Source organism: Sphingopyxis sp. (assembly GCF_035944815.1).
Lineage (GTDB): Bacteria > Pseudomonadota > Alphaproteobacteria > Sphingomonadales > Sphingomonadaceae > Sphingopyxis.
The window spans coordinates 1-55920 of the sequence record NZ_DASZAU010000002.1 but is presented as its reverse complement, the minus strand read 5'-3'; the positions used below and the strand labels follow the sequence as shown (position 1 = coordinate 55920).

58 protein-coding genes (1 of these 58 only partly in view) are annotated in these 55920 nt (G+C 65.9%); 27 read left to right on the top strand and 31 right to left on the bottom strand.

The features are described 5' to 3' along the window. The 3 genes from accC to VGU00_RS01235 form a co-directional block, all read right to left on the bottom strand. On the bottom strand, window positions 1-588 hold the 5' end (the start) of the coding sequence (gene accC / locus VGU00_RS01245) for an acetyl-CoA carboxylase biotin carboxylase subunit (protein WP_327464686.1). It extends 774 nt beyond the left edge of the window; 588 of the gene's 1362 nt are visible here — the first part of the coding sequence; it begins with the start codon at window positions 586-588; its stop codon lies off the left edge, out of view. A gap of 10 nt (window positions 589-598) precedes the next feature. Continuing rightward, entirely contained in the window at window positions 599-1084 is a 486-nt protein-coding gene (gene accB, locus VGU00_RS01240) for an acetyl-CoA carboxylase biotin carboxyl carrier protein (RefSeq protein ID WP_327464684.1), read from the bottom strand. A gap of 72 nt (window positions 1085-1156) precedes the next feature. After that, window positions 1157-1597 (bottom strand): type II 3-dehydroquinate dehydratase, encoded by a 441-nt coding sequence (locus VGU00_RS01235; protein WP_327464682.1) that lies wholly within the window; start codon window positions 1595-1597, stop codon window positions 1157-1159. An 81-nt stretch (window positions 1598-1678) separates the two neighbouring features. Here VGU00_RS01235 and thiS point away from each other — a divergent pair, with 81 nt between their 5' ends. The 4 genes from thiS (at window position 1679) to VGU00_RS01215 (ending at window position 3806) form a co-directional block, all read left to right on the top strand. Further along, the gene (gene thiS, locus VGU00_RS01230; protein ID WP_058804940.1) at window positions 1679-1879 is read left to right on the top strand and encodes a sulfur carrier protein ThiS; all 201 of its coding nucleotides are present in this window, start codon (window positions 1679-1681) and stop codon (window positions 1877-1879) included. Window position 1880: 1 nt separating this feature from the next. Further along, window positions 1881-2654, top strand: coding sequence for a bifunctional sulfur carrier protein/thiazole synthase protein (locus VGU00_RS01225; protein WP_327464680.1), 774 nt, complete (start codon window positions 1881-1883; stop codon window positions 2652-2654). 1 nt (window position 2655) lies between these two features. Beyond that, the gene (locus tag VGU00_RS01220) at window positions 2656-3507 is read left to right on the top strand and encodes an amidohydrolase family protein (RefSeq protein WP_327464678.1); all 852 of its coding nucleotides are present in this window, start codon (window positions 2656-2658) and stop codon (window positions 3505-3507) included. Between the two features lie 116 nt (window positions 3508-3623). Next, window positions 3624-3806: a CsbD family protein gene (locus VGU00_RS01215; RefSeq protein ID WP_327464676.1), complete on the top strand. Its 183-nt coding sequence runs from the start codon at window positions 3624-3626 to the stop codon at window positions 3804-3806. A 94-nt stretch (window positions 3807-3900) separates the two neighbouring features. Here the strand turns inward: VGU00_RS01215 and VGU00_RS01210 are convergent, their stop codons facing one another. The 4 genes from VGU00_RS01210 to VGU00_RS01195 form a co-directional block, all read right to left on the bottom strand. Continuing rightward, window positions 3901-4650, bottom strand: a complete 750-nt coding sequence (locus VGU00_RS01210; RefSeq protein WP_327464674.1) for a hypothetical protein — start codon at window positions 4648-4650, stop codon at window positions 3901-3903. Window positions 4651-4736: 86 nt separating this feature from the next. Beyond that, window positions 4737-5177 carry a DUF1330 domain-containing protein gene (locus VGU00_RS01205; protein ID WP_327464672.1) on the bottom strand — a complete coding sequence of 147 codons (441 nt, stop codon included), beginning with the start codon at window positions 5175-5177 and terminating at the stop codon, window positions 4737-4739. Further along, complete coding sequence (locus VGU00_RS01200) at window positions 5174-5725, bottom strand: GNAT family N-acetyltransferase (protein ID WP_327464670.1); 552 nt, start codon at window positions 5723-5725, stop codon at window positions 5174-5176. The genes VGU00_RS01205 and VGU00_RS01200 overlap by 4 nt, the downstream gene beginning before the upstream one ends. Window positions 5726-5884: 159 nt before the next feature. Further along, window positions 5885-6283 (bottom strand): glycine zipper 2TM domain-containing protein, encoded by a 399-nt coding sequence (locus VGU00_RS01195; RefSeq protein WP_327465745.1) that lies wholly within the window; start codon window positions 6281-6283, stop codon window positions 5885-5887. Window positions 6284-6462: 179 nt separating this feature from the next. Between VGU00_RS01195 and VGU00_RS01190 the strand changes: the two genes are divergently transcribed. Together VGU00_RS01190 and rarD are read left to right on the top strand one after the other, a co-directional pair. Further along, window positions 6463-6684, top strand: a complete 222-nt coding sequence (locus VGU00_RS01190; RefSeq protein WP_327464668.1) for a hypothetical protein — start codon at window positions 6463-6465, stop codon at window positions 6682-6684. Between the two features lie 23 nt (window positions 6685-6707). After that, complete coding sequence (rarD, locus tag VGU00_RS01185; RefSeq protein ID WP_327464666.1) at window positions 6708-7625, top strand: EamA family transporter RarD; 918 nt, start codon at window positions 6708-6710, stop codon at window positions 7623-7625. Here the strand turns inward: rarD and pyrC are convergent. Then, a complete protein-coding gene (pyrC, locus tag VGU00_RS01180) occupies window positions 7622-8647 on the bottom strand; it encodes a dihydroorotase (protein ID WP_327464665.1) in 1026 nt (341 codons plus the stop codon). The genes rarD and pyrC overlap by 4 nt on opposite strands. 59 nt (window positions 8648-8706) lie before the next feature. Between pyrC and VGU00_RS01175 the strand changes: the two genes are divergently transcribed. The 4 genes from VGU00_RS01175 to VGU00_RS01160 all read left to right on the top strand — a co-directional run bounded on the left by VGU00_RS01175 (window position 8707) and on the right by VGU00_RS01160 (window position 11172). Beyond that, the gene (locus VGU00_RS01175) at window positions 8707-9435 is read left to right on the top strand and encodes a folate-binding protein (protein WP_327464663.1); all 729 of its coding nucleotides are present in this window, start codon (window positions 8707-8709) and stop codon (window positions 9433-9435) included. Between the two features lie 32 nt (window positions 9436-9467). Then, window positions 9468-10052 (top strand): hypothetical protein, encoded by a 585-nt coding sequence (locus VGU00_RS01170; RefSeq protein ID WP_327464661.1) that lies wholly within the window; start codon window positions 9468-9470, stop codon window positions 10050-10052. Between the two features lie 35 nt (window positions 10053-10087). Then, complete coding sequence (locus tag VGU00_RS01165) at window positions 10088-10654, top strand: retropepsin-like aspartic protease family protein (RefSeq protein WP_327464659.1); 567 nt, start codon at window positions 10088-10090, stop codon at window positions 10652-10654. 140 nt (window positions 10655-10794) lie between these two features. Continuing rightward, window positions 10795-11172, top strand: coding sequence for a DOPA 4,5-dioxygenase family protein (locus VGU00_RS01160; protein WP_327464656.1), 378 nt, complete (start codon window positions 10795-10797; stop codon window positions 11170-11172). 86 nt (window positions 11173-11258) lie between these two features. Here VGU00_RS01160 and VGU00_RS01155 read toward each other — a convergent pair whose 3' ends face one another. The 3 genes from VGU00_RS01155 to VGU00_RS01145 all read right to left on the bottom strand — a co-directional run bounded on the left by VGU00_RS01155 (window position 11259) and on the right by VGU00_RS01145 (window position 15248). Beyond that, entirely contained in the window at window positions 11259-12371 is a 1113-nt protein-coding gene (locus VGU00_RS01155; protein WP_327464654.1) for an ATP phosphoribosyltransferase regulatory subunit, read from the bottom strand. 53 nt (window positions 12372-12424) lie between these two features. Further along, on the bottom strand, window positions 12425-14011 hold the full coding sequence (gene serA / locus VGU00_RS01150; protein ID WP_327464652.1) for a phosphoglycerate dehydrogenase: 1587 nt from the start codon (window positions 14009-14011) through the stop codon (window positions 12425-12427). A 106-nt stretch (window positions 14012-14117) separates the two neighbouring features. After that, window positions 14118-15248, bottom strand: a complete 1131-nt coding sequence (locus tag VGU00_RS01145) for a phosphoserine transaminase (protein ID WP_414713473.1) — start codon at window positions 15246-15248, stop codon at window positions 14118-14120. A gap of 181 nt (window positions 15249-15429) precedes the next feature. Between VGU00_RS01145 and VGU00_RS01140 the strand changes: the two genes are divergently transcribed. Both VGU00_RS01140 and VGU00_RS01135 read left to right on the top strand, forming a co-directional pair. After that, on the top strand, window positions 15430-16119 hold the full coding sequence (locus tag VGU00_RS01140) for an extensin family protein (protein WP_327464650.1): 690 nt from the start codon (window positions 15430-15432) through the stop codon (window positions 16117-16119). Between the two features lie 38 nt (window positions 16120-16157). Continuing rightward, window positions 16158-17030: an LOG family protein gene (locus VGU00_RS01135; RefSeq protein ID WP_327464648.1), complete on the top strand. Its 873-nt coding sequence runs from the start codon at window positions 16158-16160 to the stop codon at window positions 17028-17030. Between the two features lie 39 nt (window positions 17031-17069). On the opposite strand, the gene VGU00_RS01130 is transcribed toward VGU00_RS01135, so the two are convergent. Continuing rightward, window positions 17070-17501: a cytochrome c family protein gene (locus VGU00_RS01130; RefSeq protein WP_327464646.1), complete on the bottom strand. Its 432-nt coding sequence runs from the start codon at window positions 17499-17501 to the stop codon at window positions 17070-17072. Then, window positions 17501-18154: a cytochrome c family protein gene (locus VGU00_RS01125; RefSeq protein ID WP_327464644.1), complete on the bottom strand. Its 654-nt coding sequence runs from the start codon at window positions 18152-18154 to the stop codon at window positions 17501-17503. Before VGU00_RS01125 ends, VGU00_RS01130 begins: the two co-directional genes overlap by 1 nt. A gap of 186 nt (window positions 18155-18340) precedes the next feature. On the opposite strand from VGU00_RS01125, the gene VGU00_RS01120 reads away from it, so the two are divergent. Then, window positions 18341-19234, top strand: coding sequence for a prephenate dehydratase (locus VGU00_RS01120; protein ID WP_327464642.1), 894 nt, complete (start codon window positions 18341-18343; stop codon window positions 19232-19234). A 12-nt stretch (window positions 19235-19246) separates the two neighbouring features. On the opposite strand, the gene VGU00_RS01115 is transcribed toward VGU00_RS01120, so the two are convergent. The 7 genes from VGU00_RS01115 to VGU00_RS01085 form a co-directional block, all read right to left on the bottom strand. Continuing rightward, window positions 19247-19921 carry a CDP-alcohol phosphatidyltransferase family protein gene (locus tag VGU00_RS01115; RefSeq protein ID WP_327464640.1) on the bottom strand — a complete coding sequence of 225 codons (675 nt, stop codon included), beginning with the start codon at window positions 19919-19921 and terminating at the stop codon, window positions 19247-19249. A 132-nt stretch (window positions 19922-20053) separates the two neighbouring features. Then, a complete protein-coding gene (locus tag VGU00_RS01110) occupies window positions 20054-20479 on the bottom strand; it encodes a hypothetical protein (RefSeq protein WP_327464638.1) in 426 nt (141 codons plus the stop codon). Between the two features lie 84 nt (window positions 20480-20563). Then, window positions 20564-22147: a hypothetical protein gene (locus tag VGU00_RS01105; RefSeq protein ID WP_327464636.1), complete on the bottom strand. Its 1584-nt coding sequence runs from the start codon at window positions 22145-22147 to the stop codon at window positions 20564-20566. Next, window positions 22144-23841, bottom strand: coding sequence for a molecular chaperone HscC (locus VGU00_RS01100; protein ID WP_327464634.1), 1698 nt, complete (start codon window positions 23839-23841; stop codon window positions 22144-22146). The genes VGU00_RS01105 and VGU00_RS01100 overlap by 4 nt, the downstream gene beginning before the upstream one ends. Before the next feature lie 122 nt (window positions 23842-23963). Next, on the bottom strand, window positions 23964-26774 hold the full coding sequence (gene polA, locus VGU00_RS01095) for a DNA polymerase I (protein ID WP_327464632.1): 2811 nt from the start codon (window positions 26772-26774) through the stop codon (window positions 23964-23966). Window positions 26775-26834: 60 nt separating this feature from the next. Then, window positions 26835-27302 (bottom strand): AAC(3)-I family aminoglycoside N-acetyltransferase, encoded by a 468-nt coding sequence (locus VGU00_RS01090; RefSeq protein WP_327464630.1) that lies wholly within the window; start codon window positions 27300-27302, stop codon window positions 26835-26837. A gap of 103 nt (window positions 27303-27405) precedes the next feature. Continuing rightward, window positions 27406-28248, bottom strand: coding sequence for a MipA/OmpV family protein (locus VGU00_RS01085; RefSeq protein WP_327464628.1), 843 nt, complete (start codon window positions 28246-28248; stop codon window positions 27406-27408). A gap of 134 nt (window positions 28249-28382) precedes the next feature. On the opposite strand from VGU00_RS01085, the gene VGU00_RS01080 reads away from it, so the two are divergent. Both VGU00_RS01080 and VGU00_RS01075 read left to right on the top strand, forming a co-directional pair. After that, window positions 28383-29126 (top strand): response regulator, encoded by a 744-nt coding sequence (locus VGU00_RS01080; RefSeq protein ID WP_327464626.1) that lies wholly within the window; start codon window positions 28383-28385, stop codon window positions 29124-29126. Beyond that, on the top strand, window positions 29119-30561 hold the full coding sequence (locus VGU00_RS01075; RefSeq protein WP_327464624.1) for a HAMP domain-containing sensor histidine kinase: 1443 nt from the start codon (window positions 29119-29121) through the stop codon (window positions 30559-30561). The genes VGU00_RS01080 and VGU00_RS01075 overlap by 8 nt, the downstream gene beginning before the upstream one ends. A 3-nt stretch (window positions 30562-30564) precedes the next feature. On the opposite strand, the gene VGU00_RS01070 is transcribed toward VGU00_RS01075, so the two are convergent. Together VGU00_RS01070 and purT are read right to left on the bottom strand one after the other, a co-directional pair. Beyond that, window positions 30565-31227, bottom strand: coding sequence for a TVP38/TMEM64 family protein (locus VGU00_RS01070; protein WP_327464622.1), 663 nt, complete (start codon window positions 31225-31227; stop codon window positions 30565-30567). Between the two features lie 16 nt (window positions 31228-31243). Further along, a complete protein-coding gene (purT, locus tag VGU00_RS01065; protein WP_327464620.1) occupies window positions 31244-32425 on the bottom strand; it encodes a formate-dependent phosphoribosylglycinamide formyltransferase in 1182 nt (393 codons plus the stop codon). 115 nt (window positions 32426-32540) lie between these two features. Between purT and VGU00_RS01060 the strand changes: the two genes are divergently transcribed. After that, window positions 32541-33023: a methylated-DNA--[protein]-cysteine S-methyltransferase gene (locus VGU00_RS01060; RefSeq protein WP_327464618.1), complete on the top strand. Its 483-nt coding sequence runs from the start codon at window positions 32541-32543 to the stop codon at window positions 33021-33023. Here VGU00_RS01060 and VGU00_RS01055 read toward each other — a convergent pair. Then, a complete protein-coding gene (locus VGU00_RS01055) occupies window positions 33020-34252 on the bottom strand; it encodes an MFS transporter (RefSeq protein ID WP_327464616.1) in 1233 nt (410 codons plus the stop codon). The two genes, VGU00_RS01060 and VGU00_RS01055, sit on opposite strands and share 4 nt — an antisense overlap. Window positions 34253-34394: 142 nt before the next feature. Here VGU00_RS01055 and VGU00_RS01050 point away from each other — a divergent pair, with 142 nt between their 5' ends. The 5 genes from VGU00_RS01050 to ahpF all read left to right on the top strand — a co-directional run bounded on the left by VGU00_RS01050 (window position 34395) and on the right by ahpF (window position 38323). After that, complete coding sequence (locus VGU00_RS01050; RefSeq protein WP_327464614.1) at window positions 34395-34826, top strand: nuclear transport factor 2 family protein; 432 nt, start codon at window positions 34395-34397, stop codon at window positions 34824-34826. Between the two features lie 42 nt (window positions 34827-34868). Beyond that, the gene (locus VGU00_RS01045) at window positions 34869-35597 is read left to right on the top strand and encodes an AraC family transcriptional regulator (protein WP_327464612.1); all 729 of its coding nucleotides are present in this window, start codon (window positions 34869-34871) and stop codon (window positions 35595-35597) included. Window positions 35598-35638: 41 nt separating this feature from the next. Then, window positions 35639-35932, top strand: a complete 294-nt coding sequence (locus tag VGU00_RS01040) for a hypothetical protein (RefSeq protein ID WP_327464610.1) — start codon at window positions 35639-35641, stop codon at window positions 35930-35932. A gap of 144 nt (window positions 35933-36076) precedes the next feature. Continuing rightward, window positions 36077-36640 (top strand): alkyl hydroperoxide reductase subunit C, encoded by a 564-nt coding sequence (ahpC, locus tag VGU00_RS01035; protein ID WP_327464608.1) that lies wholly within the window; start codon window positions 36077-36079, stop codon window positions 36638-36640. A 126-nt stretch (window positions 36641-36766) separates the two neighbouring features. Further along, window positions 36767-38323, top strand: coding sequence for an alkyl hydroperoxide reductase subunit F (gene ahpF / locus VGU00_RS01030; RefSeq protein WP_327465742.1), 1557 nt, complete (start codon window positions 36767-36769; stop codon window positions 38321-38323). A gap of 15 nt (window positions 38324-38338) precedes the next feature. Here ahpF and VGU00_RS01025 read toward each other — a convergent pair whose 3' ends face one another. The 6 genes from VGU00_RS01025 to VGU00_RS01000 form a co-directional block, all read right to left on the bottom strand. Then, window positions 38339-38824, bottom strand: a complete 486-nt coding sequence (locus VGU00_RS01025; protein WP_327464606.1) for a GFA family protein — start codon at window positions 38822-38824, stop codon at window positions 38339-38341. Between the two features lie 76 nt (window positions 38825-38900). After that, on the bottom strand, window positions 38901-39581 hold the full coding sequence (locus tag VGU00_RS01020) for an FMN-dependent NADH-azoreductase (RefSeq protein ID WP_327464604.1): 681 nt from the start codon (window positions 39579-39581) through the stop codon (window positions 38901-38903). A 65-nt stretch (window positions 39582-39646) separates the two neighbouring features. Then, window positions 39647-40222 (bottom strand): hypothetical protein, encoded by a 576-nt coding sequence (locus VGU00_RS01015; protein ID WP_327464602.1) that lies wholly within the window; start codon window positions 40220-40222, stop codon window positions 39647-39649. Further along, the gene (locus tag VGU00_RS01010; RefSeq protein ID WP_327464600.1) at window positions 40215-41564 is read right to left on the bottom strand and encodes an alpha/beta hydrolase family protein; all 1350 of its coding nucleotides are present in this window, start codon (window positions 41562-41564) and stop codon (window positions 40215-40217) included. Before VGU00_RS01010 ends, VGU00_RS01015 begins: the two co-directional genes overlap by 8 nt. Window positions 41565-41632: 68 nt before the next feature. Then, window positions 41633-41959 (bottom strand): putative quinol monooxygenase, encoded by a 327-nt coding sequence (locus tag VGU00_RS01005; RefSeq protein WP_327464598.1) that lies wholly within the window; start codon window positions 41957-41959, stop codon window positions 41633-41635. Window positions 41960-41977: 18 nt separating this feature from the next. Beyond that, window positions 41978-42445, bottom strand: a complete 468-nt coding sequence (locus tag VGU00_RS01000) for an SRPBCC domain-containing protein (RefSeq protein WP_327464596.1) — start codon at window positions 42443-42445, stop codon at window positions 41978-41980. A 107-nt stretch (window positions 42446-42552) separates the two neighbouring features. Between VGU00_RS01000 and VGU00_RS00995 the strand changes: the two genes are divergently transcribed. Beyond that, window positions 42553-43584 (top strand): GlxA family transcriptional regulator, encoded by a 1032-nt coding sequence (locus VGU00_RS00995; protein WP_327464595.1) that lies wholly within the window; start codon window positions 42553-42555, stop codon window positions 43582-43584. Between the two features lie 65 nt (window positions 43585-43649). On the opposite strand, the gene VGU00_RS00990 is transcribed toward VGU00_RS00995, so the two are convergent. Further along, a complete protein-coding gene (locus tag VGU00_RS00990) occupies window positions 43650-44645 on the bottom strand; it encodes a hypothetical protein (protein ID WP_327464594.1) in 996 nt (331 codons plus the stop codon). Then, on the bottom strand, window positions 44642-45649 hold the full coding sequence (locus tag VGU00_RS00985; RefSeq protein WP_327464592.1) for an NAD(P)-dependent oxidoreductase: 1008 nt from the start codon (window positions 45647-45649) through the stop codon (window positions 44642-44644). Before VGU00_RS00985 ends, VGU00_RS00990 begins: the two co-directional genes overlap by 4 nt. Window positions 45650-45745: 96 nt before the next feature. Here VGU00_RS00985 and VGU00_RS00980 point away from each other — a divergent pair, with 96 nt between their 5' ends. From VGU00_RS00980 to VGU00_RS00960, 5 genes are all read left to right on the top strand, one after another. Then, entirely contained in the window at window positions 45746-46357 is a 612-nt protein-coding gene (locus tag VGU00_RS00980; protein ID WP_327464590.1) for a TetR/AcrR family transcriptional regulator, read from the top strand. Window positions 46358-46644: 287 nt separating this feature from the next. After that, window positions 46645-47322, top strand: a complete 678-nt coding sequence (locus VGU00_RS00975; RefSeq protein ID WP_327464588.1) for a response regulator transcription factor — start codon at window positions 46645-46647, stop codon at window positions 47320-47322. After that, a complete protein-coding gene (locus VGU00_RS00970; RefSeq protein ID WP_327464586.1) occupies window positions 47319-48344 on the top strand; it encodes a sensor histidine kinase in 1026 nt (341 codons plus the stop codon). Before VGU00_RS00975 ends, VGU00_RS00970 begins: the two co-directional genes overlap by 4 nt. A gap of 198 nt (window positions 48345-48542) precedes the next feature. Continuing rightward, the gene (locus VGU00_RS00965; protein ID WP_327464584.1) at window positions 48543-49241 is read left to right on the top strand and encodes a response regulator transcription factor; all 699 of its coding nucleotides are present in this window, start codon (window positions 48543-48545) and stop codon (window positions 49239-49241) included. A 307-nt stretch (window positions 49242-49548) separates the two neighbouring features. Beyond that, window positions 49549-55920, top strand: a 6372-nt coding sequence (locus tag VGU00_RS00960; RefSeq protein WP_327464582.1) for a peroxidase family protein, incomplete at its 3' end; no start/stop codon positions are given.

The window sequence follows — 55920 nt, the reverse complement described above, 5'->3', positions numbered from 1 at the left end:
CGGGTCGCCGAACGCGGCCGCCGCTTCGCTGGAGGCCTGACCCATCAGGCTTTCGAGGCTGTCCTCGTCGGGAACGACTTTCATGCCGCGTCCGCCGCCGCCCGAGGCGGCCTTGATCAGCACCGGATAGCCGATTTCCTTCGCGAGACTTTTCGTTTCCTCGCTGAAGGTGACGGCGCCCGGCGACCCCGGAACGACGGGAAGGCCCAGCTTGACCGCGGTGCGCTTGGCTTCGACCTTGTCGCCCATGGTGCGGATATGTTCGGGCTTCGGCCCGACGAAGACCATGTCATGCGCTTCGATGATTTCGGCGAAACGCTCATTCTCGGACAGGAAGCCATAGCCCGGATGGATCGCGTCGGCGCCGGTGATTTCGGCGGCCGAGATGATCGCGGGGATGTTGAGATAGCTGTCCTTTGCCGCGGGCGGGCCGATGCACACGGCTTCGTCGGCAAGGCGGACGTGCATTGCGTCGGTGTCGGCGGTCGAATGGACCGCGACCGTCTTGATACCCATTTCGTGGCAAGCGCGATGGATACGCAGCGCGATCTCGCCGCGGTTGGCGATCAGGAGCTTTTCAATGGCCATCGATTGGGGCTCAGCCGATGGTGAACAGCGGCTGGTCGAATTCGACCGGCTGGCTGTTCTCGACATGCACGGCTTTCAGCGTGCCCGAGGTCGGCGCGGTGATCGGGTTCATGACCTTCATCGCCTCGATGATCAGGATCGTGTCGCCGGCCTTCACCGCCGAACCGGCGGTGGCGAAGTTCGGCGCGCCGGGTTCGGGCGAGAGATAGACGGTGCCGACCATCGGCGATTTCACCGCGTCGGCGAAATTGTCGGCGGCAGGTGCTGCGGCGGCCGGGGTTGCGGCGGGCGCGGCGGGTGCCGCGGCGGCGACCGGCGCTGCGACGGGAGCCGGCGCATAGGCGACGGGCGCGGCGGTCAGCGTGCGCGCGACGCGGACCTTGCGGTCGCCGTCCTCGACCTCGATTTCCGACAGCTGCGTGTCGTCGAGCAGTTCCGCCAGTGCGCGGACGAAAGCCGGATCGATGTTGATGCCGTGCTCTTTATGGTCACCCATGAGAATCTTTTCCTGCTGTTGCGGCGTCCATTGTTCAGGACGCTCGGACCCCGTTTTTGATGCGTCCTATTGTCAGAGTCGCGCGGCGGCGTCCAGCGCCAGCGTATAGCTGTTCGCGCCATGGCCTGCAAAATGGTCGACCGCCGCCATGCCCACATAGCTGACATGGCGGAAGTTTTCGCGTTTCATCGGGTCCGAAAGATGGACCTCGATCACCGGCACCTTGATCGATTTGATCGCGTCGTGAATCGCGATCGAGGTGTGGGTATAGCCACCCGCGTTGAGCAATACCGCCTTGGCACCCGCGACATAGGCCTCGTGCAGCCAGTCGATCAGCACGCCTTCATGGTTCGTCTGGCGGCATTCGACGCGCAAACCCAGATCCGCAGCCTGCGTTTCGAGCCGTGCGTGGATGTCGTTCAGCGTATCGTGCCCGTAGATTTCGGGCTCGCGGGTGCCGAGCAGGTTGAGATTGGGGCCGGAGAGGACATAGACGGTCGGAAGTTCGGACAAGCTACGGTCTTTCGGTTGCGGCGAAATGCGCTCTCCCTATATGGGCTGCTCGGAAAAAGGCAAAGCGAGGCGGATTCCAGCGTGATCTCGGTCATTCTCAACGGCGAACCCCGGCAGGTGCGCGAAGGCAGCATCGCCGACCTCGTCGCGTCGTTGGGGCTCGACGTGAAAAAGGTCGCGGTCGAGCGCAACCGCGCGATCGTCCCGCGCTCGACGCTTGCCGACGTCGCGCTCGCCGAGGGCGATGCGCTGGAAATCGTGCATTTCGTAGGAGGCGGTTGAGTTGTCAGCGGATCAGTGGAGTGTCGCCGGCCGGACGTTCTCGTCGCGGCTGATCGTCGGCACGGGAAAATACAAGGATTTCGAACAGAATGCGGCTGCCGTAGAGGCGTCGGGAGCGGAGATCGTCACCGTCGCGGTCCGCCGCGTCAATGTGTCGGATCCGACCGCGCCGATGCTGACCGACTATATCGACCCCAAGAAGATCACCTATTTGCCGAACACCGCGGGCTGCTTCAACGCCGACGACGCGATCCGGACGCTGCGGCTGGCGCGCGAGGCGGGGGGCTGGGACCTCGTCAAGCTCGAGGTGCTGGGCGAGGCGAAGACGCTCTATCCGAACATGCGCGAGACGCTGGAGGCGACCGAGGTGCTGGCCAAGGAAGGTTTCCTGCCGATGGTTTATTGCGTCGACGATCCGATCGCCGCGAAGCAGCTCGAGGATGCGGGCGCGGTCGCGGTGATGCCGCTGGGCGCGCCGATCGGATCGGGGCTGGGTATCCAGAACCGCGTCACGATCCGCCTGATCGTCGAAGGGGCGTCGGTGCCGGTGCTGGTCGATGCGGGCGTCGGCACCGCGAGCGACGCCGCGGTGGCGATGGAACTCGGCTGCGACGGCGTGCTGATGAACACGGCGATTGCCGAAGCGAAGGACCCGATCCGCATGGCGCGCGCGATGAAACTGGCGGTCGAGGCGGGGCGCGATGCCTATCTCGCGGGACGCATGGGGCTGCGCAAATATGCCGATCCGTCGAGCCCGCTCGCGGGGTTGATCTGACATGATGCGCCTGTCGCTCGCCGCCGCGCTTTTGTTCGCTCCCGCGGTCGCGGCAGCCCAGCCCGCCATCGACAGCCACGTCCACCTGTGGGACGGTGAAAAATCGATCGCGGCTTATGAGGCGCAGGTGAAAGGCGCCGGGCTGACGGTCGGCGCGTTCGGCGGCATGTGGTTCGGCGGACCGGACAATCAGGCGCTCGCGGGCAATCCGGACAGCATTCGGGCGCATAATGATGCGCTGCTCGCACTCGCAAAAAAGCATCCGAACATGGTGCCGATCGCAACCGTCCATCCCTATGACGGTCAGGCGGCGCTCGACGAGTTGCAGCGCGTTGCCGGGCTGGGGATCGGATTGCTCAAGATCCATCCGCACACGCAGAAATTCGATCCTGCCGATGCGCGCGTGCTGGCGCTCGTCCGGCGCGCGGGCGAGCTGGGCATCACCGTCGTGATGGACAATGCGAATATCGTCCCCGGCGGCGACAGCGAAAAATTGTTCAACCTCGCGCTGGCGGCGCCGAAGACGAAGTTCGTCTTTGCGCATATGGGCGGGCTCAATTTCCGTTTCTGGAATATCCTGAAAATGGCGCGCACCGCCGAGGGTCTGTTCGGCGACAATATCTATTTCGACATTTCGGCGATGGCGACGCTGGCGGCAGATTCGCCGATCGAGGAAGAATTTATCTGGACGATGCGCAATGTCGGCATCGATCATATCCTGCTCGGGTCGGACTACCCGCAATTCTCGCTGGCGCAGACGCTCGACGCGCTCGAACGGCTCGACCTGACGCCGGAAGAGAAAGCGAAGATCCGGCAGGGCAATGCGGCCAGGCTGTTCGGTATAAAGCCCTAGCCCCGGCCAACCCTTCTCCTGAACGCTTGGTCCCGTCGCCGGGAACGTGGGCGCGTGCCGGCCCGTTGGTCTGGCAGAGGCGCTCCCCTCCGCCTCGCAAGCCAAGGAGAATCCCCATGGGTGAACTGACCGAAAAAGCCAAAGGCATCGCCAATGAAGCCGCCGGCAATGCCAAGCAGGCGATCGGCAAGGCGACCGACAACGAGCGCCTGCGCGCCGAAGGTGAGGCGCAGGAGCGCAAGGGCGAAGCCCAGAATCTGAAGGGCAAGGTCCAGGGCGCGCTCGGCGACAAGATCTGACCGCTTGCTCGTCACGCAAGCATGACAAAGGCCCCGGGATCCCTCTCCCCGGGGCCTTTTCACTTTGTCCCGTTAGCGGGGCGTTGCCGCGCGCTTATTTTCCGCCCGAAGCCACCAGATCGACGTCGGTCATGCCGCCGTCGCGGCGCAGCATCACGACATAGGCGAGGTCGCCCTTGGTGCCGCCGAGCATATGCTCGCTGCCGTTGACGCGATGATCGCTGGTGTAGCCGGCGCGCACCGCCATCGTATGATAATAGTCGAGCACGGCCTGCATCGACGCGGCGGTCTGGAAATTGACGACGCGGATGTTGCACTTGCCGCCCGCGACGCCGGCGGCTTCGCGCAGCGTCGCGCGCGGATAGAGCTTGAACGCGGCGGGCAGGCGGTCCGCCCACTGGTTGCCGTAAGTCAGCTTGGCGTCGCAGCTGCCCTTTTGCTGTTCGCGGGCGAGCGCGCCGATGGTGACGGGGCGTTTCTGCGCGTCGCATCCGTCGCATCCGGCCTCGAAGGGCAGCGCTTTCGGCGCGGTGAGCAATTTGCCCGCCGCCTGCGCGGCCGCGGCTTCGGCCGCAGTTGCGGCCTTGCCGCCCGCGACGCCCGGAACGCCGCCGTCGACCGGCTTGTTGCCCGGGCCGACGGCATTCTTGTTCGACTGACCCGAAAGCTTCGGGTCGACCATGATCTTGTCTTCGAGCGAGCCCTTGATCGCCGGATCGGCGTTGGTCAGGCCGTCGTCGAGCGGCGCCAGTTCGGCCTTCGCGTTGGGGTTGTCCCGGCAACCGGCGAGCGGCACCGTCGCCATCAGCAGGCCGGCGACAAGCCATTTTCCGCGCAACATCATCGCTAACACTCCCTTAATCGATTACCGGGAATGCCCGATCCTGATCAAAAAGGCCCAAATAAAATGCGTTAACGGGCGGGGCTATATTAGCCGAAAACTGTCTCGGAGCGAGACGCTTTCGGTGCGCAGCGGATCAGGCGCGAGGTTTCGACCGCCGCCTGACGATGAATGACGGCCGCACGATAGACCGGGTCGGTAACCATTTCCATGAAGGCGCCGCTGTTCGGATATTCGGCGATGAAGGCCGCATCCCAATGCTCGCCGACCGGCCCGATCACCATCGCTTCCATCGTGCCGGTCCAGACGACGCGGCCCCCGACGCGCGCAAACACCGGGCCGCTGTCGGCGCCATAATGACGATAGGCCTCGGCGCCCGTCAGGCCCTGTCCGGCGAGCGCGTGCCCGTCGGGATAGCTTGCCCGGTCCCTGAAGCGGACGAGGTTGAGCATGTGGATCACCGTGTCGCGCGGCAACGCCTTGAACGCGTCGAACTGTGCGCGTTCGGGATCGACATGCCGGTCGCTCACGGCCGGAATTCCTTGCGCTTGACGCGCCAGGCGTCGGCGCTTTGGGTCCAGGCGTCGACGGGGGCATCCTCGAAGGGCGCGGGAAGGCGCGTCGGGCCGCTGTTCGTTGCGCCCAGCCGTTTGGCGAGCGCCTGCGACCGGGTGTTCGCGGGATCGATGCTGTGCATCAGCTCGGGCCATTTCAGGAATTCGACGGCGAAGTCGCATGCGGCGACGCTACCCTCGAGCGCATAGCCCTTGCCGGCGAATTTGGCGCGCACGCCATAGCCGATTTCGGGCGCCGGCCAGCCGTCGGGTTCCCACGGACCGAGGCGCCCGACCCACTCGCCGGTCGCGCGTTCGATCACGGAGAACATCGAAAAGCCGCGAATGTGCCAGGCGCCGGCCAGCGTGCACCACATGCGCCAGGCCGACGCACGCGGGCAGGTGCCGCCGATGAAGCGCATCGTTTCTTCCTCGGAGCACATTGCGGCGAAGCCGTCGAAATCCTCGGTGGCGGGCGGGCGGAGGATCAGGCGCTCGGTGACGAGCAGGGGGCCGTTCAACATTATTCTCTCCCGCGGCAGGTGGCCCATGCTTCTGCGGCAAGAGGGTGATTTGGGCAAGTGCGCACGCTTGAGGGCACCGGCGTTAACCGGTGCCCTCGCCATCAGCGTGTACGGGCTGGAGGGGTCTCGAACCCGTACTCGAGACGGATGCGATAAGCCTTAGCGGCAGCGATATTTGTCGCGGTCGATCTCGCGGCCCAGCAGCGCGCCGCCTGCGGCGCCGAGAACGGTCCCGAGCAGCTTGTCGCCACCGCCGGCAATTTCGTGGCCGGCGAGGCCGCCGACTGCGCCGCCGATCAGAAGGCCGGTCGTGCCATTGTCCTTCTTGCAGCGATAGCGGCCGTCGTTGTCGCGCCAGATGCGCGTATCGCGGTTGACGCGTTCGTCACGCGCATAATAACGGCGATCCTTGCGCTTGCGATAAAAGTCCGACGACTGTTCGAACTCGTGATAGCCGGGCGCCTTGGCGGCGGAGGTGACGCCGGCGTGGAGCGGCGTCGTGCCAAGGACGCTGGCGGCGACGAAAGCGCCCATCAGGCCTTTGGTAAGAGTACGCATCATATATCCTTTCCTGGTTCCGCGCCTCCTTCCCTTGCGGGACCGGGCGCTTCGAAAGGGAGAACGAGCCGGGTCCGTGCCCCGTTGCATGAACCTGCGGCAACAAGACGAAACGAGCGCTTCCATCGACGAACCGAAAGGGTCTTGTCGCATCGCCGGCGGCATGCGACAGTCCGGCCATGCTCAATATCGCCTCGCTCGTCATCGGCGCTATCGCCCTCGTTCTGGCCGTTTTTGCGTTCATCCCGCTGCTTGGCTGGGCGAATTGGGTGATCGTGCCTTTTGCGGTGGTCGGGCTCGCGCTGGGGGCGATGTCGAACAGCACGTCGGGGCGCAATTTGAACATCGTCGTCATCGTCATCGGCGTCATTCGCCTGATGCTCGGCGGCGGCATCATCTGATCCTTTAGACAGTCCGGATAGCGATGGCACAGACACCGGCCCCGTCGGGGAGCAATCAGGGCGGGCTGCCCTATGCGCTCGCAGCCTATGGCATCTGGGGCTTCGTCCCGCTTTTCTTCAAATTGCTGAGCAGCGTCCCGCCGGTCGAGGTGCTGGCGCAGCGGATCATCTGGTCGCTGCCGCTCTGTTTTATGATCATGCTGTTCCGCAAGCAGATCGGCGAATATATGACCGCGCTGAAGGACTGGCGAACGCTGCGGCTGCTGATCGCCAGCGCGGTGCTGATCGCGGTCAACTGGCTCGTCTATATCTTCTCGATCTTCACCGATCATGTGCTCGCGGCGAGCCTCGGCTATTATCTGAACCCGCTCGTCAATGTGATGCTGGGCATGATCTTTCTTGGCGAGCGGCTGTCGCGGTTGCAGCTGGCGGCGGTCGTGATCGCGGGTGTCGGCGTCGCGATCCTGCTTGCGGGTGCACTCGATACGCTGTGGATCAGCCTGACGCTGGCTTTCTCGTTCGGCATCTATGGCCTCATCCGCAAGATTGCACCGGTGGGGTCGCTGCCGGGGCTCGCGGTCGAGACGACGGTGCTGCTCATCCCGTCGCTGGCGGTCTCGGCCTTTTACCTGTGGGCGGGCGACGGGCGCGGGTTCGGATCGGACTCGTCGATCAGCCTGCTGCTGATGGCGGGCGGGATTGTCACCGCCGTGCCGCTTTTGCTCTTCGCGACCGCGGCGCGGCGGATGAGCTATGCCGCGCTCGGCTTTGTCCAGTATCTGGCGCCGACGGTGCAGTTCCTGCTGGGGCTGTTCATATTCGGCGAGCCGCTGAAACCCGTGCAGCTCGCCTGTTTCCTGCTGATCTGGGTCAGCATCGCGGTGTTCAGCTTCGACATGTGGCGCAAGATGCGCGCCGAGCGGCAGGTCCCCGCGGCCTAGCCGACGAAGCGCCAGCCGATCGTTTCGCCCGCGTGGAAGGGAACGACCTCGCCGATCCGGTCGGGGACGACGACGTCGGCGCGTTCGAGCGTGATCGTGCCCTCGTTGAGCGGCAGGCCATAGAAGCGCGGGCCATGCTCGCTGGCAAAGCCCTCGAGATTGGCGAGCGCGCCGTCCTGATCGAAGGCCATGGCATAGCTTTCGATCGCATAGGGCGCGTTGAAGATGCCGGCGCAGCCGCATGAGGCTTCCTTGGTATGCACCGCATGCGGCGCGCTGTCGGTGCCGAGGAAGAATTTGGGCGAGCCCGATGTCGCCGCCTTGCGCACCGCGAGCCGGTGATGCTCGCGCTTGGCGACGGGCAGGCAATAGGCGTGCGGGCGGATGCCGCCGACGAGCATCGCGTTACGATTGATATGGAGATGCTGCGGCGTGATCGTCGCGGCGATATTGGCGGGCGCGTCGGCGACGAACGCGGCGGCTTCGGCGGTCGTGATATGCTCGAAAACGATTTTCAGGCCGGGCAGCGCGCGCACCAGCGGTTCGAGCGTGCGTTCGATGAACACCGCTTCGCGGTCGAAGATGTCGACGTGCGTGTCGGTGACTTCGCCATGGATCAGGAGCGGCATGCCGATCTCCTGCATCTTTTCGAGCACGCCCATGATGTTTGCGACATCGGTGACGCCGTGCGCGCTGCCCGTGGTCGCGTGCGCCGGGTAGAGTTTGGCGGCGGTGAAAACGCCCTCGGCATGGCCGCGCGCCATCTCGTCCGGGTCGCTGTGATCGGTGAGGTAGGCGACGATCAGCGGCGTGAAGTCGAGCCCGGCGGGTACCGCGGCGTTGATCCGGTCGCGATAGGCGCGGCCTTCTTCGGCGGTGGTGACCGGCGGCGACAGGTTCGGCATGACGATCGCGCGCGCGAACTGGCGCGCGGTATATTGCGCGACATGGTCGAGCATCGCGCCGTCGCGCAGATGGACGTGCCAGTCGTCGGGGCGGCGGATCGTCAGGCGGTCGGTCATCGAAAAAGACTCGTCGATAGTGGGCTTGGCTTTGGCTGCCGCGTCCCTAGATTATCGCCATGGCCAATACCACCCTGATCAACCGCGCCCTCATCCGTCTGTCGGGGGAGGACGTTCGCGGCTTCCTGCAGGGGCTCGTCACCAACGACACATCGGGCAATTTGCCGGTGTGGGCGGCGTTGCTCTCCGCACAGGGCAAGGCGCTGTTCGATTTCCTGATCTGGGGCGACGGCGACGATGTGCTGATCGATTGCGAGCGCGATGCGGCGGGCGATCTGGCCAAGCGGTTGACGCTTTACCGGCTTCGCCGCGCGATCACGATCGAGCGCGAGCCCGATCTTTGTGTCCATTGGGCGCCCGAAGGCGACCTTGGCGTTGTCGATCCGCGCCTGCCCGACCTGGGGCAGCGCTGGCTTGCGCCCGCGGATGCGGGCGCGGAGGGAGCCGACGCGCGGTGGCAAGCGCACCGGCTGGCGCTCGGCGTCACCGAAGGGCGCGCCGAGCTTGGCGACGGGACGACGCTCTGGCTCGAATGCAATGCCGCCGAACTGAACGGCGTCAGCTTCACCAAGGGCTGTTACGTCGGGCAGGAAAATACCGCGCGGATGAACTGGCGGCAGAAGGTCAACCGGCGGCTCGTCGTGGTGCCGCTGAGCGAGGCCGACGAGAAAAGGCAGGTGATCGCCTATCCCGAACTCGGCTGGTCGGTCGAGCATCGGCGGACCGAGAATGTCGACGCCGCCGCAGCGCCGGCGTGGATGCGCGAAGGGCTCGCCGCCGGTTCATGACAGATGCAGCCTTTGCTGCTAGATTGCCGGCCATGCGCTTCCTGCTGATTTCGTCGGCGCTTGTCGCCATCCTCGCCTCCTCGGCGCCCGCGATTGCGGCACCGGCTTCGCTGTTGCCGACCGAGCCCGAGGTGGCGGCGCCGGCTTCCCGACTCGTTCCGCTGGCTGCGGATTCGGCGTGGACCCCGCGCTTTGCGGCGGCGGCCGACGAGCTGGTCGCCGCGCTCCGTTCGCGCGACGAGGCCGCGTGGGCGCCGCTGCTCGGCGGCCAATGGCTGTCGGCGCCCGACCGTGCGCGCGTCAAAAGCCTTCTCGTCGATCGGCAGAGCCCGTTTCTGCATGCCCTTTTCTCGAAGGGCTTTACGCACCGCGCGATCCTTGGCTGGACCGCGCCCGCGTCGCTGAGCGCCGACGAGCGTGCGGCGATCGAGGCTGGGAAAGAGGCCGAAGCGCTGGTGTGCTGGTCGGCGGGCGGCGACGGGGCCGGGCCCTGGCCCGCGACGGCGATCGAAGCCGACAACCGCCCGGGACGCACCTATGCCTGCGCGCGGATCGCTTATTCGATCCGCGGCGACACCCCGATCTGGCGGGCGTTCATCGAACAGGCGCCCGTTTAACCAATAACCAATAAGTGCCTGCGAAAAGGCGCGTCATGATCGGGCGTTTTCTTGGCTTGGCGGCGGTGATCGCCATAGCGTCGATCGGCATGGCGGGGATCGCCGGCCGATCGTCGCCCGATCGGGCTGTCGAAGCATCGACCGCTGTTTCGGGCAATCACGACAATTGGACGACGCACAAGGTTCGCAAGGACCGGGCGCTGGCCGCGGCCGAAGCCGAAGGCCGGGCGGACTCGCCCGGCGAGGTGCTGATCGGTCGTTCGGGCGATTCGCATTTCTATGCCGACACCGAAATCGACGGCACCAATATCCGGATGCTGGTCGACAGCGGCGCGTCGATCGTCGCGCTGACGCGCAGCGATGCCGAAGCGATCGGCATCGACGTCGATAGCTTGCCGGTCAGCGGGACCGCGCGCACGGCGGGCGGCGACGTGCCAATGCGCACGGTGATGCTCGACAGCGTCGAAATCGAAGGGCTCGAAGTGCGGCAAGTGCAGGCGGCGGTGGTCGATGCCGATATGGGGGTGTCGCTGCTCGGGCAAAGCTATTTGTCGCGCCTCGCGGCGGTGAATGTCGAAGGCGACACGATGACGCTGCGCTGAAGGCGGGCCGGGGTAGCAAGCGCATGCTTGCTCATTCTCCTTTTTCATGCTCGGGCTTGACCCGGGATCGACCTTTCCCTTCAACGCTCGCAGGCTCCGGATCAGGTCCGGGGCGACGCGACCCAGAAAGCGATGCCTGTATGACGAACCCCGACGCGCCCTATCATGCGCATATCTATTATGATCCCGCCGAGCGGCCCGCTGCGGTGGCGCTGCGCGACGCGTTCGGCGAAGATCCCGCCATGCTGTTCGTCGGGGCGATGACCGACCGTCCAGTCGGTCCGCATCCGATCGCGCAATATGAGGTGCACTTCCTCGCCCGGTCGCAGGACGCCGTTATCGCGGCGATCGAGGCGACGGGGCTGCGCGCGCTGGTTCATCCGCTGACCGACGACGACCTTGCCGACCACACCAGCCTTGCGCACTGGATCGGTGAACCGGTCGAACTCGACGTGACCGTGCTCGACCCGCCGGGATTCAATCAGGGCGTGGCGCGTTTCGGCGGGGCGGATTTCTAGGCGCGTGATCCCCGGCGAAGGCCGGGGCCCAGAAATGCCGCGCAACCTGTCCATGGGCCCCGGCTTTCGCCGGGGGACACGGTGAGTCAGGCCTCGACCGGGCCGTCCGCCGTCAGCACATAACCGCAGCCGAGTGCGCGCGCATCATCGCTCTCCGACAGCGCGGCGACCGTCTGCCAATCGTCGGCGCGCAGGCTTGCGGCGAGCGCGGCGTCGTGGCCGAGGGGCAGGAAGATGCGGCGTTCGGCGTCATTCTCGGCGCCGAGGCCCGCGTCGATCAGCGGATCGGGATAGAGCGAGAAGCCGACGGCCGATTCTTCCTGTTCGCCGACGGGGATCGAATAGCCGCCGCCGCGGCCGACCGCGTCGCCCTGTCCCGGCACGAAAATCTGGAAACCGAACCAGCTTTGATAGGCGAAGCCGTGGCGTTCGGTCGGGTCGAGCGTCAGCGTGACGCGGTCGCGGATCGGCGCGGCGATCGCTTCGAGCGCATCGATGCGCGCGGCTAGGACGCCCGCAGTGTCGAACGCGCGGAGGTCGGCGATCGCCCGATCGAAGGGGCCGGTCGCGCGGAGCAAGGGCAGATAGGCGGCGGCGCCGATCCGCGTCAGCGCGCCGGCGTCCTTGGCGTCGAGTTCGTCGCGCAGTTGCTGAATATCGGCATCGACGGGCAGCGGGCCGTTCGCGAGCAGGTCAACGACGTCGGGCAGGGTGAAGTCGATCGTAACCGGCCCGATGCCCGCGGCTTCGAGCGCGTCGATCGCGACCGAGACGATTTCGCGCGCCGCGGCGACGCTGTCGCTGCCGATCAGCTCGGCGCCGACCTGGAGCATCTCGCGCGCGGGGCGGAGCTGGCTGGCGCGCAGTTTGACGACCTGTCCGGCGTAGCAGAGGCGCAGCGGCCGCGGGGCCTTGGCGAGCAGCGAGGTCGCGATGCGGCCGACCTGCCGCGTGATATCGGGGCGCAGCGCGAGCGTGCGCTGCGACACCGGATCGGTGAAGCGCAGGAGGTCGCGGGTCGATCGCTCGTCGTCGCCGCCGAGCGTCTCGCGAAATTCGGCGAGCGGCGGGGAGACGCGGCCATAGCCGTGCGCGCGCATCGCATCGACGAGCGCGCGCGTGACGCGCGAGGCGGCCTCGGCCTGCGTGGGCAGGCGATCGCGGAGGCCTTCGGGCAGCAGGGCAGGGGCCTTGGTCATGGAGCTGGCCTTAGGCGGGTGGCGGGAGCGTTTCAACCGCTCCCGCCGGATGGTCAGAACTTGAGGCCCTTCACCGTCTTCACGCCCGGAAGCTGGCAGAGCTGCCACAGAAGCGGTTCGGGCATCGGCGAGTCGAGGCTCAAGAGCAGCACCGCTTCGCCGCCCGCGGCGCGGCGGCCGAGGTGGAAGGTGCCGATGTTGAGCCCGGCTTCGCCGAGCGCGGTACCGATGCGGCCGATGAAGCCCGGCGCGTCCTCGTTGACGATGTAGAGCATATGGCCGTCGAGATCGGCCTCGACCTTGATGCCGAACATCTCGACAAGACGCGGGTCGCCGTTGCTGAACAGCGTGCCCGCGACCGAGCGGTCGCCGGCTTCGGTCGCGACGGTGACGCGGACGAGCGTGTGATAATCGCCGTCGCGATCGTGGCGCACTTCGCGGACATCGAGCCCGCGTTCGCGCGCGAGGTGCGGGGCGTTGACCATGTTCACGCTGTCCGAATAGCGGCGCATCAGGCCGGTGAGCACCGCGGCGGTGATCGGCTTGAGGTTGAGCTCGGCGGCGGCACCCTCGACCTCGACCGAGATGGTGGTGAGGTTGTCGTGTGCGAGTTGGCCGACGAGGCTGCCGAGCTTTTCGGCGAGGCTCATATAGGGGCGCAGCTTCGGCGCTTCCTCGGCCGACAGGCTGGGGACGTTGAGCGCGTTGGTGATGCCGCCGGTGAGCAGATAATCCGACAGCTGCTCGGCGACCTGGATGGCGACATTGACCTGTGCTTCGTCGGTCGACGCGCCAAGGTGCGGCGTGCAGATGAAGTTCGGCGCGCCGAACAGCGGATGGTCGGCCGCCGGCGGTTCTGTCTGGAACACGTCGAGCGCGGCGCCCGCGACATGGCCGCTTTCAAGCGCGTCCTTGAGCGCCGCCTCGTCGATCAGCCCGCCGCGCGCGCAGTTGATGATGCGGACGCCCTTCTTCGCCTTGGCGATATTTTCCTTCGACAGGATATTGCGCGTCTGGTCGGTCAGCGGCGTGTGCAGCGTGATGAAATCGGCCTTGGCAAGTAAAGTGTCGAGATCGGCCTTTTCGACGCCGAGTTCGATCGCGCGCTCGGGGGTCAGGAAGGGGTCGAAGGCCACGACCTTCATGCGGAGGCCAAGGGCACGCTCGGCGACGATGCTGCCGATATTGCCGCAGCCGATCAGGCCGAGCGTCTTCGACGTGAGTTCGACGCCCATGAAGTCGTTCTTCGGCCACTTGCCCGCCTGGGTGCCGGCATTGGCTTCGGGGATCTGGCGCGCGAGCGCGAACATCATCGCGATCGCATGTTCGGCGGTGGTGATGCTGTTGCCGAAAGGCGTGTTCATCACGATGACGCCCTTTTTCGACGCCTCGGGAATGTCGACATTGTCGACGCCGATCCCGGCGCGGCCGACGACCTTGAGGTTCGTCGCGGCGGCGAGGACGTCGGCAGTGACCTTGGTGGCCGAGCGGATGGCGAGGCCGTCATAGTCGCCGATCATCGCGATCAGCTCGTCCTTGGTCTTGCCGGTGATGACGTCGACGTCGATGCCGCGTTCCTTGAAGATCGCGGCGGCTTTGGGGTCCATTTTATCGGAAATCAGAACTTTGGGTGCGGTCATGTCTATGATCCTTTAACCTCGTCATTCCCGCGAAAGCGGGAACCCAGTGTGGGGTTGGCCCACGCACGCTCTGGGTCCCCGCTTTCGCGGGGATGACGAACAATTGTTACGCGGAGAGGGTTTCGTAGGCCCAGTCGAGCCACGGGCCGAGCGCTTCCACATCGGCGGTGTCGACGGTCGCGCCGCACCAGATACGCAGGCCCGGAGGCGCGTCGCGGTAGCCCGCGATGTCATAGGCCGCGCCTTCGGCTTCGAGCAGCCCGGCGAACTCCTTGATGAAGCCCTCGTCCGCACCTGCAACCGACAGGCAGACCGAAGTCTTCGAGCGGCTGGCGGGATCGGCGGCGAGGTGGCTGAGCCAGTCGCGTTCCGAAACGATCTTGTCGAGCGCGGCGGCGTTCGCATCGCTGCGGGCCTTGAGCCCGTCGAGACCGCCCAAGGACTTCGCCCATTCGAGCGCGAAGATCGCATCCTCGACCGCAAGCATCGACGGCGTATTGATCGTCTCGCCCTTGAACACGCCCTCGGCAAGCGCGCCCTTGCTGACGAGGCGAAACACCTTCGGCAGCGGCCAGGCGGGGGTGTAATTCTCAAGCCGTTCGACGGCACGGGGCCCAAGGATCAGCACGCCGTGCCCGCCTTCGCCGCCGAGCACTTTCTGCCAGCTGAAGGTCGCGACGTCGATCTTGTCCCAAGGCATGTCGTAAGCGAACACGGCCGAGGTCGAGTCGGCGAAGGAGAGGCCCTCGCGGTCGTCGGCGATCCAGTCGCCGTTCGGGACGCGGACGCCGCTGGTGGTGCCGTTCCAGGTGAAAAGCACGTCGTTCGACCAGTCGACCTGCGTCAGATCGGGAAGCTGGCCGTAGTCGGCGCGGATGACGGTGGGGTCGAGCTTGAGCTGCTTGGCGGCATCGGTGACCCAACCTTCGCCGAAGCTTTCCCATGCGAGCGTCGTGACGGGGCGGGCGCCGAGCATCGTCCACATCGCCATTTCGAAGGCGCCGGTGTCCGAGCCCGGCACGATGCCGATGCGGTGCGTGTCGGGAAGCTGCAGCATCTCGCGCATCAGGTCGATGCAATAGGCGAGGCGCGTCTTGCCGATCTTCGCGCGATGCGAGCGGCCGAGCGATTCGGTCTGTAGTTTTTCGGGGGACCAGACCGGCGGCTTGGCGCAGGGTCCGGAGGAAAAATAGGGGCGCGTCGGGCGCACCTGTGGCGTCGTCACTTCACTCATCATAGTCTCTCCTTGCAGAGAGCTCGCGCGGCGTTGGGGCCGCGTGGCCCGGCGCCGCGTTTAGGGTCGGGGGCGCAACTGTCAAACAAATTGCACGGGCCGCGCGAAATTTTCGACGAGTGGAGAAATAGGTATACAGCTTGTTAACCATTTCGTCGGTATTTTGACGGCCATGCCGATCCCGATGTTTCTGAAGCCCCGGATATTGATCGCGACCTGCGCGGCACTGGCGCTTTCGGCCTGTTTCGGTGCGCCGGAAGCGATGAAGAACAGCGGCAGCAAGCGTCCCACGGCAAGCAAACCGAGCCGTCCGCAAGCCGTCGGCACCCCCTCTTTCACCAGCGCCGAGGCGCAGCAATGCGCGTTCGACCTGAAGCAGGCCGGCGTGCGCTTCACCCCGCTGCCCAATCAGGATCATGGCGGCGGCTGTACGTCGATCGATTCGGTGAAGCTGCTCGATGTCGGCACGCCGGTGTCGGGGCTGGGCGCGATGACCTGTCCGCTGGCGAAGAATTTCGCGGCCTGGGCGCAATATGCGGTGAAGCCCGCAGCGCGCAAATATTTCGGGCAGGAGGTCGTGAAGATCGAGACGTTCGGCACCTATAGCTGCCGCAACATCTATGGCGGCCGGTCGGGGCGTCTGTCGCAGCACGCCTATTCGAACGCGATCGACGTGTCGGGCTTCGTGCTCGCCGACGGACGCCGCATCATGCTCGACGGCGGGTGGAAGGGCGACAAGCCGTCGCAGGAGTTCCTGCGTGCGCTCCACAAGTCTGGCTGCCGCCGCTTCGGGACCGTGCTCGGCCCCGACTACAATGCGGCGCATTATAATCATTTCCATTTCGACATGAGCGGCAACGGTTACTGCCGCTGAGCTTGGCAAAGCCGGCCGAACCGGCTAGCCGTCCGCCAATGGCAGAAGATAAACAACCCCATCGTTCACGTTTCCACAAAGCCAAGGACGACGCGCAGTTCGCCAAGCAGGCGACCACCACCCCCCAGACCGCGCACCCCGCCTACAAGCTGGCGTTCCAGGACAAGGATTTCCTGCTGCGCGAGGATTTGCGTCCCGTCCGCTTCCAGCTCGAACTGCTGAAGCCCGAATTGCTGCTCGACGAAGCGGGCATCGAGTCGACGCTGGTCATCTATGGTTCGGCGCGCATTCCCGAGCCGTCGCAGGCCGATGCGCTGGAGGCGGCCGCGACCGACGATGTGCAACGCAACATCGCCCGCCGACTGAAGGCGAAGGCGAAATATTATGACGAGGCGCGCGCGCTGGCGCGGCTCGCGAGCCAATATCCGTGCGACGATAATGGTTGCCGCCATTTCGTCGTCTGTTCGGGGGGCGGGCCGTCGATCATGGAAGCCGCGAACCGCGGCGCCGACGACGAAGGCCGCGAATCGATCGGGCTCAACATCGTGCTACCGCACGAGCAGGCGCCGAACCGTTTCGTCACGCCGTCGCTGAGTTTCCAGTTCCACTATTTCGCGCTGCGCAAGATGCACTTTCTGCTCCGCGCGCGCGCGGTCTGCGTCTTCCCCGGCGGTTTCGGTACCTTCGACGAGATGTTCGAGCTGCTGACGCTGATCCAGACGGGCAAGATCAAGCCGATCCCCATCGTGCTCTTCGGCAAGGAATTCTGGCACCGCGTCGTCAATTTCGATGCGCTGGTCGAAGAGGGCGTGGTGAGCGCGCGCGATCTCGACCTGTTCAAATTCGTCGAGACCGCCGACGAGGCGTGGAAAATCATCCAGGATTTCTACGCGAATATTGAACAGCATTGAGCCGTCCATCGCCCCCGCGCAGACGGGGGCGATGTAACGCTATTTCTGGCTTTCCAGATAGAGGATCAGCGCCTTGCGGTCGGCATCGTCGGCGACGCCCGCAAAGGCCATACGCGTGCCCGGAACATCCTTCATAGGCGATTTGAGATAGGCGTCGAGCGCGGCCTCGTCCCAGGCGCCGCCCTTGGCCTTCATCGCGCCCGAATAGGAAAAGCCGTCGTGCGAGGCGACCTGCCGTCCGACGACGCCGTGGAGATTGGGGCCGATGCCGTTTGCACCGCCCTTGTCGATCGTGTGGCACGCGACGCAGCGTTTGAAGACCTGTTCGCCCATCGCCGCCGTCGGCGCGACGGCGGGGGTTTCGGGGGCTGAGCCGGACGCCGCCGGCGCCGATGCGCTGCCCTGTTCGTCGCTCTTGCCGCAACCGGCGAGCGCAAGCGCGCCCGCCAGCAGGACGGGCGCGATCCGCATTATTTCTTGGCTTCGGCCGGAGCGGGGGCTGCTGCCGCTGCGTCGGCGGCCGGGGCGGCCGCGCCTTCGGCGGCGGGTGCCGCTGCTGCGCCTTCGGCCGGCGCGGCGCTTTCGGCAGCCGCGGGCGCGGCTTCGGCGGCGGGAAGCGGCAGGTTCGAACCCTGTGTGTTCATGTAGACGATCAGGTTCGCGCGGTCTTCGGGGCTCGACAGGCCCGCGAAGGACATTTTGGTGCCGGGGGCATATTTACGCGGGCTGGTCAGCCAGGCGTTCATGCCTTCGAAATCCCAATTGCCGGGAACCGACTTCAGCGCGTCCGAATAGGCGAAGCCCGGGACATGGCCGTGGGTCTTGCCGAGCGCGCCGAACAGATTGGGGCCGATACCGTTGGCACCGCCCGAATTGATCGTGTGGCAGGCAGCGCATTTCGCGAACACCGCTTCGCCCTTTGCCGGGTCGGCGGCGGCGAGCAGGTTGGCGAGCGGAACGGCCGATTCGCCGCCACCCGCGCCGGCTTCGGCGTCTTCGATCGGGAAACCGGGCTTTTCCGGTGCGTGGCTCGCGAACAACATCTGCGACCCGATGGTCAGGCCCAGCGCGCAAATGCCGGCAAACAGCACCCAGCCGGCAATAGTATTGTTGCGATTGTCCATGCTCTAGCAGCCCCGTTAGCTGACGCCCGTGTGCCGGGCGCATATTTGATTTGGACGCTCCCTTACTGGCGCGGCGACGGCGGCGCAAGGGGATGAAATCGGGTGAGGGGGCGAAGTGTGCGGGCGCCGGTTGCGCGGCCGCGACCGGGCGGCTATGCGCCGCGGCTCCACCCTTGGAAGGCAGTCATGGGCAGTTATTCGGCTTCGGCGCAGCATCTGGTCGACGAAATGCGGGCGGTTGCGCTCGCCGAACCCGCGCGCGGGCTGGCGTTTCAGGGCGCGCCGGGTGCGAACAGCGACCTCGCCGCGCGCGAATATGACGCGAACTCGCTGCCGCTGCCCTGCTATGCGTTTCAGGATGCGATCGATGCCGTGCGCGACGGCCGCGTCGACCGTGCGATCATCCCCATTGAAAACAGCCTGCACGGCCGCGTTGCCGACATTCATTTTCTGCTGCCCGAATCCGGCCTGTCGATCATCGGCGAGCATTTCTTGCCGATCCGTTACGGGTTGATGAGCCGCGACCTTGGCCCCGTGACGCGCGCGATGAGCCACGAGCAGGCGCTCGGCCAATGCCGCCACTGGCTGCGTGCCAACAATATCGCGCCGGTCGCGCACAGCGACACCGCGGGCGCCGCGGCGTGGGTCGCCGACAGTGACGAGGTGGGGCTGGCCGCACTCGCGCCGCCGCACGCTGCCGAGCTTTACGGGCTGACGCTGCACGGGACGGGGATGGAGGATGCGGACCATAATATGACGCGCTTCGTCGTGCTCGCGCGCGAACCACTGCCCGATTTTTCGGCGATCGAAGGGCCGGTGATGACGACCTTCATGTTCGAGGTGAAGAATATTCCGGCGGCGCTTTACAAAGCGCTTGGCGGGTTCGCGACCAACGGCGTCAACATGACCAAGCTCGAAAGCTATCAGACGGGCGGCAGCTTTGCGGCGACGCAATTCTATGCCGATATCGTCGGCGCCCCGGGCGACGAGCGGATCGACCGCGCGCTTGAGGAACTCGACTTCCAGACCAAGTCGCTGCGCCTGCTCGGCACCTATGCGCAGGCGCGGGTGCGGCCCTGAGGTAAAATGGACTTAGCCGCCGCGGCGGCGGAGCATCCGCGCGGTTGCCGACGTCTGGACGATGAACAGCGTCACGAGGATGCTGGCGACGATGAGTGCGAACAGGTCGAACGACGAGAAGTTGGTGCCCTTGATATCGTCTCCGCCGACGATCGGCATCAGCACGGTCATCGCCATCAGCATCAGCCGTAGCTCGGTCGGGCCGCCCGCCATGTAGGACAGGCGGAATTCGCCGAGGATCTTGGCCGAAATGAAGGTGTGGATCGACAGCAGGAAATAACCGATGACCCCCATCAAGGCGACGTCGAGCCGCATATAGGGGCTCATCCCGATCGCGCTGATCATCAGGAAGGTCGCGAGCGCGTCGACGCTATGGTCGACGAAATAGCCGTAATTGGGGCGTTCGATGCCGCGCCAGCGCGCGAGGCTGCCGTCGAGCGAGTCGCCGAACCAGTTGACGATATAGCCGGCGAGCGAGAGGCCGAGCCATTCGCTGTCGAACCAGCTGAGCAGATAGCCCGCAGCGACGAGGCAGGCACCGACGAAGCCGAGGGCGGTCAGCTGGTCGGGGGTAACCCAGCGGGGCAGCCTGGCGCACAGCCAGTTGAGCAGGCGGCGCTCGCTGCGCGCGAGGATATTCTGCTGGATGCGGACCGGCGCCTTGGCGACGGGTTCGAACTTGCTCATGTGGACCCTTTGTTACCGGCTGTCACAAAGGTGCCAGTCAGATGTCATCGCCCCGTCATAGAACGAAAGTCGGCAGGGCGAAAGGGCGGGGCGGTCGGCGCGGCGCGCGGAGGCGCCGCCTTGCCGAACGGGTCATTCCTGCCAGGGGCCGATTTCGCCGACTTCGCCGATCGTGCGAAACCGCACCGCACCGTCGATCCACGCGACTTCCCACATCGGTGCGGGGCGCGCCCATTCGCCGATCACGAACAGCGGCAGCTTATTGGTCGCGACAAAGGCGAGATCGTCGGGCGTCGGGCCGGGGACGATCGTTTCGGACCGTTGGTGCAGCCGGACGACTGCGAGCGTGCCCGGCGGCGGGGGCGGCAGCGACTGGCGCGCCGAAAAGCCGATGCTCGCGGCGATCGCGGGAAATCCCTTGTCGTCACGCGCGATCAACAGGACCTTGTCGGCGTTGACGAAGGGGCCGCCGACCGGGCGGCCGACGACCTTGCGCCCCGCGATCGCGGCGAATTCGCGCAGGTCGGTGTCGGCGACGGGCGGTCCTCGCTCCGCCACTTGCAACGTCGCAGCGGAGGGACCGGGTGGCGTTGCAGGAGCTTGCAGCTCGGCCAACAAGGTTAGTAGGGATAAGAGCATGGCTTACCTGAGAATTGCCGACAGGATGGCGCCAGCTTCTGATTCGGGGATTAGAGGTATCCGATTGTAGAGCGCCTGCGTTGCGGCGCAAACATCCCCGTCGGGCGCTCTCTTGTCAGTCAGCGCGCGCCGCAACGCGACTGGCGACAATCCGGTTTCCGATGCCAGCTTGTTCAGCAGTTCGTCCGAAGGTGTCCAAGGGAGCGACGGTTTCGCCGCTGGGAGCTGCGGCAGCCAGTCATAGACCATCGCGTACATATGATAACGATAGCTCTGCGGGACGACGTTAGAATTGACGGGGCTATTCAAGAAGTCCCCAGGTTTACGAAGAAATTTGGCGCAGACAGACGCATCGCCGCCGATCCTGCCCAGCAGGATCTGGCGTTGTGCAATTTCTTCGAGCTTCTGTTCGGCGGGCAATCGACCGAGGATCGTAAAATATTGATCGACGATCATTTCGGCCATTTCCGCTTCGAATGCGGCGGGGCGATCTTTGTGAAGCGCCCAGACTTCTTCCATCTGCTCGTATAATTTGGGATTGCGGGCCTGGATCCGCGAAGGGTCTCGATCATCCGCAAATGCCTGCGGCAGACGCGCTTGCACATAAGTTGCAAAGGCGACGTCGGGATCGGTTTGGCTATAGGCTCCTGCAGCGGGCTCGTCGATTATGCGAACGGATTGGCCGTTGTCCGCCATCCGGCCGATTACGGCCAGCGCGAAAAAGACGAGCGCGATCCATGTCCAGACGCCGGGCCCCTTGACGTCGCGGCCCTCGATGCGTTTTTCCCACCGCGCGACGAGGTCGGCCTGCCAGTGATCCTGTTCCAGCCAGGGAAAGTCGCGGCGCACCGTTGCGATCAGATTGCCCATCCGGCCATGATCGATCGCGCGAAAGAAAAGGGGGCCTTTGACGCGCCCCTGGACCAGTTCGGTCCACTCGCGATGATAGGGGTGATCGCGTCGCCGGATGTCGTCGACGAGCGCCTGCCCCTCATGTGCGCCGACGAGCCAGGGGATCGCCGGATGGATGCCGAGCTCATGCGCGCGCTCGTTCCATTCGAAACGCTCGGCAACCTGCGGGAAAAGGCGCGCGGCGCGCGGATAGCGCTGGGCAAGCAGTTCGGCGAGCCAGATCTCGACGCGCGCGAAATGGCCGAGGTCGGCCATGCGGTCGTCGGCGAACAGGGCGTCCAGATGGCGCTGGAGTTCGGCCGCGTCGGCGTCGCCCAGATCGCCCTCGGCGGTGAACAGCTCGACCATCCGGTGAAAGCGCTGGTCGTCGCGCTCGTCATATTCGACGCTGAATTGCGGGCGTTCCACCGGGTCGTCGACGAACTCCGCTTCGACCCGCGGCGCTTCGGCGAGCAGATCGTCGAGTTCGCCCGCCAGATCGCCGGCGGGAGGCGCCGCATCGAGAAATTCGCCCGACAGCGCGGCGTCGCGCGCTTCGCGCAGGTCCATGAAGGCCTCGGGGGCGGCGTCGGGGTCGAGCGCCTTGAGCTTGCGCGCATAGGCCTCGCGGATCGTCTTGCGATCGTCGGTACGCGCGATGTCCAGCAGGCTCCACGGCCAGGACATGTCGGTCACAGCCGGTAGTCCCGTTCCATCTCCTCGAGCGCCGCGGTCAGCCTGCCCCGGGCCTCCTCGATCGCGCGCTGGTCCTGCCGTTCGATCACGCCTTCGAAATCGAGCATCATGCGCGCGATATGGTCGCGTCGGTCGTCGATGAACTCTTCATAGAGCCGCGCCGCCCATCCGACGACGAACTGGTTTTCGGCGACGTCGCGCGGGTGGGTCTTGAGCGCCGCGAGCTCGGTGCGCCGTGCCTCGAGCTGTTCGGGGGTCAATTGGTCGACCTCGTCCATGATCAGCATCGACCTGGTTTCGCCGGTGTCGGGAATGGTCACGTCGACGTCGAGCATGCCCGACGTGTCGTAGGTGAAGCGGCAGTCGATCGACACTTCGCCGGCCGGGCGCGGCGGGATCGCCATTTCCATCGTGCCGAGCAGGATATTGTTCGCGACCTCGCGCGATTCGCCCTGATAGATGTTGAGGCGAATGACCTTCTGGTTGTCGGCCATCGACGAATAATTGTTGGTGCGGCTGATCGGCGTGGGGCTGTTGCGGCTGATGATCGGCGAGAACAGCCCGCCGCGCAGGCGGCCGTGGCTGTCATATTCGGTCACCTCGATCCCGAGCGTGAAGGGACAGATGTCGGTCAGCCGGACCTCGTCGAGCGCGGCGTCGCGGCTGACGAGCCCGGCCTGGATCGCCGCGCCGATCGCCACCGCATGATCGGGGTGGACGACATGGTTGGGGAAGCGGCCGAACATCTTGGTGATCGCCTTGCGGATGATCGGCATCCGCGTCGCGCCGCCGACGAGCACGATGTCGCTGAGATTTTCGATGCGCAAATTGCTGTCGCGCAGCGAACGCAGGATCGGATCGCGGAGGCGCGTGAGCAGCGGTTCGGCCAGCTTTTCGAATTGATCGGCGGTGATCGACAGGTCGAACGACTTGTCCGAGAGGACGAGGCTGACCTTTGCTTCGGGCTGGTCGGAAAGCGCGCGCCGTGCGGCATCGGCCGCCTGGAACAGCCGCGCGTCGAGCAGGTTGCGCCGCACGTCCGACGGAAATTCGTGGGTTTCCATCCAGTGCGCGATGATCGCGTTGGTGAAATCGTCCCCGCCCAGCCGATTGTCGCCCGACGATGCGCGAACCTCGACGATCGAATCGAACATTTCGACGATCGACACGTCGAAGGTACCCCCGCCAAGGTCGAACACGAGAAAGGGTTCGCGGTCTTCCTTGTCGGCGATGCCGAAGGCAAGCGCGGCGGCGGTCGGTTCGTTGAGGAGCCGCGCGACCTTGAGCCCCGCCAGTTCGCCGGCGCGGCGCGTCGCCTTGCGCTGCTTGTCGTTGAAATAGGCGGGAACGGTGATGACCGCCTCGGTCACCTCTTCGCCCGTTGCGGCTTCGATATCCTCTTTCAGGCTGCGCAGGACGATCGCGGAAAGATCCTCGGGCTTGAACGCGAAGCGGCCGATCTTGATCGTGCGATTGGTGCCGATGTAGCGTTTGAAACTGGTGACCGCTTCGCCGGGCTTGACCGGCCAGTGATTGAGCGCCGGCTTGCCGACGAGCGTCGTACCGTCGGGCAGCAAGGCAACGGCCGACGGTGTAAGCAGGTCGCCCAAGGCATTGGGAATGAGCCGCGCTTCGCCATTTTCATACACTGCTACGGCACTGTTGGTCGTGCCGAGATCGATACCGACGATCATTGTCCCCCGAAATCCCCCCGTGCCGGGCGGCATGAATCTCCGTTCGCCGCCCGAAATTTATCCCGATTGCGTCTCGACTGCCCCAAGTCGTGCCGACCTGCAATTCGGAAATTCCATGCCGATCAATGCGCTTCGCCCCAACTGCGGCCGGTCCCGACCTCGACTTCGAGCGGGACCGAGAGTTTGAGCGCGGGTTCGGCGGCGCCCGACATCACCGCGCGGATCACTTCGCCCGCGGCTTCTGCCTTGTCCTCGGGCGCCTCGAACACGAGTTCGTCGTGGACCTGCAGCAGCATCTTGACGTCGGCGAGGCCGGCGTCGGCCAAAGCTTTCGGCATACGCGCCATCGCACGCTTGATGAGGTCGGCGCTGGTGCCCTGGATCGGCGCGTTGATCGCGGCGCGTTCGCTGCCCGCACGCTCGTTCTGGTTTGCCGCCTTGATGCGCGGGAACCATGTCTTCCGGCCGAACAGCGTCTCGGTATAGCCCTTCGCGCGCGCGCTTTCGAGGGTGTCGGTGATATAGTCCGAAATGCCGGGGAAGCGCTCGAAATAGCGCGCGATCAGCGCCTGCGCCTCGTCGGGCGTGACTTCGAGCCGGCCCGCAAGGCCCCAGCGCGAAATGCCGTAGAGGATCGAGAAATTGACCGTCTTGGCCTTGCCGCGCGTGTCGCGGTTGACCTCACCGAACAATTCGATCGCGGTCGCGCTGTGGATGTCCTGTCCCTGCGCAAAGGCCTCCTTGAGTTCGGGGACGTCGGCCATATGCGCCGCGAGGCGGAGCTCGATCTGGCTATAGTCCGCGGCGATCAGGACATGACCCGGCGCGGCGATGAAGGCGTCGCGGATCTGGCGCCCGGTCTCGGTGCGGATCGGGATATTCTGCAGGTTCGGATCGGTCGACGACAGGCGCCCGGTCTGCGCGCCGACGAGGCTGTAGCTGGTGTGCACGCGCCCGGTCGTTGCGTTGATCTGCCCTTGCAGCGCGTCGGTATAGGTCGACTTCAGCTTCGCGAGCTGGCGCCATTCCAATATCTTGCGCGCGATCGGCACGCCGTCGCGTTCGAGGCGTTCGAGTTCGCTCTGGTCGGTCGACCAGTCGCCCGACTTGCCCTTGCGCCCGCCCTTCAGGCCGAGCTTGTCGAACAGGATTTCGCCGAGCTGTTTCGGGCTGCCGATCGCGAAGGGCTGGCCGGCGAGCGCGTGGATCTCGCCTTCGATGCGCAGCATTTCGTTCGCGAATTCGCCCGACAGCCGCGCGAGATATTCGCGGTCGACCATGATGCCGGCGCGCTCCATCCCTTCGACGATCGACGCGAGCGGGCGGTCGACCATCTCGTAGATGCGCGTCCCGCCCTCGACCGGCAGGCGGAGCTTGAGCAGCTTCCACAGCCGCCACGCCACCTCGGCATCCTCGGCCGCATATTGCGTCGCGCGGTCGAGCGGTACCTCGGCGAAGCTGATCTGCGACTTGCCTGTGCCGCACACTTCCTTGAACGAGATGCAGACATGATCGAGGTGGAGCTTCGACAATTCGTCGAGCCCGTGCTGATGCTTGCCCGCGTCGAGCGCGAAGCTCATCACCAGCGTATCGTCATAAGGGGCGACGGTGATGCCGTGCTGCGCGAGCACGCCGATGTCATATTTTAGGTTGTGCCCGACCTTCAGCACCGCATCGTCGGCGAACAGTGCGTGGAGGCGGCCGATGGCGACGTCCATCGCGATCTGTTCGGGCTTTTCGGCGAACATGTCGGTGCCGCCATGACCGAGCGGGATGTAGCAGGCGCGGCCCGGCGCGGTCGCCATGCTGACGCCGACGAGGGTGCCGGTGACGCTGTCGAGGGTCGCGGTCTCTGTGTCGATCGCGACGACATGCGCGGCCTTTGCTTCGGCGATCCAGCGGTCGAGCGCCTCGACCGTCGTCACCGTTTCGTAAAGCGCGCGGTCGATCGGCGGCATCGCGGGCAGCGTCGGCATCGACGGTCCGGCGGGCGCCGCCGCCGGAGCCGCAGCCGCGCGCGGCAGCGTCGGCGGGCCGCCCGGCGTGGCGCCGAGGTCGAGCTTTGCCGAGAGCGAGCGGAAGCCATGTTCGTCGAGGAACAGCTTCAAAGGTTCGGGCGGGATCGCGCCGAGCTTCAGCGTGTCGAGCGCGTCGGGCAGCGCGACGTCGCGTTTCAGGTCGACAAGGATGCGCGACAATTCGGCCATCGCGCGATGCTCGATCAGATTGTCGCGAAGCTTCGATGCTTTCATACCCTCGGCGCCGTCAAGCGCGGCGGTGAGATTGCCATATTCCTGGATCAGCTTGGTCGCGGTCTTGGGACCCACGCCGCGGACGCCGGGGACATTGTCGACGCTGTCGCCCATCAGCGCGAGCACGTCGCCGACGAGGTCGGGGGTGACACCAAACTTCTCGTTCACCGCTTCCAGCCCGAGGCGGACATTTTTCATCGTGTCGAGCATGTCGACCTGCGGACCTTCGCTGGGCTCGCGGATGAGCTGCATCAGATCCTTGTCGGAAGAGACGATGGTGACGTCCCAGCCCTCGCGCACCGCGGCTTCGGCGTAGCTCGCGATCAGGTCGTCGGCCTCGAAGCCTTCCATCTCGATGCACGGCAGCGAGAAGGCGCGCGTCGCGTCGCGGATCAGCGGGAATTGCGGACGCAGATCCTCGGGCGGTTCGGGGCGGTTCGCCTTATACTGGTCGTAAATCTCGTTGCGGAACGACTGGCTCGAATGATCGAGGATGACGGCGAGGTGCGTTGGTCCATCGGCGTCGTGCAAATCCTTCGCCAGCTTCCACAGCATCGTCGTGTAGCCATACACCGCACCGACGGGCACTCCCTTGGGGTTCGTCAGCGGCGGCAGGCGGTGATAGGCGCGGAAGATGTAGCTGGAGCCATCGACCAGATAGAGATGATTCTTGTCGGACATCGCGCGGATGTAGCAGGGGAGGTGCGGGCGGCCTAGCGCGATGTTCCCTTTTTCGTCCCGTCAGCGACGCGGCAGCGGCGGCAGGTCGAAATGCATCACATCCTCGCGGACGCCGAGCTTCGCGTAGAGCGCAACCGCCGGATCGTCGCCATAATCGGCCTGAACGAACACCGCCCATGCCCCGGTTTCGGCAGCGATATGCTGGAGTTCGGCGATCAGCGCGGTAGCGATGCCGCGGCGCCGATACGCCGCGGCGACCGCGAGGTCGTAGAGATAGATTTCGCTGCGCGCCGCCTCGAGCTTGGGGAGGTCGTAGGCGGTGAGACCGCCGACGACCTCCCCGTCTTGCTCGGCGACCAACAGGATCACGGTCGGCATGCCGAGCTGGCGCGTCAGCCAATCGTCGTCCGGACGATCGGCGCGATAGGTCTCGCGGTCTTCGAATGCATCGCCGTAAAGTGCATTCAGCGCGCGCATCGCCGCGATGTCGGCCGGGTCGAGGCGGCGTACCGCAATGTCCTTGGTCATGGCGTGATCCTAACAAGCCGCCTGCCCCGGCGATAGTCGCGGGAGCAGGCGGCTGCGAGACGGGCTGCGGAGAGGGTGAGGGATGCCGCAGGTCTCGCGTTCGTTAGAAGCGATAGGCGACGAACACGCCGCCCTGCCACTGGTCGGGCGATCCGCGCAGCCGCACCAGCGGAGCGTCCTTCGCATCGTTCAGCAGCCGCGTGTAACCGCCGGTCGCGGCGATCATCCAATGGTCGCTCAGGCGGTAGGTCAGCGCGATATTCGCGCCGGCATCCTTGATGCCCTTGCCAGCCGTATAGACGGAGAGCCCGCTGCGCGCGGCCTGCGTCGGCGTCACACCGAAATAGGCGCGCATATATTTTTCGTCGGCCCAGCTCGTCGTGCCGCTCAGCGAAAGCGACAGATCATCCGACAGGTCGAAATCGACGCCGCCCGACGCGGTCCCGACCACGCCTTCATGACCGCCGGCGACATCCTTTGCCACCGAAAGCGCGACCCACGCCGGCCCGACGTCGAGCCGGGCCGCGCCGCCGACCTCGATCGCGGTGTCGACCTTGCCGAGCCCGGCAAGCGCAGCATTGCGCTTTTCGGCCCGGTCGCGGCGAAAGCGCGCGACCGGGCCGAGGCTGATCTTCACATCGTCGGCCGGTCTGACGCGGACGATGTTCACGCCGACCTCGGGCCCGCGCAGATAGGCGATGTCCTTGTACCCTACCGAGAGATAGGGGAAGGGCAGGACCTCATTGTCCTTCGATCCCTCATAGTCGGGCGCATAGATAGCGCCTGCCCCCAGCACGATATTCCAGTCGCCGCCATCGGCCGGGGGCTCCTGTGCATGGACGTCGGCGGGGGCGAAGAGGAAGGCGGCGGTGACCGCCGCCGCACTCGCCGCGATCGCGAGCGACTGTTTCAGCGTGGGGGTGTCGGTTGATCGGGGAATGTTCATGGAATCTCCGGGGGATGGACAAGGCCCCGTCGATCTAGACCGCCGCCCGGCCGGGCCGATAACGCGCCCGTATCGATTTGTTTCAATATGTGTCGGCTAGAGACTTGGCGCGGTCCGGCGGCTATCGTCGCGGCATGTCGACAGCCCGGCAATCGCATATCCTTGTGGTCGACGACGACCGTCATATCCGCACGATGCTGGCGCGCTATCTGAGCGATCACGGCCTGCGGGTGACGATGGCCGACGGCGGCCGGCAGATGATGGAGCAGTTTGCGCGGCACGCGTTCGACGTCGTCGTGCTCGATGTCATGATGCCCGGCGACGACGGCTTTACCCTTTGCCAGCGGCTCCGCGCATCGAGCCCCGTGCCGATCATCCTGCTGACCGCGCGCGATACCGAAACCGACCGGGTGATCGGCCTCGAACTCGGGGCCGATGACTATGTCGCGAAGCCGTTCAATCCACGCGAACTGCTCGCGCGGATTCGCGCGATGCTGCGCCGCGCGACGATGGCTGCGGCGCCGGCGGCTGCGGTTGCCAAGCAAGCGCGCTTCCGGTTCGCCGGCTGGACGCTCGACCTCACGAAGCGCGCGCTGACCTCGCCGCGCGGTACGCGCGTCGACCTGACGACGGGCGAATTCGACCTGCTGACCGCACTCGCGCAGCATCCGCAGCATGTGCTCAGCCGCGACCAGCTGCTCGACCTCGTCCACGGGCGCAGCAACCTCAACATCGATCGCAGCATCGATGTCCAGATCAGCCGGCTTCGCCGCAAGATCGAGGAGAATCCGCAGGAGCCGTCGCTCATTCGTACGGTCCGCAACGGCGGCTATTTCTTCGCCGCCGATGTCGAGAGCGGAGCGTCGCCCTATGCGTAGCCCGGGGGTGGGGTTCCGGCCGCGCGTCTCGCGACTGAGGCTGGCGCCGCGGATCGGTATCGCGATCGTGCTCACGGTCGGCGCGGCCTATCTGCTCAACCAGAGCCTGCAATATCTGATCCCGCCGCCGCCTTTCGTGATGGTCGAACGCGCCTGGCTGATCGATTCGGTTGCGAGTGCCGCGGGTGTTGCCGAAACGCGTGCAGGCGCCCCCCGCGACAAGGCGCTTGGGGCGCTGGCGGCGTCGCAATATCTCGACTTTTCCGTGACCCGCGCCGCGTCGCCGATCGCGCAGGAATCGGGTTCGCTGTTTGCCGACGGCCTGCGACGATCGATCGCCAAGGCTGTCGGCATTCCCGCCGCGCGGGTTGCCGTCGTGACGCAGGTTTATGACGAGCAGAATACGGAACGGTCGGCACATAATGCGATCGTCGTCATTCCCGAGCTTCCGGCGGTGCTCCGCTCCGAAACGCTCGCGAGCAGCGAAAGCAGCGTGCTTGGCGAACTCGTCATTTCGGTAGCGCTGGACGACGGCAGCCGGCTGGCCGTGACGCAGCGCAACCTCACGACATCGTGGCGCCACTATACGCGCATCGCCTTCGGTATCGTCGGCAACCTGCTGATCGTCATCCTCTTCTCGGTATGGATCGCGCGCAGCATCGTCGTGCCGCTGACGCGGCTGTCCGCGGCGATCGATTCGCTCGGGCGCAACCGCGAACCGGCGCTGATCGGCGAGATGCGCCTCCCCGAATATGCTGCGATTGCCGACAGCTTCAACACGATGCAGCTGCGGCTGAAGCGGTTCATCGACGAACGCATGGGGATGCTCGCGGCGATCTCGCACGATTTGCGCACCCCGCTCACGCGGCTCCGGCTGATGGCCGAATATGTCGACAATCCGGAACAGCGCGAGCAATTGCTGCTGAACGTCGACGAGATGGAAACGATGGTCGGCGACGCGCTGGCGTTCATGCGGTCGGAAGCGCTGAGCGAGAAGGTCGAGGTCGCCGATCTGGCGGTGCTGCTGATCAGCCTGACCGACGAATATGGCGATTTCGGCCATCGGGTTTCGTACAGCGGCCCCGAGCATGCCGACCTGCCCTGCCGCCCGGTCGCGCTGAAGCGCGCCTTTTCCAACCTGATCGCCAATGGCTGCAAATATGGCGGCGCGGTCGAAGTCCGGCTTGCCGTCACCGCCGAGGCCTTCGCGGTCGATGTACACGACGAGGGTGACGGCATCCCGCCCGAATATGAGGAACGCGCGTTCCAGCCGTTCGAGCGGCTCGAAACATCGCGCAGCCGCGAGACGGGCGGGTCGGGGCTGGGACTCGCGATCAGCCGCGATATCGTGAACAGCCACGCCGGCGAGATAAGTTTCCGTCGGCCGGCGAAGGGCTTTATCGTCCATGTGCGGTTGCCGCGCCCGGCGGCGTAAAACTCAGCGCTCCTGCCGCGCCCGCCAGCGTTCGGCACCCTGCCAGGCGAGCCACGCCGCGAGCGGCAGGCCGACGGCGCCGAGCATCGCGAGTCCGGTTGAGCCATGCTCGATCGCCGCCGCGCCGATCGCACTGAAGACGAGCGCGACGCCGAGATTGCCGAGCGCGACGGCGAGCGCGAAGCGCTTCAAGGCCATGCCGGCAAGTCCGGCGGCGATCGGGATCGCTTCGCACAGGATCGGAACGGGCCGCGATACGATCAGTGCGACCGGGCCCGCACGCTCGGCGAGCCGGTGCGCGCGCTCGAGATCGCCGGCGCCGAGGAGACGCGCGGCGAGCGGCCGGGCGGCCCAGCGCCCGATTGCATAGCCCGCGAGACATGCACCCATCAGCCCGAGCCAGATGACGAGCGCGCCGATGACGAAGCCGAAGGCGGCGCCCGCCAGCGTCGTTGTGACGCCGTTGGGTACCGGCAGGAAGACGTCGAGCGTCAGTGCGCTAACGATGAGCGCGCCCGCCGCGAACGGGCGCTCGTCCGACGCGGCGAGAATGCGGTCGCTGATCGCGACAAATTCATCCTGAAAGATCAGGGGCACGCCGACGACCGATGCGAGGATCGCGATGATGGCAAGCCAGCGAAGGTGCAGGGCAGGGCGGGTGGCCATGCCCAAGCTTACCGGATCAATCGCGGTAGTCGATGGCCAGTTTGGCCGCCGCGGCGACGGCGGCCGCCCGCGCGTCGTCGGTCGTGCCGCCGACCACGCGAGCGAGCGCGACGCCCATGCGGCGCCAGGGGCGCGTGACGGGTTTGCCGAAGATGCGGGCGTCGACCGCGGTTGCGGCGTTCGGCAGGGCGAGCGCGTCGGCGAGGCCGGTGATCGCAAAATCGGCCGCGTCGCGGTCGGCGAGCAGCACGGCGCTGGCGCTCGCGTCGGGCACCGCGATCGCCGGGATCGGCAGGCCGAGGATCGCGCGGGCATGGAGGTCGAATTCGGACAGCGACTGCGAGATCAGGGTGACCATGCCGGTGTCGTGGGGGCGCGGCGAGAGTTCGGAGAAAATGACCTCGTCGCCCTTCACGAAATATTCGACGCCGAAGATGCCGTGGCCGCCGAGCGCATCGACGACCTTGGTCGCCATCGCCTGCGCTGCGGCGAGCGCCGCATCGGACATGGCGGCAGGCTGCCAGCTTTCGCGATAGTCGCCGCGTTCCTGCCGGTGGCCGATCGGCGGGCAGAAGCTGACGCCATCCTTGTGGCGGACCGTCAGCAGGGTGATCTCGTAATCGAAATCGATAAAGGCTTCGGCGATGACGCGGAGACGGTCGCCGCGCATGCCCGCAGCGGCATAGTCCCACGCGGCGTCGATGCCGCTCGCGTCCTTCACCGTGCTCTGGCCCTTGCCCGACGACGACATGACGGGTTTGACGACGAGCGGGAAACCGATGCGTTCGGCCGCTGCGACCAGTTCCTCGCGGCTCGTCGCATATTCGAAGGTCGAGGTTTTGAGCCCGAGCTCGCTCGCGGCGAGGTCGCGGATCGCGTCGCGGTTCATCGTGAGCTGTGCGGCGCGCGCCGAGGGGACGACATGGAAGCCCTCGGCCTCGACTTGGGCGAGGATCTCGGTGCGGATCGCTTCGACTTCGGGGACGATATGATCGGGGCGATATTTTTCGATCGTGGCGCGCAGCGCGTCGCCGTCGAGCATCGAGAAGACTTCGAAGCCGTCGGCGACCTGCATCGCGGGCGCGCCTTCATAGCTGTCGCATGCGATTACGCGGCACCCCAGCCGCTTCGCCGAAATCACGAATTCGCGGCCGAGTTCGCCCGAACCGAGGAGCAGGATGGTGGCGGTGGGGGTCATGACAGTCTTTCCATCGACGTTGGGCGCAAGATTCGGGACGCACGGCGGCGCGGCCTCCGCCATAGGAATTTCAGCATCGAAGTGCGACAGCGAATGACAACCGAAGGAACATCTTGTGACTTACCATTCCAAAACCATCTGGTCGCCGGTCGGCGAACTGACCCTTGTCGCCGACGACCGGGGGCTCGCCGCGATCCTGTGGGAGAATGACCGGCCCGATCGGGTCCGGCTCGGGACATTGGAGGAAAACGCGGATCATCCGGTGCTGGTCGAAACCGAGCGGCAACTTGGCGAATATTTCGCGGGCGAACGCCGCGCCTTCGACGTGCCTTTGTCCTTTGCCGGAACCGATTTCCAGAAGCGCGTATGGGCGGCGCTGCTCGCCATCCCGTTCGGCGAGACGCGCAGCTATGGCGAGATCGCGGACCAGCTCGGGGCCCCCGGCGCATCGCGCGCGGTCGGCGCCGCCAACGGCCGCAATCCGATTTCGATCATCGCGCCGTGCCACCGCGTCGTCGGGTCGAACGGAAAGCTGACCGGTTTTGCGGGCGGGCTCGAGGCGAAGGCGTTCCTGCTCGACCTCGAACGCGCGGCTTAAAGGTCGAGCGTGCGGATTTCGGGGATCATCTTCCACCACAGCAACGCGCCGAGCAGCGACAGCGCCGCCGCCGTCGCAAAGGCGTAGCCGTAGCCGCCGAGATAATCGACGATCAGCCCGGTGACGATCGGGCCGACGATGCCCGAGATATTTCCGAGCGCATTCTGGACGCCGATCCAGCTTCCCGCCGCGCGCGGCCCGGCGAAAATCTGGCCGACGGCGAAGATGTTCGTTGCGATCAGCCCGGCGCCGAAGCCGGCGACCGCCAGCCAGAGCGCCAGCATCGCATAGCCGTCGGCGACCGCGATGCCGGCGGTCGCAGTCCCGATGGCGAGTTGCCCCGCGATCATCATCCAGCGGCGTACCTCGCCCTCGTCGGCGCCGCGCGCGACCATCCGGTCGGACAGCCAGCCGCCCGCGAGCGCGACGATACCCTGCATCGTGAAACTCAGCGTCGTCAGCGCGGTCATTTCGGCGATCGAATAGCCCGCGGTGTTGACGAGATAGAGCGGCAGCCAGGCGAGCAGGAAATAGAAGCCGTAGTTCGACAGGAAATGGACGATCCCCATCCGCCACAGGGTTGGCATGCGGATCAGGCGGCGGATCGACACGCGCTCGCTCGCCGGTGCAGCGAGACCCTTGGAACGCAGCGGCGCAGAGGCGATCTGCCAGGGGATGAGCCATAGCAATGTCACCGCCCCGAAAATCCAGAAGACCGGCCGCCAGCCCCACTCGCCGAGGATCGCGCCGCCGGTGAGCACGCCGATCGCAGGGCCGAAGGCGATCGCGGCGGAGACCGATGCGTTGGCGATGCCGCGGCGCTCGACGGGGACTTCGGCGGCGAAAATCTTGCTGCTGCCGGGAAAGGCGATGCTCTCGCCAAGCCCGAGGAACAGCCGCAGGATAATCAGCGATACCAGTCCGCCGGCAAAGCCGGTGAGCGCGGTGCTGATCGCCCAGATCGCGACGCCGAGTGCGAAGACGCGGTACACGCAAAACCGGTCGCACAGCCAGCCGACAAGCAGGCAGGCGGGCGCATAGACCCAGAAGAAGGCCGAAACGGCGAAGCCGAAGCCCGTCGCCGAAAGCTTCAGTTCGTCCTTCATCAGCGGCGCGGCGACGCCGATCGCGCCGCGATCGACATAGTTGAGGAGCACCGACAGTGCGATGAGCCCGACCAGCCATGTCAGGCGCGATGCGCTCGCGCGGCTTGCAGATGCTGTTGCCATATTTCTCCCCTGCCCGGATGCGGGCGTATCACAGCCGCCCGGAGGAATTGAGCGAAAACTGGACGCGGGCGCGCGCACGTTTGTTCAACGCGGCGGCGCCGCGACAGGCTATTCTGCCGCGCATCGCCAAGGGAGAAAATATATGGCCGAAACCGCACAAATCGAACGCCCGCTTGCCGTCGAGGCCTTGTTCGAGCGTTATCATGTCGGGTGGGAAACGCGCGACGCCGACCTGATCGCATCGCTGCATGCGCCCGATACGATCTTTTGCCTGCACGACGGGAGCGATGCCGTCGCGGGGCGCGAGGCGCTGCGGGCGCATTGTCGCGGCTTGTTCGCGACCTATGATTTTTCGCTCGAACGCGAACGGCTGCTTTTCGGTCCCGATCACTGGGTCTTCGAATGGACGATGCTGCTTTCGCTCGCCGAGCCGGACGGGACGCCCTTTACCGCGCGTGTGCGGATGCTCGACGTCATCACGCTCGATGCGCACGGCGAGGTGCTGCGCAAGGACGTCTATCCGAACGGGGCAGAGATGGCCGCGGCCTTCGCACGGGCCGGCGTCGCGCGATAGATGCGCGATTGCGCGCGGCGCGGCGCGGGGGGATAAGGCGCCATGGCCGATGCCGTGTCGCCTTTCCCGACATCCTGCTTTCCGGTCGGAAGCCGCAGCCTCGCGGCGCACGCCAATCCGGTGACCGCAATCCTGCGCGGACGGACGGGGCCGCTGCGGCTGGCGGGCGAGGGGCAATGTGTCGAAGGCGACCTGCTGATCGTCCGGTCGGGCGTGAAGCACGGCGTCGAGCTGGCGGCGTTCGGCGCCGATGTCCTCTATCTCGGCGGCCTCGATTTCCCGTTCGATGCGCCGCTCGCCGGGCGGCTTGGCGCACCACTCGCCTATCTGGCGGACGCGGCGATGCACGGCGATTCGGGCGCGCTCGCCGAATTGCGCAGCCGGCTCGCGGCGCCCTCCCGCCGCAATATTCCGGCGGATATCGCGGCGGTCGTCCGCGCGATCGAAGCCGATCCGATGTGGCGCATGTCGCAGGACGAACTGGCGCACCGGCTCGGCATGGAACGCACGCGGGCGCTGCGCTATTTCAAGGCGGCGACGGGGCAGGGGTTTCGTGATTACAAGCTCTGGTCGGCGCTCCAGCACGCGACGCGCATGATGGCAGAGGGCGCGCTGGTGCGCACCGCCGCGATGGATGCGGGGTTCGCCGACACCGCGCATCTGTCGCGGGTCTTTTTCCGCCTGTTCGGCCTGACGCCCAGCGCGGCCATCGCGGGACTGGCGATCGGAACGTCGCCCGACGGAATGCTTCGCACCGGCCGCCTTATGTGATAGCCTGCGTCAAACGCTGCGTAACAACCATGAGGTTGATTATGACGGACGATTGGCGAGTGGATGACCTGGCGCTGTGCATCAGCCGGCACGAGCGTTACCCGCCCGAGGTGCGCCCGGGCGCCGTCTTCACGGTGCGGACCGTGTGGACCGACATGCCCGACCTCGTCGGCGGGCAGTCCGGGACCGCGCTGATGTTCCGCGACGTCCCCGATCTGGGCCCGCGCGCAGCTTATTGCGCGAAGCGATTCCGCAAGATCACGCCGGGTAAGCCCGACGATTTCGACGCCGAGGTGATCGATTTGCTCGCCGCGGCCGAGGATATCCGTCGGTAATCGCAGTTTTGCGTGAACTACGCGCTATGATCGATTAAACCGATAAGTGTGCCCGGAAAATTGGGGTTGAGTGCGCGCGCCCGTCCTTATAGCTGGCCCCTGCAAATCATTTTGCAGTGCAGCAAATAAAGGAAACACTCTCCCATGGGTATCATCGGAAGCTCGATCAAGCCGTTCAACGCCACCTCGTACCATCAGGGTAAGTTCGTCCCCGTGACGGACGCTGACACCAAGGGCAAGTGGGGCGTTTTCTTCTTCTATCCGGCCGACTTCACCTTCGTCTGCCCGACCGAGCTCGAAGACCTCGCCGACCAGTATGCCACGCTTCAGGGCCTTGGCGTCGAAGTCTATTCGGTGTCGACCGACACGCACTTCAGCCACAAGGCATGGCACGACAGCTCGCCGGCGATCGGCAAGATCAACTATCACATGCTGGGTGACCAGAACCACGTCCTCGCCAACAACTTCGGCGTGCTGCGCGAAGATTCGGGCCTTGCCGACCGCGCGACCTTCGTCGTCGATCCCGACGGCGTGATCCAGGTGATGGAAATCACCAGCGAAGGCGTCGGCCGCAACGCGGAAGAACTCGTCCGCAAGATCAAGGCTGCGGTCTATGTCCGCGCCAACCCCGGCCAGGTCTGTCCGGCGAAGTGGGAAGAGGGCGCCGAAACGCTCGCTCCCTCGATCGAACTCGTCGGCAAGATCTAAGCCGATTTGCGAGGACCGGGCGGACGGCGTCCGTCCGGTCTTCAGCCTCCTGTAAAAACAAAAAATTCCGACGCCGTTCCCCCGCGGCGAACCCTTGCCCCTGTCCGAAAGGCTCTCCCCATGCCGATGCTCGACGCCAACACGGCCGCCCAGCTCAAAACCTATCTCGGCAACCTCCGCCGCCCGATCGAGCTGGTCGCGAGCCTCGACGCTTCGCCCAAGTCGGCCGAGATGCGCAGCCTTGTCGAAGAGGTCGCGGCGCAGTCGGACCTCGTCACCGCGCGGTTCGACGGCGACGACGCCCGCCGCCCATCCTTCGCGATCCGTGCCGATGAGGGCCGCGCCGAAGCCGCGTTCGCGGGCCTGCCGATGGGGCATGAATTCACCTCGCTGATCCTCGCGCTGCTCCACGTCGGCGGCCATCCGCCGAAGGAAGAGGCCGAACTGCTCGACGCGGTGCGCGCCCTCGAAGGCGACTTCGTCTTCGAAACCTTCTTCTCGCTCTCGTGCCAGAATTGCCCCGACGTCGTGCAGGCGCTCAACATCATGGCGGCGCTTAATCCGAATATCCGTCACACGGCGATCGACGGCGCGCTGTTTCAGGACGAAGTCGAGCGGCGTCAGGTGATGGCGGTGCCCGCTGTCTTCCTGAACGGCGAACCCTTCGGGCAGGGCCGCATGGACCTCGCGCAGATCGTGGCCAAGCTCGACACCGGCGCGGTCGCCCGCGCGGCCGAGAAGATCGCCGCGAAGGAGCCGTTCGACGTGCTCGTCGTCGGCGGCGGCCCCGGCGGCGCGGCGGCGGCAATCTATGCCGCGCGCAAGGGCATTCGCACCGGCATCGTCGCCGAACGCTTCGGCGGGCAGGTGCTCGACACGCTGGGGATCGAGAATTTCGTCTCGGTCCAGCACACCGAAGGACCGAAGCTCGCGGCGCAGCTCGAGGCGCATGTGAAGGATTATGACGTCGACGTCATGAACGTACAGGAAGCCGCCGAACTGATCCCGGGCGGCGCCAACGGCCTCCACGAAGTGAAGCTCAAGAGCGGCGCGAGCGTGAAGGGCAAGACGGTGATCCTGTCGACCGGCGCGCGCTGGCGCCAGATGGGCGTCCCCGGCGAGGCCGAATATCGCAACAAGGGCGTGGCATATTGCCCGCATTGCGACGGCCCCCTGTTCAAGGGCAAGCGCGTCGCGGTGATCGGCGGCGGCAATTCGGGTGTCGAGGCGGCGATCGACCTTGCCGGGCTCGTCGCGCATGTGACGCTGATCGAATTCGACGGCCAGCTCCGTGCCGACGCGGTGCTCCAGACCAAGCTGCGCAGCATGCCCAATGTCACGATCATCACCTCGGCGCTCACCACCGAAGTGCTCGGCAATGGCGAGAAGGTCGTCGGCCTGCGCTATCGCGACCGCAACAAGGATGAGGAGCATCTGGTCGAGCTGGAGGGCATTTTTGTCCAGATCGGCCTGATCCCGAACACCGAATGGCTCGGCGATGCGGTGGCACTCAGCGATCGCGGCGAGATCGAGGTCGATGCGCGCGGTGCGACGAGCCAGCCCGGCATCTTCGCCGCGGGCGACGTGACGACGGTGCCCTACAAGCAGATCGTCATCGCGATGGGCGAAGGGTCGAAGGCGTCGCTCTCGGCCTTCGATCACCTGATCCGCGCGGGCGTCTGACGCGCGCGGCCGACCTCACACCATCGGCCAGGCCTTTGTGTCATGGTCGGGGTGCTGATGGTTGCTCGCCCGGATCGCGCCGACAAGATCGCTCATCGTGTCCTCGGTCGTGCCCTCGGCCTTGATTGGCAGGTCCTCGAACAAGGGCAGCTGGCCTTCGACCCCGAACTGGACGCGCGGCGGGAATTGCGCCGGATCGTCGAACGAGCCGGTCGTCAGGTTGATGTGCCTGCTCTCGTGATAATCATAGGCGAGCGGGGTCCCGCAGTTGCGACAGAACCCGCGCGCCGCCTTGTCCGAACTGGCGAACCACGCCGGCTCGCCGCGCGTCCATTGCATCGCGTCGCGCGGGACGCCGATCAGCGCGATGAAGAAATTGCCCGCCGCCTTCTGGCACATGCGGCAATGGCAGATGTGCGACGTGTCGAACACCGCGGTGATGTGCCAGCGCACCGCGCCGCACTGGCAACCGCCCGACGCTTCGGTTTCGATGCGGTCCATCTCTCTCGCTCCTCAATCGATCGGGCAGACGGCGCCTGCCCGGATAGCGATAACGATACCCTCGATCGCGGGCCGATCAAGCGGGCTGACCAGCCGGTTCGGGCTGAGCCGTCCGGGGAGCTTCAAGGACGGCGGCGAGGGCATCGACCGCGGCCAGCGCATTTTCGACCGACGCCTTGTGACGATCGTCGCCAAACTCCTGATATTCGATCGCGACCTTATGGACCACGCCGACGCCGAGATAGCGGGCACAGGTTTCTATATGCCCCGTCAGATGGTCCATCGCGGCGCGTACCCCGCCCGGCGCAAAGCCGAACTCGCCGTGCGCCGAAAGGATGACGAGCGTCTTGCCCGACAGGATCGGTTCGAGCGGGAAGTCGCCGCGGGCCAGGTCGAAGCTGAAGGTGCGGCCGATACGGATCACATGGTCGAACCAGTTTTTGAGGGCCGCCGGCATGCCGTAATTATACATCGGCGCGCCGATCGCGATGATCGATGCGCGCTCGACCTCCGCAAGATAGTCGTCGGAGAGCGCCAGCAGCGCGCGCTGTGTTTCGGTCCGCTCGGCTTCGGGGGTGAAGGCCGCGGCAATCCATTGCTGGTCCACGAGCGGCGGGGGCGCCGATCCGAGATCGCGCTCGATCACCGGAGCGCCGGGGTGGCGCGCGCGCCAGGCTGCGGTGAAGCGGCCGGTGAGCTGGCGGCTCAGCGACCGGTCGCCGCGCAGGCTGCTGTCGATGCGGAGAAGCGTTTCCATTTTCTGTTCCTTGGTCGTGAGTAATGTCGGTGGAGGGGCGGGGTTATTGTGGAACCGGCCTCGAATTAGCCGCCCCATCTCGCCCGGAGCTTTGCAAGAAGGCCGGGGCGGGCAGGGTGGGCATCGTCGGGAAACAGGGGCGCGTCGGCGCCGAGCAGGCCGATTTCGAAAACAAGATCGCCGCGTGCAAAGGCGCCCGTCCCGTCGCTGCATTCATAACGCCGCCGGTCTTCGGCGAGGCGGGTCACGATCATCCCGGCATTGCCGGTCCAGCTCTCCTCGAAAGACCGGCCGCCGCGCATCACGGCATAGGCGTTGTAGACAAGCAGCGATGAACCATTCGGTCTGACCCTATGCCGGGCGGAGCGGGGCAATCCGCGCTGGTCGTACACCGCGAGCGCAGCTGCCGGGGACCCGTCGCTCAGCAGGATCCGGCCCGGCTTCCTGATGCTCAACCGCACCGAAGCGCCGGGGACGGGCTTCCCGGTGAAGCGGATTTCGACGACTGCGTCGCCGGTCAGCGTCCATCGGTCCGCCTGCACGATCTGCTCCGCGCCCAGCGCGACGGGCGCCCCGCCATTGTCGATGAAGGCCTGCTGGAGATTGCCGGGAAGCGATGGCGAATTCGGGTCGCTAGTCACGCTTGCCCCCGCCCGAAATCCGGGCGTCGCCATAGTCCGCGCCGATTCCGCCATCTTTGATGAAGTCGCGCATCATCGCGAAATAGCCCTCGGCAAAGCGGGTCGACACGCGCGCGCCGTCGGGCGCGGTTTCGAACAGCGTGATGCCATGTTCGGCCTGTGGGTAGACGGCGAGCGTGAAGGGCTTGCCCGCGTCGATCAATGTGCCGAGGCGGCGGCTCGTCTCCTTCGCGGGCGCCTGATAGTCGCGCCCGCCGAGCACCCAGAGCTGCGGCGTCTTGTTCGCGGTCAGCGTCGGCATCGGGTCGTAGCGGAAGGGCGTGCCCCAGTCATATTTGGGGCCCTCGGCGCGCATCGCCGCTTCCTCGTGCGGGAGTAGCAGCCAGGTGATGTGACCGTGGACGTCCTTGTACCAGCTTTCGCCGCGATATTTGGCGCGGACCGCGTCGAACTCGGCATAGCCCTGCTTGAAGTTGCTCGCGAAAATCTCGCCTGCCGCGCGCGCGATTTCCTGTGCCTTAGCGATGATCTCCGGCGGATAGCCCTTGTCGGCCAGTTCCATTTCCATCTGCTGGAGATCCTCGTCGAGGATACTGACCGCGAGGCCGAAGCTGACGATCACGAAGTCGGCGGGCGCGCGATTGGCGGCAAGCGGCGCGACCCAGCCCCCTTGGCTGGCGCCCTGATAACCGACGCGCCCCGCGCGTTTGCCCGCGAGCTTGCGCGCGGTCGCCATCGCGGCGATCGCATCGTCGGCGAGCAGGTCGAAATCCTGCGTATAGATGCCGCCCGACGTGCCCGTGCCGCGCTTGTCGTAGACGAAGACACCGATCCCGGCGGCGGGGAAGAGCCGCTGGAGGAAGTTGAAGCGGAGCGCTGCATCGCGTTCGGCGCCATGGACGAGGACGACGACAGGGACTTTGCCTTTGCCCTGCGGCATCACGAGCCGCCCCTTCAGCGTCACGCCGTCGCGGCCCGTAAAATCGCGCTCGGTGACGTCGAACGACAGCCGCCGCGCATCCGATCCGGCGAAGCTTATCCGGTCGTCGCCGCACGCGCCGGGGTCAACCGCGATTCCGTCGGGGCGGCCGGTCCAGCCGTAGAGGCTCTGCCAGCCGCCGCCGGGCTGCGGCTTCAGCTCGCCGACCGCGCCGTCGAAGGTCCGCCAGCGCAGCCGGTCGCCTTCGAGCGGGGCGATGTCGACGATGCGCCCGTCGGCGAGCCGGTAGCTGCCGACATGGCATTCGCTGGTCTCCGCAGCGCGCGCCGGGCCCGTCGCGGTGATAAGCGCGGCGGTCGCGATGCAGGCGCGGAGGGTCGATGAAAGGCGGTTATGCGGCATGATCTGTCCTGTCCCTGACTTCGGCCGGCGGGGTGCCGGCGCCGATGTGTATTAACATAGTAATACAGCTACGGCGCGACAAGGTCTGTGAGATCGCCGCCTGCCTTGATCCAGCGCGGGATAAGCGGGCGGATATCGGGCGGCGCCGCGAGCAGGTCGCGGCTTTCCGCGAGATAGGCGGCGTAGCCCGGCGTGCGGAGAAAGGCCGCGGCATCCTCCTGCGACGCGAAAATCTGGAAAGCCGCGATGACGTCGGGATCGGTACCGAAATTATAGGCGTAGAGCAGGTGGCCGGTATTTTCGGCGACCGCGGCGCGCATATATTGGCGCCATATCGCCTCGACGGCGTCGCGCTGGCCGGCTTTGGTGCGATGGGTGACGAGCAGGGCGTGCATGAAAATCTCCCTTCGGGTTCAGGCGTCGGCAGGCTGCACAAGGTAGGCGCCGAGCGCGTCGAGCATCCCGTTCCAGCCGTCGAGATGGCCCTCGCGGTCGTCGTGATCGAGGTGAATGCCGGTTTCGATGCAGGTGAGGCGGCAGCCGTCGGGCACGGCGTCGAAGGTGACGCAAACCGCGCCGGCAAATTCGAGCCGGTCGCCGTGCGACAACGTGGTGGTGTAGGCGATGCGGCGGCCGGGCTCGATCGCGCTATATTGGTTGCGGTTGATATAGGGCGTCTCGCCGACAAGCCCGAAACGCCACTCGTCGGTGTGGCCAACCGCCAGCGCAAAGGCGTCGCAGTGCATCGTCCAGCCTTCGGGCGGGGCGCTCCACGCGAGCATCGCTTCGGCCGACGCCCAGGCGGCGAAAACGCGATCGGGGCCGACGGGATAATATTTCTCGATTTCGACGATAGCGGCGATGGCGGGGGTTACGGTCATGGCTTCATTCCTTTGGCTGTGCTGGACACATGCCGATGTGCCGCACCGCCGCCGACGCAGTAAGAGCGAGATTGGACAAGAACGGGGCATTTGTGCCACATCGCGCCATGCCCCAAAATGTCGACATGCCGCCTTTCGCCGTCGCGATCCTTTCGATGCCCGATTCGGCGCCGCTCGCGATCCACGGGCTGTTCGAGGTGCTCGCCGCGGCGGGGGGATTGTGGACGACACTGACGGGCCAGCCGGGCACGGCGCGGCGCATTCGTCCGCTGATCGTCGCGCGCAACGCCGCGATGTTCCGCAGCGTCGTCGGGCTGCCGATCCACCCCGATCTGGCGCTGGCCGACGTCGGCGCGGTCGACGCGATCATCGTCGCCGACATCGAATTGCCGCTGGGCGGCGACCCGGCCGAGCGCTGGGCGCCCGAGATCGCGTGGCTGAAAGAGAGGGTGGGCGACGCGGGGCTGGTCTGTTCGACGTGCAGCGGGTCGCTCGTGCTCGCCGAAGCGGGGCTGCTCGACGGGCGCGACGCGGCGTCGCACTGGAGCGCGGCGGCGCTGTTCCGCGATCGTTATCCGGCGGTCCGGTACCGCGCGGACCGCATCCTGTGCGACAGCGGCATGGACGGACGGCTGATCACGACGGGGGGCGCATCGTCCTGGCAGGACCTGTCGCTGTATCTGATCGGGCGTTTTTGCGGGGCCGAGGAAGCGGCGCGGGTGGCGCGCATCTTCCTGATTGGCGACCGCAGCGACGGGCAGCTTCCCTATGCCGCGATGGCACAGCCGCGCGCGCATGAGGACGGCGTCATCCACGAATGCCAGGCGTGGATCGGCGCGCATTACGATGTCGACAATCCGGTCGCGGCGCTGATCGAACGGTCGGGCCTGCCCGCGCGCACCTTCAAGCGGCGCTTCAAGATCGCGACGGGCTATACCCCCATCGACTATGTGCAGGCGCTGCGCATCGAGGAAGCGAAGCAGATGCTGGAAAGCGGGGACGATCCGGTCGAGGCGGTCGCGGCCGAAGTCGGCTATGCCGATCCCGCCTTTTTCCGCCAGCTGTTCCGTCGCCGCGTCGGCATTTCGCCGGCGCGCTACCGGCAGAAGCTGCGCGCGATCGCCGCGCCGCCGGGCTGACCCCGCCGCCGGCGCGCGGGGCAGGCCGGGGCGGGGCGGGGCGAGGTCCGGGGAGACCATCGCCCCTAACCGATCTCTGCGAGCCGGAGGCCGAGCGCGGGCAGTTGCGCGGCGACGGCGTCGGCATCGAACAGCGTTTCGGGCAGATAAAGGCCCGCGGGCGGCGGCGGTTTGCCGTCGAGCCCGAGCAGCCGTTCGGCCGCGAGCGCGATGCCCTTGGCGCCGAAGGCGACATTGCCGTCGGGGTCGGTGAGCATCCAGCGCCGGGTGCGCGCGGTGCCGTCGGCGTCGCTGCCGTCGATCTCGATGATCACCTCGTGTCCCGGATTGCCCTCGGTACCCGGCGCGGTGGTGCCTTCGCCCATGTCGAGCCGCACCGAGCGCGCGCCGGTGGCGCCCCACAGGCCGATGCTGTCGGTGAGACCCGCCGCTTCGGCCGCGACGCGTTCGTCCCCCCCGCGCCGGATGGCGACCGCATCGCCCGCCGACAGCCAGGTCCAGCGTCCGCCGACGAGCGCGAGCGGCGGCGGCCCCGCCTTCATGATCCGCGCCATGTCGACCTCGGCGCCGGGGGGCAGGGGGTCGGCGGGGTCGAAGATCGCCCCCAGTCGGATCGCGTCGACGCGGGCGAAGCCGCGCGACAGTTTGAGCGCGGTCATCGCGGGCAGGCCGCCGTGGACATGACCGATCAGCAGCAGCGGGGTCGCCGGGCGGTGGATGTGCATCGCGACGAGCGGGCCGATCTCGAACGCCGCCTCCGACAGCGCGAGATAGGGAATGCCGCGATCCTGCGCGAAGCGATAGGTCGCATGGGCGTGATCCTTGAACGCGGGGACGACGAGCGCGACGCGGCGGTCGCCGAGCCCGAGGTCGGCGCGCGACAGGTCGGTCGCGGTCGCCTCCGCGCGGCCGAGTTCGTTGGCGAGCGCCCGGGCGCGCGGCTGGTCGCGCGCGGCGATGAGCAGCGGCAGGCCGGGGTTCCGCGCGCGGAGCCATTCGGCGACCTTGCGGCCCAGTGCGCCGGTGCCGCCGACGATGAGGACGGGATCGGGGGGCATCATGCGACCGCCTGCTGCGTTACGGTGCCGCCGATCCGTTCGAGCCGCGCGAGCCATTCCACGGGATCGACGAGCTGTTCGGGGAAGTAGAGGCCCGCCGGGGTCGCGGGCCGTCCGTCGAGACCGACGAGACGTTCGAGCATCATCGCGACGCCGAGCGCGGTGAGCGGTGCCTGCCCCTCGGGATGGACAATGGTGTGGCGCGTGCGCAGCGGCCGGCCGGCGCTGTCCTCGCCCGCAAGGTCGATGGCGATCTCGGTCGACATCGGCTCGCCGCGGCGGCGCGTCGAGCTGAGGCCGACCGCGACGTTGAGTTCGATATCGGGAGCGTCGGTTGCGGCGGCGAGCGCCGCGATGTCGTAGGGCGAGTAAGCGAAGGCTTCCATATCGGTGCCGTCGACCGCGGTGTAGCGCGCCTTTGCCTCGCCGCCGACGCGCCAGAAAAAGGCGCCGTCGCGGCGGGTGAGCGCGGCGGGGGCGAATTCGGTCAGCCGGTGCATGTCGATATCGGCTGCGGGGCCGCCGATATCCTGTTCGTCGAGCAGCGCGCCGATGCGGATGGCGGTGACGCGCGCGAAGGCCTTGGCGAATTCGAGCGCGGGGAGCGTCGCGGCGCCCGCGAGCCATTCGGCGCCGAGCACGACCGGCGTCGCGTCGGGCCGGTGAATATAGGCTGATACCTCCGGCCCGATTTCGAACGTCCCCGACGAGATGCTGAGATGCGGTACGCCGCGCGCCTGCGCGAAGCGCAAGGCGGCGAGCCTGTCGTCCTTGAGGAAGATCGCGACCGCGGCGAGCGGGCGATCGCCGAGACCGAGGTCGGGCGCGGCCAGATCGAGCGCGACGCCTTCGGCCCCGCCGATTTCGGCGGCGACCGCGCGGGCTTTTGCGAGGTCGCGGCCGCCGATCAGCAGCGGTGCGTCGGGATAGGCTCCGCGCAGGAAGGATGCGGTCCAGCGGCCGACGATGCCGGAGCCGCCGACGAGGAGGATGGGATGTGCCGACATTGCAAAATCTCCTTAGTCCCATTACCTTTATTACCAAAGGTAGGTTACGATAAGTAAGTTACTGTTAGTAGCTTTTACAAGGGGGCGATCCCGGCGATGGCGAATTTTTTTGGAAAACCCGCGCAACGGTCGGCTTCGGGGCGGTTGTCGAAAGAGGAAAGGCGCCAGCAACTGCTGGAAACGGCGCTGGTCATCGTGCGCGAGGAGGGCGCGGACCGGCTGACGCTTGGCCATCTGGCCGAGCGCGCGGGCGTATCGAAACCGATCGCCTATGACCATTTCGCGACGCGCGCGGGGCTGCTCATCGCGCTCTACAAGGCGATCGACATGCGCAACGTCGACGCGTTGCGCGAGGCGCTCAGCGCCGAGACGCGGCCCTTTGCCGAAACCGCGGCCCGGCTCGCCGCCGCCTATATGCGTTGCTATGCCGATACGAGCGGCGAGTGGCACGCGGTCGGTGCCGCGCTATCGGGCAGCGACGAGATGGGCGCGGTGCATCAGGAACTGGTCGACTATTATGTGCAGCTGTTCGTATCGGCGCTGCAGCCGCACAGCGCGCTGGCGGCGGACGAACTGCATCGCCGCTGCGTCGGGCTGGTCGGGGCGGGCGAGGCGCTGTCGGCGGGGATGATTCGCGGCGAATTCGACGAGGGCGAAGCGGCGGGCACCCTTGCCATGCTGATCCGCGGCGCACTCGCCGCCGGTTGACCGGCTCCGCAGGCTTGATCGGGACATGGCCGGGATATGCCGGCTTCCGTTTCAATCAAAGAATGTTGAAGACGTGCAGGACCAACCACAAAAGCGACAGGGTTCCGAGCAATATCAAAACGAAAGTCTCTTTTCGGATCATTGCCTGTCCATAAGCGTCATCCCCTTGGGAATACAAGCCGCAACCCGAAGCCGCGTCTATTGGCCGGGCGGCTTAAGTCTAAAGGATTAGCGGCTTCTTCTTGACCTCGACACGATGCGATGCTGCATTCGCTTCGGGGGATGTTGTGCGGATACTCATCGTAGAGGATAACGCGCGGATCGGGACGCTGACGGCGGAAGGGCTCGAGGCGATCGGCTTGTGCTGCGACGTCGCGCCGGACCTGACGAGCGCGACCGAATTCCTTGCCAATATCTCTTTCGATACGATCGTCCTCGACCTGTCGATGCCCGACGGCGACGGGATCGAATGGCTGAAGGCGCATCGTGCCGGCGGCGTCGCGACGCCGGTCATCATGCTGACCGCGCGTTCGGCGCTGGGCGACCGGGTAAAGGGGCTCGATGCCGGCGCGGACGATTATCTGGTCAAACCTTTTGCGATCGAGGAATTGACGGCGCGCATTCGGGCCTTGCTGCGCCGTCCTGGGGCCCGGTCGAATACGGTGATGCGGATCGGTCCGGTCGAGTTCGATACGGTCAAGCGATCGGCGATGTGCCACGGCATGCCGCTCCGCCTGAGCCTGCGCGAGGCCGCGTTGCTGGAATTGATGATGATCAAGGCGGGCAGCGTCGTGACGCGCGACCAGATCGAGGCGTCGCTCTATTCGTTCGAAGATCCCGTCACCCCCAATGCGATCGAAGTGCTGGTGTCGCGCCTCCGGAAAAAAATGACCCGGGGCGGTGCCCGCGACCAGATGGTGACGTTGCGCGGGGTCGGCTATCTGATGGTGGAGCAGGGCGGGTGAAGGCGTCGCGTCGCTCCATCCTCGCGGACCTGCGGGTCGGGTTCGCGTGGATGGCCGCGATCGGCAGCATCGTGCTGGCGCTTTTCCTCATCGTCGATTTCGAGCTGGCGCGCGAGGATATCCGCCGGGATTTCGGTCATATCGGCATCGCGCACGAAGTCGTCGACCATGTCATATTCCCGATCATCGTCCTGCTGGTGCCGTTGGTGGCGGCCACGACCTGGCTGATCCGCCGCGCGCTCGATCCGCTCCACGAGGCGGCCGAGCGCATCCATCAGGCGACGGGGCGCGAGCGCGGCTTTCGGGTCGATGTGGACGACCTGCCCGACGAAGCCTTGCCCTTCGCCGAGGCGATCAACGCGTTGCTCGCGAAACTGGACGATGCGGCCGAGCGCCAGGAAGGCTTCGCCGCCGACATCGCGCATGAGCTCAAAACGCCGCTGGCGGTGGTGATGCTGCAGATCGAGCGGCTCGACACCCCGGGAACGGCGCCGGTGATTGCGGACCTGTCGGCCATGAACCGGCTGATCGAGCAATTGCTCGTCCTCGCGCAGCTCGATGCCTATGCCGCCGCGCCGCAGCCGTTTCGCCCGGTCGATTTGCGCGAGTCCGCGATGGAGGCGATCAAGCTGGCAGCGGTCGACGCAACGCGCAGCAAGGTTCGCCTCGCCTATCGCGACGAGGGGCGCTTGCCGGTCGCGGGTCGACCGGAGGCGATCACCGCGGCGGTTCGCAACCTGCTGGAGAATGCGGTTCGTGTGACGCCGCCCGGCGACGAGGTGGTCGTTGTGTGCGGTCCGGGCCCCAGATTGCGGGTCGTCGATGGCGGACCCGGTCTCGATACGGCGATGCTGGATCGATTGTCCGACCGGTTTTGCCGCGCGGAAAATGCGAGCACAAACGGTGCCGGGCTTGGCCTGTCGATCGTTCGTCGGATCGTTGAAGTCCATGACGGCGTGCTGCGAACCGACCCCGAAGAGCGGTCGATCGAGATGGATTTCTGCTCTGGTTCAAAGGCTTAATTAGTTGTTGACGCTGTCAGTATTCGGTCAGCTTCGCGCGTTATGATGCCGGGTTGGATGATTCGGTGGGGCCGGGTCGTCCAGGCGGAATAGCTCGAAGCAAGAGGAGGCAAAAGGCTATCCGGCTTTCACAGCGGGTCGCAACCGTTCGTGATTTTGGGGGGACAAGCCTTGCTTGCCATATCGACCATTTTGATCGTGGAGCGCGAGCTCCTGTGTCGCAGCGGGCTGGCTTCCATCGTCCAATCCGGGTTTCCCGATTGTCGTATCGAAACCTCCGATACCCTCGATCATGCGCGTGCCTGGCTCGATTCCACGCCCGGGCGCGTCCTGCTGGTCATGGGGGGCGGGGTCGACCTCGACGCGAACGATGCCGGCGGCCTGTCCAGCCTCCGTTCGCGGTATCCGCTGCTGTCGCTGGTTGTGATGGATTGGAGCCGCGACCGACAGGTCGCGTTGCGCGCCATCGCCGACGGAGCGCATGGCTATATTCCGAAAGACCTCGAACAGGATGAATTGCTCCACGCGTTCAAACTGGTGATGTCGGGGCAGGTCTATGTCCCGCCGACCGTCGGCCATGTCGATGCCGATAATATGGTCGGCAAGGCGCGGGCCACGTCCGTCGGTGCACTGACCGGGCGGCAGCGCGAAGTGCTGACGCATATGTCGATGGGCAAATCGAACAAGGAAATCGCCTATTCGCTGCGCATCTCGGAAAGCACCGTGAAGGTCCATGTCGCGGCCGCGTTCCGCCAGCTGGGCGTGCACAATCGCGTCGGCGCGGTTGCCGTGCTGCAAAGCCGAAGCGGCCAGCGCGACCTGATCTTCGACGAGGCCATTCGCGGATTCGGGCAACGGATCGACGAAGAGGACTTGCCCAGGCGCGCCTTCGGGTAACAGCATATTTGCGCGCGTTTCATAGCATGAAACCGGAATTTTCGACCAATATCTAGATATTTCGGATGATATCGTAATACCGAAGACTCATCGAGTCTCGTTTTGGACTAATACTTAAAGTCCAGTCGACTCCCCTTGGCGAACGATATTAGCTTTTTATTAATTCCCGCGATTCGGTCTTTCGGGGTCGACTATGACGAGAATGCTGGCGGGGGGCCGCACCAGCTCAATGTTCAACCTGACATCCGCATGATCTTGCGGGTGACCGCGCTCGCCCTGGCGAGACGCGCGTGAGCGGAGACGAGACATGGTACAGTTGACGAAGCACGACCTCACTTTCATCCTGAAGCAGATCCAGATCGCCGAGGCGCATGCGGCGGGCGGCGACCTCGCCGAGCTGGTCGCGGGCTATAACGGCAATGACGGGTTCGCGCAGGCGCATCTGCTGCCTTACGGCCTGCGGACCGTCGATGGCAGCTATAACAATCTGTTGCCGGGCCGCGAGAATTGGGGCGCCGCCGACCAGTCCTTCCCGGGGATTTTCACCCCGGAATATATGAATGACGCCGACGGCGACCGTTACGACTTCAATCCGATGCCGAACGGGCCGGGCCCCGACGGGATCCTCGGGACGGCGGACGACACGGGCGTCAGCTGGTACACCAACAACAATTACGGCAACGCCGGCACCCGCACCGGGTCGCAGCCGGGGCCGGGCAGCGGCACGGTCATCGACGCCGACCCGCGTATCATTTCCAACCTCGTCGTCGACCAGACGCTGAACAACCCCGCCGCGATCGCCGCGGCGCTGACGCACGCGGGCATGTCGGGGTCGGCGCTGATGGCGGCGCTGAGCGAGATCGTCGATGCGCATACCGCGTTCCGGGCGGTCGCCACCCCCGCGGAAGGCGAGGAACCTTCGCCCGAATATCTGCTCGCCATGGAAACGCTCGACGCGGTCCTGGCCGAACATGGCGTCGAGATGGACGGCAACACCGTCTTTTTGCCCAATGTGTCGCCCGACGAAGGCCTGTCGTCGCCGTTCAACGGCTGGATGACGATCTTCGGACAGTTTTTCGATCATGGGCTCGACCTGGTCGCGAAGGGCGGCAACGGCACGGTCTATGTGCCGTTGTCGCCCGACGACCCGCTCTATGTTCCGGGCGGCCAGAACTATATCCCGCTCACCCGCGTGACGGTGAACGCCGGCGCCGACGGTGTCCTCGGCACCGCCGACGACGGGCCGGGGCCGAAGAATCTGACGACGCCCTGGGTCGACCAGAACCAGACCTATGCCTCGTCGGCGTCGAAACAGGTCTTCATGCGCGAATATATCCCCGGTCCCGACGGAACGCCGGTTTCGAGCGGCCTGCTGCTGGAAGGCAGCAACGGCGGTCTCGCGACGTGGGCCGACATCAAGGAACAGGCGCGCACCGTTCTCGGGATCGAACTCACCGACCTCAACGTCGGCAACATCCCGCTGATCGCGACCGATCCCTATGGCAATTTCATCCCCGGCGCGAACGGCTATCCGCAGCTCGTCGTCGGCATGGGGCCCGACGGCCAGCTCGGCACCGCCGACGATGTCCTGCGCGAGGGCAATCCCGCGGCGCCCGTCAGCGCGCAAGGCGTCGTGCTGACCGGGCACGCGTTTCTCGACGACATTGCCCATGCCGCGGCGCCGATCGTTGTCGGCGGCGTGCTGCAGGCCGACACGGACTCGGCGCTCGGCTATGCCAATGCCGATGGCTCGCCGGGGCCGCAGGGCCAGCGCGGTCCGACGGCCTATGACAATGAACTGCTCGATCGCCACTTCATCGCCGGCGACGGCCGCGCGAACGAGAATATCGCGCTGACCGCGGTGCATCAGGTGTTCCATGCCGAACATAACCGCATCGTCGAGCACACCAAGGATGTGACGCTCGCGTCGATGGACCGCGCCTTCATCAACGAATGGCTGCTGGTCGACCTGACCGACACGCAATTTGCGACGCTGACGAGCGGCAATCCCGCGGCCATCGCGACGCTGTCGGAATCGCTGGTTTGGGACGGCGAACGCCTGTTCCAGGTCGGCCGCTTCACGAACGAGATGGAATATCAGCATCTGGTGTTCGAGGAATTCGGCCGCATGATGCAGCCTGACATCGATGCCTTCGTGTTCGAGCCTTCGGCCGACATCAATCCCAGCATCGCTGCCGAATTTGCGCATGTCGTCTATCGCTTCGGCCATTCGATGCTGCGGCAGGATATCGCGGTCATCGAAATGGACGAGAACGGCAATCCCGTCCAGAACGACATCACGCTGTTCGACGGCTTCCTGAATCCCGTCATGTACGACTCGCTCGGCACCGCCGAACAGGCGTCGGGCGCGATCATCCGGGGCATGAGCCGCCAGGTCGGCAGCGAAATCGACGAATTCGTCACCGACGTGCTGCGCAACCAGCTGCTCGGCATCCCGCTCGATCTTGCGACGATCAACCTCGCGCGCGGCCGCGACGTCGGCATGCCGTCGCTCCAGACCGCGCGCGAGCGCTTCTTCGACGCGACCGGCGACACGTTGCTGAAACCCTATGAAAGCTGGGCCGATTTCGCGCTCAATCTCAAGAATCCGGCGTCGATCATCAACTTCATCGCGGCCTATGGCACGCATGAATCGGTGCTCAACACCGCCGACAATCCGAAGACGGTCGAACAATTGCGCGAGGCGGCGACCTTGCTGGTGCTCGGCGGCGCGGGCGCACCGGCGGACCGGCTCGACTTCCTCAATGCCGAGGGGGCCTATGCCAATGACGCGAAGCTCGGCGGGCTCAACGACATCGATTTCTGGATCGGCGGCCTCGCCGAAAAGAAGATGGCGTTCGGCGGCATGCTCGGCTCGACCTTCGCCTTCGTCTTCCAGATGACGATGGAAAACCTGCAGGACGCCGACCGCTTCTACTACCTGTCGCGCACGCAGGGGCTCAACCTGCTCAACGAGCTGGAAAACAACACTTTCGCCGAACTGGTGATGCGCAATACCGACCTCGGCGACGATCATTCGACCGCGCTGCCGGGCAATCTCTTCTCGGCGTTCGAGATGCCCCAGCTGGAAATGGACATCAGCAAGCAATTGGGCGCCGATCCGGTATCGGACGACCCGTTCCTCGGCGGCTTCTCGCAACTGGTCCAGCGCATCGATGCCAATAATGACGGCGTTGCCGAATATATCCGCATCAACAGCAACGAGCATTTCGTCGTCGGCGGCACCGAGAATGACGATGTCATCGTGTCGGGCGGCGGCGACGATGCCATCTGGGGCAAGGGCGGCAACGACCGGATCGAGGCGGGCTACGGCGTCGACAAGGTGTTCGGCGGCGAGGGTGACGACATCATCACCAACGCCGGCACCGACATCGGCGAGGCGGACTTCCTCCACGGCAACGAAGGCAACGACGTCATCCACGGCGGTTCGGGCCTGTCGCTGCTGTTCGGCAACCAGGGCAATGACTTCATCATCACCGGCCCCGACGGCAAGGAAGCCTTTGGCGGCACGGGCGACGATTTCATCCTCGGCGGTTCGGGCGGCGACTTCCTGCTCGGCAACGAAGGCAATGACTGGATCGAGGGCGGCCAGCGTTTCGACACGCTGTCGGGCGAGAATTCGGAGCTGTTCTTCAACTCGTCGATCATCGGCCACGACGTCCTCAACGGCGGCAGCGGCGACACTGACTATGACGCCGAATCCGGCGACGACATCATGTTCCAGAACAACGAAGGCATCCAGCGCTCGAACGGGCAGGCGGGCTTCGACTGGGGCATCCACAAGGGCGACAGCACGGCGGCCAATTCGGACCTCGGCATCCCGATCTTCGAGACGCAGGAAGCCTTCATCCTGCGCGACCGCTTCGACCTTGTCGAAGGCCTGTCGGGCTGGGATCTCGACGATACGCTGACGGGGCGCAGCCGCGCCACCAATGCGCGCGGCGAGCTTCAGAATACCGCGGCGATCCCGGGCCCCGACTCGCCGCTCGACTCCTATTCGAACGACCTGCTCGCGAAGAATGTCGACCTGATCGACGGGCTCGACGTGCTGGTCGCGCATCTCGGCGCGGGCATCCCGGTGACCAAGGTGGTCAATGGGCAGACGGTCGCGGTGCTCGACGAAAATGGCGTGCAGGAGCGCGTGATCTTCAGCACGTCGCAGGCGGGCGACATCCTGCTCGGCGGCGGCGGCAGCGACACGATCAAGGGGCTGGCGGGCGACGACATCATCGATGGCGACCGCTGGCTCAACGTCCGTATCCTCGTCACCCCGCGGCCCACCGACAATTGGCAGGCCTTCAGCGTCGACAGCATGACCGAAATCGCCGCGCGCATGGTCGCCGGCGAGATCAACCCCGGCCAGCTCTCGATCGTCCGCGAGATCATCGACGGCGACATCGCGAACACGGACACCGACGTCGCGGTCTATACCGACGTGCTCGAAAACTACACCATCACCCGCAACGCCGACGGCAGCCTGACCATCGACCACACCGGCTTCACCGATCCCGGTGACGGCGAGGACGAGAATGGCGAGGATATTCCGGAAGAAACGATCCAGAATCGTCCGCTCTCCGACGGCAGCGACCGGCTCTTCAACATCGAAGTGCTGCGTTTCTCCGACGGCAATGGCGGGACGATCGACATCGCGGTCGAAGATCTGCCGATCCCCGCGACCGGGGCGCCGGTGATCAGCGACGCGACCCCCACCGAGGGCCAGACGCTGACCGCCGACACATCGTCGATCGCCGACGGCAACGGCCTGGGCGCGTTCAGCTATCAATGGCAAAGCTCGGCCGACGGGACGACGTGGACCAATATCGGCGGCGCGACCGGGGCGAGCTTTACGCCCGACGACAATCTGCTGACCTCGTTCGGCGACCAGGCAGGGCTGCAACTGCGCGTCGTCGTGAACTTCACCGATGGCGGTGGGACGGCCGAAAGTGTCGTTTCGGCGGCAACCGGGCCGGTCGGGGTCAACTGGGATGGCATCCCGCTGGTCAACAACACGCTGAACGGTACGGCGGGCGACGATATTGCCGACGGCGGCAGCCCTGTCTTCGGCTTCGGCGGCAACGATACGCTCAACGGCAACGCCGGGAACGATATATTGAACGGCGCCGGCGGCAACGACACGATCAACGGCGGCACCGGCAACGACACGATCGACGGCGGCGCGGGTGCCGACACGATCAATGGCGGCGACGGCGACGACCTGATCACCCAGACGAGCAATGCGGGCCGTGATTTCGTCGATGGCGGCGCCGGCACCGATACGTTCCAACTCAACGGGGTGACGGGGGCCGAAACCTTCACCATCTATACGCGCGCGGCGTGGGATGCCCTGCCGGGCAACAATATCGCCAGCCTCAACGCCAATACGGAGGTGGTGATCACGCGCAACGGGACGAACTTCGCCTCGGTGATCGCGGAACTCGACAATATCGAGGAGATCCGCATCAACACGCGGCAGGTTACCTCGCCGGCACCCGGCGGCGGGCCGGGCGGCGCGGGCGGCGGTGACACCGTTGCTGTCGTCGGCAACTTCGCCGGCACCAGCCTCAACTTCAACACGATCACGGTGAACGGGGGCGAGGACGGCGACACGATCGACATGTCGGGCCTCGAATCCGACCATCGCATCGTGTTCAAGGCGCTCGGCGGCAATGACGTCATCCTCGGCACGATGCGGCCGCAGGATGTGATCGAACTCCCGGCGGGATCGGTGCTGACCGACTATGCGTTCAGCACCGGGCCGTCGGGCGAAACGATCGCCAGCAACGGCACCCACACCATCACCTTTACCAGTGTCGGCGGGCTGCCGCAGTTCCGGGTGTCCGCGGTCGATGAGGAAGCCGCACTCCCCACCGAGGAGCCGCAGTTCGATCCGTCGGGCAATGATGTCATGATGGGTACCGACGGCGACGACCAGCTCAACGGGTTCGGCGGCGCCGACACGGCGACCGGCGGTCTCGGCAACGACTGGTATTTCGTCGACAATATGGGCGACCAGGTGATTGACGGTATCGGGCAGGGAAGCGCCGACCGCGTGTTCGCCAATACCAGCTATCGGCTGACCGCCGGGGCGGAGATCGAAGTCTTCTCGACCGACAACCATGCGGGGACGGCCGCGATCAACCTGACCGGCAACGAACTGGCGGATACCATCTATGGCAATGCGGGAACCAATATCCTGCGCGGCGAGAGCGGTAACGACCGGCTCTATGGGCTGGGCGGCAACGACCAGCTGGTCGGCGGCGCAGGCCTCGACGTCACGGTCGGCGGTGCGGGCAACGACTGGCACTTCGTCGACAATATGGGCGACCAGGTGGTCGACGGCGTCGGCGAGGGGGCGGTCGACCGGGTGTTCACCAGCACGAACTATCGTCTGGGTGCGGGTGCGGAGATCGAGATTTTCTCGACCGACAACCATGCGGGAACGGCCGCGATCAACCTGACCGGCAACGAACTTGCCAACACCATCTATGGCAATGATGGCGCCAACACGGTCGAAGGGGGTGCCGGCAACGACTATCTCTTCGGTCTCGGCGGCAACGATCGCCTGTTCGGCGGTACGGGGGTCGATGTGACCACCGGCGGTGCGGGCGACGACTGGCACTATGTCGACAATGCCGGCGATCAGGTCGTCGAAGGCGCG

Excerpts from the sequence above, each read along its gene's own strand:
- accB (WP_327464684.1), bottom strand. The coding sequence starts at position 1,084 with ATGGGTGACCATAAAGAGCACGGCATCAACATCGATCCGGCTTTCGTC.
- VGU00_RS01220 (WP_327464678.1), top strand. The coding sequence starts at position 2,656 with ATGATGCGCCTGTCGCTCGCCGCCGCGCTTTTGTTCGCTCCCGCGGTC.
- VGU00_RS01215 (WP_327464676.1), top strand. The coding sequence starts at position 3,624 with ATGGGTGAACTGACCGAAAAAGCCAAAGGCATCGCCAATGAAGCCGCC.
- VGU00_RS01210 (WP_327464674.1), bottom strand. The coding sequence starts at position 4,650 with ATGATGTTGCGCGGAAAATGGCTTGTCGCCGGCCTGCTGATGGCGACG.
- VGU00_RS01200 (WP_327464670.1), bottom strand. The coding sequence starts at position 5,725 with ATGTTGAACGGCCCCCTGCTCGTCACCGAGCGCCTGATCCTCCGCCCG.
- VGU00_RS01195 (WP_327465745.1), bottom strand. The coding sequence starts at position 6,283 with ATGCGTACTCTTACCAAAGGCCTGATGGGCGCTTTCGTCGCCGCCAGC.
- VGU00_RS01190 (WP_327464668.1), top strand. The coding sequence starts at position 6,463 with ATGCTCAATATCGCCTCGCTCGTCATCGGCGCTATCGCCCTCGTTCTG.
- rarD (WP_327464666.1), top strand. The coding sequence starts at position 6,708 with ATGGCACAGACACCGGCCCCGTCGGGGAGCAATCAGGGCGGGCTGCCC.
- pyrC (WP_327464665.1), bottom strand. The coding sequence starts at position 8,647 with ATGACCGACCGCCTGACGATCCGCCGCCCCGACGACTGGCACGTCCAT.
- VGU00_RS01175 (WP_327464663.1), top strand. The coding sequence starts at position 8,707 with ATGGCCAATACCACCCTGATCAACCGCGCCCTCATCCGTCTGTCGGGG.
- VGU00_RS01170 (WP_327464661.1), top strand. The coding sequence starts at position 9,468 with ATGCGCTTCCTGCTGATTTCGTCGGCGCTTGTCGCCATCCTCGCCTCC.
- VGU00_RS01165 (WP_327464659.1), top strand. The coding sequence starts at position 10,088 with ATGATCGGGCGTTTTCTTGGCTTGGCGGCGGTGATCGCCATAGCGTCG.
- VGU00_RS01160 (WP_327464656.1), top strand. The coding sequence starts at position 10,795 with ATGACGAACCCCGACGCGCCCTATCATGCGCATATCTATTATGATCCC.
- VGU00_RS01155 (WP_327464654.1), bottom strand. The coding sequence starts at position 12,371 with ATGACCAAGGCCCCTGCCCTGCTGCCCGAAGGCCTCCGCGATCGCCTG.
- serA (WP_327464652.1), bottom strand. The coding sequence starts at position 14,011 with ATGACCGCACCCAAAGTTCTGATTTCCGATAAAATGGACCCCAAAGCC.
- VGU00_RS01145 (WP_414713473.1), bottom strand. The coding sequence starts at position 15,248 with ATGATGAGTGAAGTGACGACGCCACAGGTGCGCCCGACGCGCCCCTAT.
- VGU00_RS01140 (WP_327464650.1), top strand. The coding sequence starts at position 15,430 with ATGTTTCTGAAGCCCCGGATATTGATCGCGACCTGCGCGGCACTGGCG.
- VGU00_RS01135 (WP_327464648.1), top strand. The coding sequence starts at position 16,158 with ATGGCAGAAGATAAACAACCCCATCGTTCACGTTTCCACAAAGCCAAG.
- VGU00_RS01130 (WP_327464646.1), bottom strand. The coding sequence starts at position 17,501 with ATGCGGATCGCGCCCGTCCTGCTGGCGGGCGCGCTTGCGCTCGCCGGT.
- VGU00_RS01125 (WP_327464644.1), bottom strand. The coding sequence starts at position 18,154 with ATGGACAATCGCAACAATACTATTGCCGGCTGGGTGCTGTTTGCCGGC.
- VGU00_RS01120 (WP_327464642.1), top strand. The coding sequence starts at position 18,341 with ATGGGCAGTTATTCGGCTTCGGCGCAGCATCTGGTCGACGAAATGCGG.
- VGU00_RS01115 (WP_327464640.1), bottom strand. The coding sequence starts at position 19,921 with ATGAGCAAGTTCGAACCCGTCGCCAAGGCGCCGGTCCGCATCCAGCAG.
- VGU00_RS01100 (WP_327464634.1), bottom strand. The coding sequence starts at position 23,841 with ATGATCGTCGGTATCGATCTCGGCACGACCAACAGTGCCGTAGCAGTG.
- polA (WP_327464632.1), bottom strand. The coding sequence starts at position 26,774 with ATGTCCGACAAGAATCATCTCTATCTGGTCGATGGCTCCAGCTACATC.
- VGU00_RS01090 (WP_327464630.1), bottom strand. The coding sequence starts at position 27,302 with ATGACCAAGGACATTGCGGTACGCCGCCTCGACCCGGCCGACATCGCG.
- VGU00_RS01085 (WP_327464628.1), bottom strand. The coding sequence starts at position 28,248 with ATGAACATTCCCCGATCAACCGACACCCCCACGCTGAAACAGTCGCTC.
- VGU00_RS01080 (WP_327464626.1), top strand. The coding sequence starts at position 28,383 with ATGTCGACAGCCCGGCAATCGCATATCCTTGTGGTCGACGACGACCGT.
- VGU00_RS01075 (WP_327464624.1), top strand. The coding sequence starts at position 29,119 with ATGCGTAGCCCGGGGGTGGGGTTCCGGCCGCGCGTCTCGCGACTGAGG.
- VGU00_RS01070 (WP_327464622.1), bottom strand. The coding sequence starts at position 31,227 with ATGGCCACCCGCCCTGCCCTGCACCTTCGCTGGCTTGCCATCATCGCG.
- purT (WP_327464620.1), bottom strand. The coding sequence starts at position 32,425 with ATGACCCCCACCGCCACCATCCTGCTCCTCGGTTCGGGCGAACTCGGC.
- VGU00_RS01055 (WP_327464616.1), bottom strand. The coding sequence starts at position 34,252 with ATGGCAACAGCATCTGCAAGCCGCGCGAGCGCATCGCGCCTGACATGG.
- VGU00_RS01050 (WP_327464614.1), top strand. The coding sequence starts at position 34,395 with ATGGCCGAAACCGCACAAATCGAACGCCCGCTTGCCGTCGAGGCCTTG.
- VGU00_RS01045 (WP_327464612.1), top strand. The coding sequence starts at position 34,869 with ATGGCCGATGCCGTGTCGCCTTTCCCGACATCCTGCTTTCCGGTCGGA.
- VGU00_RS01040 (WP_327464610.1), top strand. The coding sequence starts at position 35,639 with ATGACGGACGATTGGCGAGTGGATGACCTGGCGCTGTGCATCAGCCGG.
- ahpC (WP_327464608.1), top strand. The coding sequence starts at position 36,077 with ATGGGTATCATCGGAAGCTCGATCAAGCCGTTCAACGCCACCTCGTAC.
- ahpF (WP_327465742.1), top strand. The coding sequence starts at position 36,767 with ATGCTCGACGCCAACACGGCCGCCCAGCTCAAAACCTATCTCGGCAAC.
- VGU00_RS01025 (WP_327464606.1), bottom strand. The coding sequence starts at position 38,824 with ATGGACCGCATCGAAACCGAAGCGTCGGGCGGTTGCCAGTGCGGCGCG.
- VGU00_RS01020 (WP_327464604.1), bottom strand. The coding sequence starts at position 39,581 with ATGGAAACGCTTCTCCGCATCGACAGCAGCCTGCGCGGCGACCGGTCG.
- VGU00_RS01010 (WP_327464600.1), bottom strand. The coding sequence starts at position 41,564 with ATGCCGCATAACCGCCTTTCATCGACCCTCCGCGCCTGCATCGCGACC.
- VGU00_RS01005 (WP_327464598.1), bottom strand. The coding sequence starts at position 41,959 with ATGCACGCCCTGCTCGTCACCCATCGCACCAAAGCCGGCCAGCGCGAC.
- VGU00_RS01000 (WP_327464596.1), bottom strand. The coding sequence starts at position 42,445 with ATGACCGTAACCCCCGCCATCGCCGCTATCGTCGAAATCGAGAAATAT.
- VGU00_RS00995 (WP_327464595.1), top strand. The coding sequence starts at position 42,553 with ATGCCCCAAAATGTCGACATGCCGCCTTTCGCCGTCGCGATCCTTTCG.
- VGU00_RS00990 (WP_327464594.1), bottom strand. The coding sequence starts at position 44,645 with ATGATGCCCCCCGATCCCGTCCTCATCGTCGGCGGCACCGGCGCACTG.
- VGU00_RS00985 (WP_327464592.1), bottom strand. The coding sequence starts at position 45,649 with ATGTCGGCACATCCCATCCTCCTCGTCGGCGGCTCCGGCATCGTCGGC.
- VGU00_RS00980 (WP_327464590.1), top strand. The coding sequence starts at position 45,746 with ATGGCGAATTTTTTTGGAAAACCCGCGCAACGGTCGGCTTCGGGGCGG.